The organism is Propionivibrio sp., assembly GCF_041441355.1.
In the GTDB taxonomy this organism is placed as follows: Bacteria; Pseudomonadota; Gammaproteobacteria; order Burkholderiales; family Rhodocyclaceae; genus Propionivibrio.
Window position 1 is genome coordinate 1 of record NZ_JASDTF010000018.1, and the last position, 57381, is coordinate 57381.

52 protein-coding genes and 1 tRNA gene (1 of these 53 only partly in view) are annotated in these 57381 nt (G+C 64.9%); 16 read left to right on the forward strand and 37 right to left on the reverse strand.

From position 1 onward, the window contains the following. The 7 genes from QMB55_RS05670 to ispB form a co-directional block, all read right to left on the reverse strand. Nucleotides 1–419: response regulator (locus tag QMB55_RS05670; RefSeq protein WP_497587708.1), on the reverse strand; the 419-nt coding region annotated here is incomplete at its 3' end. A gap of 44 nt (nt 420–463) precedes the next feature. Then, on the reverse strand, nt 464–2044 hold the full coding sequence (locus QMB55_RS05675; RefSeq protein WP_497587709.1) for a sensor histidine kinase: 1581 nt from the start codon (nt 2042–2044) through the stop codon (nt 464–466). Continuing rightward, on the reverse strand, nt 2041–2274 hold the full coding sequence (locus QMB55_RS05680; protein WP_497587710.1) for a PP0621 family protein: 234 nt from the start codon (nt 2272–2274) through the stop codon (nt 2041–2043). The genes QMB55_RS05675 and QMB55_RS05680 overlap by 4 nt, the downstream gene beginning before the upstream one ends. A 74-nt stretch (nt 2275–2348) precedes the next feature. Beyond that, nucleotides 2349–3128, reverse strand: coding sequence for a methylmalonyl-CoA decarboxylase (scpB, locus tag QMB55_RS05685; RefSeq protein WP_497587711.1), 780 nt, complete (start codon nt 3126–3128; stop codon nt 2349–2351). Between the two features lie 46 nt (nt 3129–3174). Then, entirely contained in the window at nt 3175–3858 is a 684-nt protein-coding gene (locus tag QMB55_RS05690; protein WP_497587712.1) for a substrate-binding periplasmic protein, read from the reverse strand. A gap of 415 nt (nt 3859–4273) precedes the next feature. Beyond that, nucleotides 4274–4350, reverse strand: a tRNA-Pro gene (locus tag QMB55_RS05695). 14 nt (nt 4351–4364) lie between these two features. Next, on the reverse strand, nt 4365–5333 hold the full coding sequence (ispB, locus tag QMB55_RS05700) for an octaprenyl diphosphate synthase (RefSeq protein WP_497587713.1): 969 nt from the start codon (nt 5331–5333) through the stop codon (nt 4365–4367). 207 nt (nt 5334–5540) lie between these two features. Between ispB and rplU the strand changes: the two genes are divergently transcribed. From rplU to proB, 4 genes are all read left to right on the forward strand, one after another. Then, on the forward strand, nt 5541–5852 hold the full coding sequence (gene rplU / locus QMB55_RS05705) for a 50S ribosomal protein L21 (protein WP_497587714.1): 312 nt from the start codon (nt 5541–5543) through the stop codon (nt 5850–5852). 26 nt (nt 5853–5878) lie between these two features. Continuing rightward, nucleotides 5879–6142, forward strand: coding sequence for a 50S ribosomal protein L27 (rpmA, locus tag QMB55_RS05710; RefSeq protein WP_497587715.1), 264 nt, complete (start codon nt 5879–5881; stop codon nt 6140–6142). 118 nt (nt 6143–6260) lie between these two features. Then, entirely contained in the window at nt 6261–7385 is a 1125-nt protein-coding gene (gene cgtA, locus QMB55_RS05715; protein ID WP_497587716.1) for an Obg family GTPase CgtA, read from the forward strand. A gap of 6 nt (nt 7386–7391) precedes the next feature. Next, on the forward strand, nt 7392–8510 hold the full coding sequence (gene proB, locus QMB55_RS05720; protein WP_497587717.1) for a glutamate 5-kinase: 1119 nt from the start codon (nt 7392–7394) through the stop codon (nt 8508–8510). Nucleotides 8511–8577: 67 nt separating this feature from the next. On the opposite strand, the gene gcvA is transcribed toward proB, so the two are convergent. Then, nucleotides 8578–9489, reverse strand: a complete 912-nt coding sequence (gcvA, locus tag QMB55_RS05725; RefSeq protein ID WP_497587718.1) for a transcriptional regulator GcvA — start codon at nt 9487–9489, stop codon at nt 8578–8580. Nucleotides 9490–9692: 203 nt separating this feature from the next. Between gcvA and glmS the strand changes: the two genes are divergently transcribed. The 8 genes from glmS (at nt 9693) to QMB55_RS05765 (ending at nt 21748) form a co-directional block, all read left to right on the forward strand. Then, a complete protein-coding gene (glmS, locus tag QMB55_RS05730; RefSeq protein ID WP_497587719.1) occupies nt 9693–10109 on the forward strand; it encodes a methylaspartate mutase subunit S in 417 nt (138 codons plus the stop codon). Continuing rightward, nucleotides 10106–11539 carry a glutamate mutase L gene (locus QMB55_RS05735; protein ID WP_497587720.1) on the forward strand — a complete coding sequence of 478 codons (1434 nt, stop codon included), beginning with the start codon at nt 10106–10108 and terminating at the stop codon, nt 11537–11539. Before glmS ends, QMB55_RS05735 begins: the two co-directional genes overlap by 4 nt. Next, nucleotides 11526–12971 (forward strand): methylaspartate mutase subunit E, encoded by a 1446-nt coding sequence (locus QMB55_RS05740; protein WP_497587721.1) that lies wholly within the window; start codon nt 11526–11528, stop codon nt 12969–12971. The genes QMB55_RS05735 and QMB55_RS05740 overlap by 14 nt, the downstream gene beginning before the upstream one ends. After that, nucleotides 12968–14224: a methylaspartate ammonia-lyase gene (locus QMB55_RS05745; protein ID WP_497587722.1), complete on the forward strand. Its 1257-nt coding sequence runs from the start codon at nt 12968–12970 to the stop codon at nt 14222–14224. The genes QMB55_RS05740 and QMB55_RS05745 overlap by 4 nt, the downstream gene beginning before the upstream one ends. 3 nt (nt 14225–14227) lie before the next feature. Continuing rightward, nucleotides 14228–15610, forward strand: a complete 1383-nt coding sequence (locus QMB55_RS05750; protein WP_497587723.1) for an acyclic terpene utilization AtuA family protein — start codon at nt 14228–14230, stop codon at nt 15608–15610. After that, nucleotides 15607–15921 carry a DUF4387 domain-containing protein gene (locus QMB55_RS05755; protein WP_497587724.1) on the forward strand — a complete coding sequence of 105 codons (315 nt, stop codon included), beginning with the start codon at nt 15607–15609 and terminating at the stop codon, nt 15919–15921. The genes QMB55_RS05750 and QMB55_RS05755 overlap by 4 nt, the downstream gene beginning before the upstream one ends. 94 nt (nt 15922–16015) lie before the next feature. After that, nucleotides 16016–16939 carry an alanyl-tRNA editing protein gene (locus tag QMB55_RS05760; RefSeq protein ID WP_497587725.1) on the forward strand — a complete coding sequence of 308 codons (924 nt, stop codon included), beginning with the start codon at nt 16016–16018 and terminating at the stop codon, nt 16937–16939. 138 nt (nt 16940–17077) lie between these two features. After that, nucleotides 17078–21748, forward strand: coding sequence for an NAD-glutamate dehydrogenase (locus QMB55_RS05765; RefSeq protein WP_497587726.1), 4671 nt, complete (start codon nt 17078–17080; stop codon nt 21746–21748). Nucleotides 21749–21986: 238 nt separating this feature from the next. Here the strand turns inward: QMB55_RS05765 and QMB55_RS05770 are convergent, their stop codons facing one another. Further along, a complete protein-coding gene (locus QMB55_RS05770) occupies nt 21987–22445 on the reverse strand; it encodes an SRPBCC family protein (protein WP_497587727.1) in 459 nt (152 codons plus the stop codon). 139 nt (nt 22446–22584) lie between these two features. Between QMB55_RS05770 and QMB55_RS05775 the strand changes: the two genes are divergently transcribed. Then, nucleotides 22585–23418: an alpha/beta hydrolase family protein gene (locus QMB55_RS05775; RefSeq protein WP_497587728.1), complete on the forward strand. Its 834-nt coding sequence runs from the start codon at nt 22585–22587 to the stop codon at nt 23416–23418. Nucleotides 23419–23453: 35 nt separating this feature from the next. Here QMB55_RS05775 and QMB55_RS05780 read toward each other — a convergent pair whose 3' ends face one another. The 10 genes from QMB55_RS05780 to gnd form a co-directional block, all read right to left on the reverse strand. Continuing rightward, nucleotides 23454–24113, reverse strand: coding sequence for a 2-dehydro-3-deoxy-6-phosphogalactonate aldolase (locus QMB55_RS05780; RefSeq protein ID WP_497587729.1), 660 nt, complete (start codon nt 24111–24113; stop codon nt 23454–23456). 21 nt (nt 24114–24134) lie between these two features. Beyond that, nucleotides 24135–25136, reverse strand: coding sequence for a 2-dehydro-3-deoxygalactonokinase (locus tag QMB55_RS05785; protein ID WP_497587730.1), 1002 nt, complete (start codon nt 25134–25136; stop codon nt 24135–24137). Nucleotides 25137–25249: 113 nt separating this feature from the next. After that, the gene (dgoD, locus tag QMB55_RS05790) at nt 25250–26398 is read right to left on the reverse strand and encodes a galactonate dehydratase (protein ID WP_497587731.1); all 1149 of its coding nucleotides are present in this window, start codon (nt 26396–26398) and stop codon (nt 25250–25252) included. A 27-nt stretch (nt 26399–26425) separates the two neighbouring features. Beyond that, a complete protein-coding gene (locus QMB55_RS05795) occupies nt 26426–27241 on the reverse strand; it encodes a carbohydrate ABC transporter permease (protein ID WP_497587732.1) in 816 nt (271 codons plus the stop codon). A gap of 129 nt (nt 27242–27370) precedes the next feature. After that, nucleotides 27371–28249 carry a carbohydrate ABC transporter permease gene (locus QMB55_RS05800; RefSeq protein WP_497587733.1) on the reverse strand — a complete coding sequence of 293 codons (879 nt, stop codon included), beginning with the start codon at nt 28247–28249 and terminating at the stop codon, nt 27371–27373. 188 nt (nt 28250–28437) lie between these two features. Then, the gene (locus QMB55_RS05805) at nt 28438–29691 is read right to left on the reverse strand and encodes an ABC transporter substrate-binding protein (protein ID WP_497587734.1); all 1254 of its coding nucleotides are present in this window, start codon (nt 29689–29691) and stop codon (nt 28438–28440) included. Between the two features lie 151 nt (nt 29692–29842). Next, nucleotides 29843–30952, reverse strand: a complete 1110-nt coding sequence (locus QMB55_RS05810) for an ABC transporter ATP-binding protein (protein ID WP_497587735.1) — start codon at nt 30950–30952, stop codon at nt 29843–29845. A 109-nt stretch (nt 30953–31061) separates the two neighbouring features. After that, nucleotides 31062–31787, reverse strand: coding sequence for a FadR/GntR family transcriptional regulator (locus QMB55_RS05815; RefSeq protein WP_497587736.1), 726 nt, complete (start codon nt 31785–31787; stop codon nt 31062–31064). Between the two features lie 61 nt (nt 31788–31848). Then, nucleotides 31849–32940, reverse strand: coding sequence for a PfkB family carbohydrate kinase (locus QMB55_RS05820; RefSeq protein WP_497587737.1), 1092 nt, complete (start codon nt 32938–32940; stop codon nt 31849–31851). A 3-nt stretch (nt 32941–32943) separates the two neighbouring features. Beyond that, a complete protein-coding gene (gene gnd, locus QMB55_RS05825; protein WP_497587738.1) occupies nt 32944–34371 on the reverse strand; it encodes a decarboxylating NADP(+)-dependent phosphogluconate dehydrogenase in 1428 nt (475 codons plus the stop codon). A 288-nt stretch (nt 34372–34659) separates the two neighbouring features. Here gnd and QMB55_RS05830 point away from each other — a divergent pair, with 288 nt between their 5' ends. Then, nucleotides 34660–35499, forward strand: coding sequence for a histidine phosphatase family protein (locus tag QMB55_RS05830; protein ID WP_497587739.1), 840 nt, complete (start codon nt 34660–34662; stop codon nt 35497–35499). Nucleotides 35500–35608: 109 nt separating this feature from the next. Here the strand turns inward: QMB55_RS05830 and QMB55_RS05835 are convergent, their stop codons facing one another. The 14 genes from QMB55_RS05835 to QMB55_RS05900 all read right to left on the reverse strand — a co-directional run bounded on the left by QMB55_RS05835 (nt 35609) and on the right by QMB55_RS05900 (nt 49132). Then, the gene (locus tag QMB55_RS05835; RefSeq protein ID WP_497587740.1) at nt 35609–36187 is read right to left on the reverse strand and encodes a chromate transporter; all 579 of its coding nucleotides are present in this window, start codon (nt 36185–36187) and stop codon (nt 35609–35611) included. Then, on the reverse strand, nt 36184–36741 hold the full coding sequence (locus QMB55_RS05840; RefSeq protein WP_497587741.1) for a chromate transporter: 558 nt from the start codon (nt 36739–36741) through the stop codon (nt 36184–36186). Before QMB55_RS05840 ends, QMB55_RS05835 begins: the two co-directional genes overlap by 4 nt. Before the next feature lie 78 nt (nt 36742–36819). Continuing rightward, nucleotides 36820–37893, reverse strand: coding sequence for a porin (locus QMB55_RS05845; protein ID WP_497587742.1), 1074 nt, complete (start codon nt 37891–37893; stop codon nt 36820–36822). Between the two features lie 305 nt (nt 37894–38198). Next, nucleotides 38199–39020, reverse strand: a complete 822-nt coding sequence (gene trpC / locus QMB55_RS05850; protein ID WP_497587743.1) for an indole-3-glycerol phosphate synthase TrpC — start codon at nt 39018–39020, stop codon at nt 38199–38201. Next, a complete protein-coding gene (gene trpD, locus QMB55_RS05855; protein WP_497587744.1) occupies nt 39017–40066 on the reverse strand; it encodes an anthranilate phosphoribosyltransferase in 1050 nt (349 codons plus the stop codon). Before trpD ends, trpC begins: the two co-directional genes overlap by 4 nt. Beyond that, the gene (locus QMB55_RS05860; protein WP_497587745.1) at nt 40063–40635 is read right to left on the reverse strand and encodes an aminodeoxychorismate/anthranilate synthase component II; all 573 of its coding nucleotides are present in this window, start codon (nt 40633–40635) and stop codon (nt 40063–40065) included. The genes trpD and QMB55_RS05860 overlap by 4 nt, the downstream gene beginning before the upstream one ends. Nucleotides 40636–40656: 21 nt before the next feature. Then, nucleotides 40657–42132: an anthranilate synthase component I gene (gene trpE, locus QMB55_RS05865; RefSeq protein WP_497587746.1), complete on the reverse strand. Its 1476-nt coding sequence runs from the start codon at nt 42130–42132 to the stop codon at nt 40657–40659. Nucleotides 42133–42366: 234 nt separating this feature from the next. After that, entirely contained in the window at nt 42367–43095 is a 729-nt protein-coding gene (locus QMB55_RS05870) for a phosphoglycolate phosphatase (RefSeq protein ID WP_497587747.1), read from the reverse strand. Further along, the gene (gene rpe, locus QMB55_RS05875) at nt 43092–43793 is read right to left on the reverse strand and encodes a ribulose-phosphate 3-epimerase (RefSeq protein ID WP_497587748.1); all 702 of its coding nucleotides are present in this window, start codon (nt 43791–43793) and stop codon (nt 43092–43094) included. Before rpe ends, QMB55_RS05870 begins: the two co-directional genes overlap by 4 nt. A 110-nt stretch (nt 43794–43903) precedes the next feature. Further along, nucleotides 43904–45514 (reverse strand): HD domain-containing phosphohydrolase, encoded by a 1611-nt coding sequence (locus QMB55_RS05880; RefSeq protein ID WP_497587749.1) that lies wholly within the window; start codon nt 45512–45514, stop codon nt 43904–43906. Between the two features lie 101 nt (nt 45515–45615). Continuing rightward, the gene (locus QMB55_RS05885; RefSeq protein ID WP_497587750.1) at nt 45616–46383 is read right to left on the reverse strand and encodes a 3',5'-cyclic-nucleotide phosphodiesterase; all 768 of its coding nucleotides are present in this window, start codon (nt 46381–46383) and stop codon (nt 45616–45618) included. Nucleotides 46384–46473: 90 nt separating this feature from the next. Beyond that, the gene (locus tag QMB55_RS05890; protein ID WP_497587751.1) at nt 46474–47166 is read right to left on the reverse strand and encodes an FHA domain-containing protein; all 693 of its coding nucleotides are present in this window, start codon (nt 47164–47166) and stop codon (nt 46474–46476) included. Between the two features lie 78 nt (nt 47167–47244). Then, complete coding sequence (locus tag QMB55_RS05895) at nt 47245–48075, reverse strand: Stp1/IreP family PP2C-type Ser/Thr phosphatase (protein WP_497587752.1); 831 nt, start codon at nt 48073–48075, stop codon at nt 47245–47247. Nucleotides 48076–48163: 88 nt separating this feature from the next. Continuing rightward, nucleotides 48164–49132 carry an ornithine cyclodeaminase family protein gene (locus QMB55_RS05900; RefSeq protein WP_497587753.1) on the reverse strand — a complete coding sequence of 323 codons (969 nt, stop codon included), beginning with the start codon at nt 49130–49132 and terminating at the stop codon, nt 48164–48166. A gap of 173 nt (nt 49133–49305) precedes the next feature. Here QMB55_RS05900 and QMB55_RS05905 point away from each other — a divergent pair, with 173 nt between their 5' ends. Beyond that, nucleotides 49306–50505 (forward strand): carbonic anhydrase, encoded by a 1200-nt coding sequence (locus QMB55_RS05905; RefSeq protein WP_497587754.1) that lies wholly within the window; start codon nt 49306–49308, stop codon nt 50503–50505. 81 nt (nt 50506–50586) lie between these two features. Here QMB55_RS05905 and sucD read toward each other — a convergent pair whose 3' ends face one another. The 4 genes from sucD to QMB55_RS05925 form a co-directional block, all read right to left on the reverse strand. Further along, nucleotides 50587–51480 (reverse strand): succinate--CoA ligase subunit alpha, encoded by an 894-nt coding sequence (gene sucD / locus QMB55_RS05910; protein WP_497587755.1) that lies wholly within the window; start codon nt 51478–51480, stop codon nt 50587–50589. Between the two features lie 11 nt (nt 51481–51491). After that, entirely contained in the window at nt 51492–52652 is a 1161-nt protein-coding gene (gene sucC, locus QMB55_RS05915; RefSeq protein WP_497587756.1) for an ADP-forming succinate--CoA ligase subunit beta, read from the reverse strand. Between the two features lie 42 nt (nt 52653–52694). Beyond that, on the reverse strand, nt 52695–53258 hold the full coding sequence (locus tag QMB55_RS05920) for a DUF2889 domain-containing protein (protein ID WP_497587757.1): 564 nt from the start codon (nt 53256–53258) through the stop codon (nt 52695–52697). A 202-nt stretch (nt 53259–53460) separates the two neighbouring features. Then, complete coding sequence (locus QMB55_RS05925; RefSeq protein ID WP_497587758.1) at nt 53461–55476, reverse strand: methyl-accepting chemotaxis protein; 2016 nt, start codon at nt 55474–55476, stop codon at nt 53461–53463. Between the two features lie 174 nt (nt 55477–55650). Between QMB55_RS05925 and QMB55_RS05930 the strand changes: the two genes are divergently transcribed. Next, nucleotides 55651–57381, forward strand: partial view of a M61 family metallopeptidase gene (locus QMB55_RS05930; RefSeq protein WP_497587759.1) — the 5' portion only. The gene runs 57 nt beyond the window's last position; the window shows 1731 of its 1788 coding nt (coding positions 1–1731); the start codon lies at nt 55651–55653; its stop codon lies off the right edge, out of view.

Genomic DNA, 57381 nt, shown 5'->3' on the forward strand with positions numbered 1-57381 from the left:
ACCCGCTGACCGCTTCTGCTGACGCTTCTTACACCACGTCCCGGGACACGATCCGCCGCCCCGCCGCCCGGCAGCGAGAGCGCCGATTTGATCAAGGCCCGTAGCTGATCGAGCGCAACCGGTTTGGCAAGGTAGTCGAAAGCGCCGGCCTTGAGTGCGGCAACGGCATTATCGGTACTGCCGAAAGCAGTGATCACAGCCACTGGCGTTTGGCCATAACGGCTTCCAATGAGACGTACGATTTCCAATCCGTCACCATCAGGAAGGCGCATGTCAGTCAGGCACAGGCTGTACTCCTCGCGCTCGAGGCAAGCGCGCGCCTCTCCGACCGAGGCGGCGCAGTCAGCCAGGATGCCCATTCGCGCCAGCGTCAAATCAAGCAGTTCGCGGATGTCGGCTTCGTCATCGACCACCAGCACCTTCGGTTGCGCGCCCTGTCCGCGCCGTTCCGTTCTTGCCGCCGTCACTCTCCCGCCCTCCCAGAAACACAGAAATCGACACCCTTCGCATTATCACGCAGGTCGATGCTGGCGCCATTGGCTTCGCACAACTCGCGGGCGATATACAACCCCAAGCCGGTACCGCGCGAGTGCGTCGTGAAGAAGGGCTCGAAAATCTGCTCTCGATGCCGCCCCTCGATCGGGGGACCATCATTGATCACATGAATCTCGACCCAGCCGTCGCCACGTCCATCCTCGATGCGCACCTCGACGCTGCCGACCCCTCCGCTCGCATGGCGCAAGGCGTTGTGCATCAGGTTGGCAAACACCTGGTGAAAATGGGAACGGTCGAAATACAGGGTCGAGCGCCCGGAAAAATGACAGCGAACCATTCCCGCCTTGGCGCCGGTATCGTTCAGGCAGTCCTCGACCAGCGCGGCGAACAAGCTGCGCAGATCCAGCACTTCGCGTTGTGTCCGATCGCGACGCCCCAACTCCAACACATCACTGACGATGCGTTCGACCCGCAAGGCATTGTCGTGCACGATGCGCAGCAGGCGGTCGCTGACCGGGGTTGCACACTCCTCACGCAGCAGTTCACTGGCATGACTGATCGCCGAGAGCGGATTACGGATCTCATGCGCGATGCTGGCGGTCAAACGCCCCAAGGCGGCGAGTTTGAGCTGCCGCGCTTGTTCTTGCAGTCGCCCCATGTCCTCGACAAAAACCAGGACATCGAACTCGCTACTTTCGGTGGTCGCAAATCTGACCCGGACCTGGGTGCCGCTGGCCAACGCCCGGCCGAGCACTGGGCGCTCGCCGCCGTGCTCGCACCAGTCGCCGAAAGCTTCGGCCAGCGCAGGGGAAACACTGCTCAAAGGCACGTTCTCGTGCCCCGGCAGCCCAAGCAACTCCTCGGCCCTCGGATTGCACTGACGGATCACGCCGGCACGATCGACCACCATGACGCCATCCTGCATCTCGGCGATGATGCGTTGACTGACCAAGGTCTGGTTGCGCAACGCCTCCCCGCGTTTGCGCGCCAATTCCTCGTTGGCAAGCAATCGACGCGCGAGCATGCGCGCACTGACTGCAATCGCGAAAAACCCCGCGGACAACAATCCAGCCTGAAAAAAATCGCTCTGCTCGCCACCGCCAAAAAATCCGCGCACGGCCTGCTCGGTAAGCACCGTCAGCGATGCACAGGCCGCATAGAAGAGCACCAGACGCCCTTCGCCGACAATGCCCGCGCCAGCCAGCGTCACCAAGAGCAAGCCCCCGAGCCCGCTACGCATCCCGCCCGAGGTGTACATGAGCAGCGTCACGACCACGATGTCGATGATGACATGGAGGGTCAGCTGGGCATTGAAGTGTCGCTGATAGCGGTACAGGGCAAATAGCGATAACGCTGTCGTTACCCCATAGATGCCCGTCAGCCATAGATGGAATGTCGAATGTTCCGTCGCAAGCAGGGAAAACCCAACATTCGACGAAGAGGAGAGAGAAGAAACGAAGAGCAGCAGGGCAATGCAAAAGCGGTATGCGTTGAAATAGCGCAAGGTCCGCCAGTGCAAATCAAGCACCGAGGATAGCGGAGAACTCATCGGCGAGCGTTACCCTTCGTCGCCGCCTCGGCATGCGCAAGAGAACAAAAAAACCGGCCCTGCACGCAAACGCTTTCGCTCTGCGGCACGTTTAGCGCACAGATTTCGCAGCGCACCATGCGTTCAGCGTCACGCCCGGCAGGCGGCGGGGCGGATGAACGATCGCGACGACATTTGCGCACGCCCCAGAACACCACCAGGGCGACCATCAGGAAAATCAGGTATTTCATCGACCCGCCAAGCGCAGAAATCAACTGCGGGCAAGCATAGCAGAGCAGGCCGAGCTCTGGGCAGACGTCGCACCTCAACGGCCGGTAAACGCGGGCTTTCGCTTCTCCCGGAAGGCGTTGATGCCTTCCTGATAGTCGGCGCTGTCATAAACGGTGCGGCGCAAGCCCTGGATGCGCTCGAAGAGCTCGGGCGTAATGGCGTGTGCGCCGGACAAAAGACGCAGTTCCTCCTTCATCACGGCGATGCTAAGCGGGGAATTGGCCGCGATTTTGGCCGCCATGTCGAGCACGAAGGTTTCGATCTCGTCCGCTGGCTTCACATAATTGATGATCCCCAGGTTGAAAGCCTGCTCGGCGGGAATCGGCTGCGCCGTAAACAACATTTCTTTGGCCGCCGGAAGAGGAATCATGTTGGTCAGCGTCAGCAAGCCGCCAAGGTTGTAAGGCACGCCGAGCTTGGCCGGGGTAATGGCAAATGTGGCGTCTGGGGTCGTCACCAGCAGGTCACAGGCCATGGCGAGTTCACAACCGCCACCCCAGACACCGCCCTCGATCAAGGCAATTACCGGCGCGGGGAACTCCTGGATGCTGCGGATCAGAATCCGCAAGGGGTCGTTCCAGCCAAGCGGATCCCGGCCTCGCGCCGGGAGTTCGTTTACATCATGCCCGGCCGACCAGACACGGACACCAGACGGCGCGCGCAACACCACGGCCCGGATATTCAACGCCTGGAAGCCCCGCAATGCCTCCGTCACCTCCTCGATCAAGGCTTCACTGAGGGCATTGCGCTTGTCGAGATTGTTCAGCGTAATGATTCCGGTCGCATTGCGTTTCTCGGTCAACACCAAGGCCATGGCCATCCTCCCGCACACGTGGGGACAAAGGAAAAAGGGACGTCGCTCAGCGCAACCTGAACGACTCGAAGATGCGCGCCAGCTCTCCGCTGCGCTGCAGGATTTCCAAGGCGGAACGCAGGTGCTCTCGCGCTTCCGGCGTGACCTTTCTGGAGACCATCATGTAGCGACCAGAATCCAGCTCAGGGAAATCGAAGAGGTTCGGCAGGACGCGAACGCGGTCACCGAGGCGCGCGCGGGCAATGCTTTCACGCAAGGCAAAATCGTTGTGAAACACAAAACGCCCCCGCCCTTCGATCAAGCGACGCAAGGCGTCCGTCACGCGTTCTGGGGACTCGTCGAGCGGCATGCCACGCGCGAGCAGGATCTGGCTGTGAATGGTGCCCCGCACGCTGAGCACCCCGCCCCCCTGATGACGCAAATCGGTGAACGAGCGCAACTCGACTGGATCGCTGGCGCGCACCGCCAGACGCCCGAAGGTGTGGTAAAGCGGAATATCGACGACATGGAAGCGTTGCGCCCGCTGCGGGGTTCGCGCCAAGGCGCAACCCACATCCACTCCGCCCGACTCCAGCGCGGCCTCGATCTTGGGCAAGACTTGAAAACCGGCAAGTGGCTGAAAGCGGATTTCCGGATCGACGTATTCGATGGCGCGCATGATATCGACGCAAATGCCACGCCACGCCTCGCCCTCTTTGATGAATTTGGGCGCGGAATCCTGGGCGGCCATGCGCAAATCGAAGGCCGCGCCGGCGGTCGAGCAAAATGCCGCAAGGAGCACAAGCCACTTCAGAGACACCACGCCTCCCTTCGCAAAGCCACCGAGCCAGGAACGCCGAGGATAACGTCTGCCATGACCATGGGCATCGCGCCCCCTACCTCGTCATGCATCGCAGGAGTATAGACGACGCATTTCACCCGCACACGCGACACCGCATACACTCCCCCTCCAGACGAAAAGGACGTGGCAAAAAAGCAAACGGGGACGCGACGCACCGAACACCGGTATGGCCAGTGCATGCAAATCGAGATCAAGCAGAACGGCGGAGACGCCGCCAAGACTCGCTTGCAGAGCGAGGTTCTTTGCACCATATGGCACAAAACAAAAAAGGCCTTGAATTTTCAAGGCCTTTTCCGTCAATTCATGGTCGGGGTGAGAGGATTCGAACCTCCGACTCCTGCGTCCCGAACGCAGTACTCTACCAGGCTGAGCTACACCCCGACGCTTCGCGCTTGCTAATACGCTCTTGCAACAGCGAAGAAAGACAATTGTAACAGGCTTTCTTTGTAGATGGAAGCCGGCAACGCATCCAAAGCCTTCGTCGCCAGGTCGGCCTCGGCTTTCGCGCACAACTTCGCGTGCTCCAAGGCCCCAGCGGCACGCACGGCATCGAGCACCGCCAGAAAATCGTCCCGTCCGCCCTGCTCGATGGCGTTGCGCACACAGGCGGCTTGCTCGGGCGTACCGTGCTGCATGACGTAGATGAGCGGCAAAGTCGGCTTGCCTTCGGCGAGGTCGTCACCCAAGTGTTTACCGGTTTCGGCTTCGGCGCCCGAGTAATCAAGAACGTCGTCAATGATCTGGAAGGCCGTTCCAAGGTGCGTGCCATACGCGGCCAAGCCCTCTTCGATTTCCGGCGACGCGCCACCGACGATTGCCCCCAATCGGGCAGCCGCTTCGAACAGTTTGGCCGTTTTGTAGCGGATGACCTGCAGATAGCGCGCCTCATCGACGTCGGCATCGTGGCAGTTCATGAGCTGCAGCACTTCGCCTTCGGCAATGATGTTGGTCGCGCTCGAAAGAACTTGCATGACGCGCATGTTGCCGACGCCGACCATCATCTGGAAGGCTCGTGAATAAAGAAAATCGCCGACCAGAACGCTGGCGGCATTACCGAACATGGCGTTGGCGGTTTTCCGGCCACGACGCAGGTCGGACTCGTCGACCACGTCGTCGTGCAGCAAGGTCGCGGTGTGGATGAACTCGACCACGGCCGCCAGTTCATGGTGGTGCGCACCGCGATACCCCAAAGCGCCGGCCGCCAGCAACACCAAGGCCGGGCGCAAACGCTTGCCACCGCTCTGGATGATGTACTCTGCGACCTGTCGAACCAGGGCGACATCCGAATGCAGGCGCGTGCGGATCACCGCGTCGACGGCCTGCATGTCCGGTCCGATCAGGTTGTAGAGCTGTTCCAGCTTCACGGCGTTGGCCCCGACAAAAAAACCCGACAATCTTAGGAGGACGCGCTGCAGAACGTCAAGCCAAAGGCGGGGGAACGCCTCTATTTCCCGATTTCAGCCGCAATCACTGGAGCCGCCTTTGGGGAGCAAAGCCTTTGACTTGACAACACAAATCCGTATAATGGTCGGTTCTTCGTTCTACCTTAACCCGTTTTTTGGGAGTCCAACATGTACGCGGTCATAAAAACCGGTGGCAAGCAGTATCGCGTTGCCGCTGGCGAAAAACTGAAAATAGAACAGATACCGGCAGAAGTTGGCGCAGAAATCACGCTTGACCAGGTGCTCATGGTCGGCGCGGGCGAGACCGTGAAAATCGGTGCTCCGCTCCTCGCTGGCGCGGCGGTCAAGGCGACTGTGCTTGCTCAGGGCCGTCACGACAAGGTCAAGATCTTCAAGATGCGTCGCCGCAAGCACTATCAGAAGCATCAGGGCCACCGTCAGAACTACACCGAAATCCGCATCGACGGCATTTCGGCCTGATCGCCTGACAGAAAGGATACACAGACATGGCACACAAAAAAGCAGGCGGTAGTTCCCGCAACGGCCGCGACTCAGAGTCGAAACGCCTTGGCGTGAAGCGCTACGGCGGCCAGTTCGTCCTCGCCGGCAACATCATCGTGCGTCAGCGTGGCACCGAGTTCCACCCCGGCCTCAACGTCGGCCTCGGCAAGGATCACACCCTGTTCGCGCTGATCGACGGCAACGTCGAATTCACGATCAAGGGCGAGAAGCGCCGCCGCACGGTCAACATCGTTCCGGTCGCGGCCTAATCGCCGCCTGGCAGCCTGCCCCAGGGCGCAGGCCACGCCTCGAAAGCCCTATCCTTGCGGTAGGGCTTTTTTGTTTGTACCTTCGGGTTTTGGTTCGGCAACACAGCAGAGAACACCCATGAAATTCATCGACGAAGCGCGCATCCAGATCTCGGCGGGCAACGGCGGCAACGGCGTTGCCACGTTCCGGCGCGAGAAATATGAACCCGAAGGCGGCCCGAACGGCGGCGACGGCGGACGCGGCGGCAATGTCTACGCAGTCGCCGACCGCAACCTCAACACCCTGATCGAATTCCGCTACACCCGCAAGTTCGCTGCCCCGCGCGGCGAAAACGGAGGATCAAGCGAGTGCTACGGCAAGGGGGGGAGCGACATCGTCCTGCACATGCCGGTCGGCACGGTCATCACCGACAGCAACAGCGGCGAAATCGTCGCCGACCTGGCCACCGACGGCCAGCGCATCCTGATCGCCAAGGGCGGCAAGGGCGGACTCGGCAACATCCACTTCAAGTCGAGCACCAACCGCGCGCCCCGCCAATGCACCAAGGGCGAGCCGGGCGAAGAGCGCGAACTGCGCCTCGAGTTGCGCGTGCTCGCCGACGTCGGCCTGCTCGGTCTGCCCAACGCCGGCAAGAGCACCTTCATCCGCGCCGTCTCGGCCGCCCGTCCAAAGGTCGCCGACTACCCTTTCACCACCATGCACCCCAACCTCGGCGTGGTGCGGGTGAGCGAGAACAAGAGTTTCGTCATCGCCGACATTCCGGGACTGATCGAAGGCGCGGCCGAAGGCGCAGGCCTCGGCATCCGCTTCCTCAAGCACCTGGCGCGCACCCGCGTGCTGTTGCACATCGTTGACCTCGCCCCGCTCGACCCCGAGGCCGACCCGGTGCATGACGCCCGCGCCATCGTCGGCGAACTCGAGAAATACAGCCCCGAACTCGCCGCCAAGCCGCGCTGGCTGGTGCTCAACAAACTCGACCTGATTCCCGAAGAAGAACGCGCGCAACGCATCACCGACTTTCTCGCCGCTTACGGAGCAGACTCGGAATCGCGGCACTTCGCCGTCAGCGCCATCAGCGGCGACGGCTGCCGGCCGATCATCTTCGCCCTGCAGGAGGCGCTCGAGAAACTCGCGCCCGAACTGCCGCCACTCCCCGCCGACAACGCACTCGACGCCCACTTCGCCGAAGACGAGGACGACTCTGGCAACGGCGCCGACACCGATTCCAACCCTGCCCCCTAGCCCGCCATGACACCCACACGCATCGCCGAAGCCAAGCGCCTGGTCATCAAAGTCGGTTCCGCGCTGGTCACCAACAACGGCGCCGGACTCGACCTCCCGGCCATCGACGAATGGGCCAAGCAGATCGCCGCCCTGCGCGCGCAAGGGCGCGAAGTCGTCCTCGTCTCCTCGGGTGCCATCGCCTGCGGCATGCAGCGCTTAGGCTGGAGCCGTCGCCCCCGCGCGGTACACGAACTGCAGGCCTGCGCCGCGGTGGGGCAGATGGGCTTGGCCCAGGTCTATGAAACGGCGTTCGCCGCGCACGGCCTGCACACAGCACAAGTACTGCTCACCCACGAGGATCTGGCCGACCGCAAGCGCTACCTCAACGCGCGCACGACGCTATCGACCTTGCTGAGCCTCGGCGTGGTACCGATCATCAACGAGAACGACACCGTCGTCACCGACGAAATCAAGTTCGGCGACAACGACACGCTTGGCGCCCTGGTCGCCAACCTCGTCGATGCCGACTGCCTGATCATCCTCACCGACCAACTCGGCCTATTCACCGCCGACCCGCGCAAGGACGCGAGCGCGACGCTGATCGCCGAGGCCCGCGCCGGCGATCCGGCACTCGAGGCCATGGCCGGCGGCGCCGGCACGCAATACGGCAAGGGCGGCATGATCACCAAGGTCATCGCCGCCAAACGCGCCGCCAGCAGCGGCACGCACACGGTGATCGCCAGCGGCCGCACGCCCGACGTCATGCCTCGCCTCGCCGCCGGCGAGTCGATCGGCACCTTGCTTGCCTCTGAAACGCCGCGCCTGAGTGCGCGCAAACAGTGGCTCGCCGACCACTTGCAGCTCAACGGCCAACTGGTGCTCGACGCCGGCGCGATCAAGGCGCTGGGCGAAGGCAAGAGCCTGCTGCCGATCGGCGTCACCGAAGTGCGTGGCGAATTTGAACGCGGCGCAGCCGTGGCCTGCGTTTCGCCCGACGGCCAGGAAATCGCCCGCGGCCTGACCAACTACGGCAGCAGCGATGCTCGCCGCATCGCACGCCACGGCAGCCAGGACATTGAAGCCATCCTCGGCTACCTCGACGAACCCGAACTGATCCACCGCGATAACCTGATCCTCGCTTAACCCGCGATCCCACACCAAACAAAACGGGCAGCCCAGGCTGCCCGTTTTGTCGCCACGGCAAAAGTGGCTATGCCGTCGGATTCGTCTCGCGGTAGATCGCCGCCTGGCTCAGCAGCCAACGACGGAAGACCTGCAGCGACGGCGAGCCAACCTTGTTCTCGGGATAGACGAGGTAGTAGCCGCGCTGGCTGCGCAGCACCTGCGGACAAGGGATCACCAGCTTGCCTGTGGCCACCTCGTTGACCACAAAGAACCGCGGCACCAGGGTCACGCCGAGGCCGACCTTGGCCGCCTGGACGAGCATCGAAAACAGCTCGTAACGCGCGCCACCCATGGCATTCACATGGCTCAATCCGGCCACCTCGAACCATTCGCGCCAGGCGTCGGGCCGCGCCGACTGGTGCAGCAGGGGCAGCCGCGACAATTCTTCCGGCGTGATCTGCACCCGCCCCTTGAGCAAGGACGGGCTGCACACCGGAACGATCTCCTCGCCGAACAGATACTCGGTGATCGCCCCCGGCCAGATCGGGTCGCCGAAGTGGATCGCCGCATCGAACGGCGTATCGGTAAACATGAACGGCTCGGCACGCGTCGTCAGATCCAGGGTGATCGACGGATTCTCCTCGTGAAAGCTCACGAGGCGCGGAATCAGCCAGCGCGTGGCAAAGGTCGGGATGACGGCCAGCTCGACCACGCCGCCCGAGCCCCGGTGCGCCATCAGCGACAGGGTATCGTGCTCGATCCGCTTCAAACTCTCGCGCACCTGTTTCGCATACAGCTGACCAGCCTCGGAGAGGGTGACGCGCTTCTTGATGCGGTTAAAGAGGCGCACGCCGAGGTAATCCTCGAGCGCCGCGATCTGGCGACAAACCGCACTCTGGGTCAAGGACAACTCTTCCGCCGCGCGGGTAAAGCTCTGGTGCCGCGCCGCGGTCTCAAATGCGGCCAGCAACTCCAGCCCGGGTATCCGTCTTCTCATCGATTTAGTTCCATCTTAGAACGATATTATAACCAAACATCGTTTGCTCCGGCCCGCAAAGCCTACAAAAATGGATATTGCGCATTACGCAATTCATTCGGACACAAACATCAATGAGCAACGCGCACCAACTTCAATCAAACCCCGCACCGCGCACCGCGCCTCCCGCTGCCGCAACCGGCGCGGAAAGTCAGGAGCGAAACATGAACACTCCCACCGTCATCCTCGGCGTCATCGGCTCCGATTGTCATGCCGTCGGCAACAAAATCATCGAAAACGCCTTGGCCCGCGAGGGCATCCAGGTCGTCAATCTGGGCGTCATGGTCAGTCAGGACGAATTCATCGACGCCGCGATCGAGACCGGCGCCCGCGCCATCCTCGTCTCCTCGATCTACGGCCACGGCGAGATCGATTGCGACGGGCTGCGCGGCCGCTGCATCGAGCGCGGACTCGATCGGATTCTACTCTACGTGGGCGGTAATCTGGTGATCGGCAAGCGTGAGTTTGCCGAGGTCGAGACCCTGTTCAAGGGCATGGGTTACGACCGCGTCTTCGCCCCCTCGGTCGACCTCGCCGCCGTCGCCCAACTGCTCAAACAGGACATCGCGGCCCAGGCATGAACCTCGTCGCCATCGACATCGGCTCGACCTGGACCAAAGGAGTCCGTTTCGAGATCGAGCCCGAAAGCGAAAACGTCCGAGAAAATGTCCGTATTGCCGCGCGTGCCGCGCGCCCGACCACGGTCGACAACCTCGGCGACGGCTTCTTCGCCCTGCTCGGCGAGCTCGTCTCCGGTGACCCGCTGGCGCAACTCGCCAGCGGCGCGGTACAGCTGCAGTATTCCTCGTCGGCCAAGGGCGGCCTCGCCGTCGCGGCGATCGGTTTGGTGCCTGAAGTCACCCTGGAAATCGGCAAGACGGCGGCTCAATCAGCCGGCGCCAAGCTGACCCAGGTCTTCTCGTACCGCCTGACCCGCCGCGACATCGCCGGCCTCGAGGCCGCGCCGCCCGACATCCTGCTCTTCGCGGGCGGCACCGACGGCGGCAACACCGAATACGTACTCGCCAACGCGCAAGCCATCGCCGCCTCGAAGATCGACTGCGAAATCGTCTATGCCGGCAACCGCGCCGCCGCCGACGAGGTCGCTGAAATCCTCGCCAGCAAGCGCCTGCGCGTCGTCGACAACCTGCTGCCGAACTTCAACGAACCCAACCCCGAGCCGGCCCGCGAGGCAATCCGCGCGATCTTTCTCGAGACCATCGTCAAGGGCAAAGGGCTGGATCGCATCATGCGCGCCACCGGCGCCGAGCCGGTGCCGACACCGTACGCCGTCTATGAATACGTGCGCGCCATCCACGAGCACGTTCCCGGCTGGCAAGACTTCATGCTCTTCGACATGGGCGGGGCAACGACCGACGTTTATTCGGCGCACCGCGAGACGCCGACTGCCGGCACGCTGCTGCGCGGCCTGCCCGAGCCCGAGATCAAGCGCAGCGTCGAGGGCGACCTCGGGATGCGCGTCTCGGCCCAATCGACCGCCAGCGTCGGCGGCCCGGCTTGCGCTGCTGCTCTGGCCGCGCACGGCATCGGCGAAGCCGAATTCAAGCAGCACGCCGACATGCTGACCCGAGCCCCGGACTTTCTGCCCGAGTCGGCGCACGACCGGACGCTGGACACCTTGCTCGCCGGCCTCTGCGTCGGGCATGCCGCCGCGCGCCACGTCGGACGCTGGCAGGCGGTGTTCACCCCGGATGGCGAAGTGCAAGTGCAGACCGGACGCGACCTCACCCACACCGCCAAGATCATTGGTTCGGGCGGCTGGCTGTCGCGCGCGGCCGACTTCAACCCGGCGGACTGGTTCGCCGCGCACGCGGTCGACGCCCGCGGCCGGCGCGTCCTGCTGCCCGCCGACTTCAGCTACTTCCGCGACCAAGAGTACCTGTTCCCGCTGCTGGCCAACCTGGCCCGCACCTGCCCGCGCGCAGCCGCTTTCGCCGGCGTCGCGCAGCTGACCACCCACGCTACAAGGAAACCCCATGTCCCTGCGTAACCGGAAACTGACGCTGGACGAGTTCCAGCAAGAACGCACCGAAGTGATGGCCACCTGGCCGACTGGCACCGGTGTCGATTTCGAGGACGGCGTCCGCTACCAGCTCGCCCTGCCGGACAGCAAACGCTTCTCCAGCGTCCTCGCCCAAGCGGTACGCGAGAACAAGACCCTGTGCCAGCCGCGCGCCGGCGTCGCGCTGGTCGACGAGCACATCAAGCTGCTGCAGTTCCTTGAGGACTCCTGCGACCTGTTGCCTTCGACGATCGACGCCTACACCCGGCTCAACCACTACGAGAAAGCGGCCGAAGGCATCGAACGTTCGCTCGCCGCCGGCACCTCGCTGCTCAACGGCTTCCCGGCGGTCAACCACGGCCTCGCCGAATGCCGGCGCGTGGTCGAGGCGCTGAAAAAACCGGTGCAGGTCCGCCACGGCACGCCCGACGCCCGCCTGCTCGGCGAAATCACCCTCGCCGCCGGCTTCACCGCCTACGAAGGCGGCGGCATCTCGTACAACATCCCCTACGCCAAAAAGGTGCCGCTCGAGCGTTCGATCCGTCACTGGCAGTACTGCGACCGCCTCGTCGGCCTGTACGAAGAACATGGCGTGCGCATCAACCGCGAACCTTTCGGCCCGCTCTCGGGCACCCTGGTGCCGCCCTTCATCTCGCACAGCGTGGCGATCATCGAAGGACTGCTGGCGCTCGAACAAGGTTGCAAGTGCATCACCCTCGGCTACGGCCAGGCCGGCAACCTCGTCCAGGACATCGCCGCGATCCGCTCGCTGCGCGAACTCGGTGACGAATTCTTCCAGGCCGCCGGCTACACCGACTACGCCTTGTCGACCGTCTTCCACCAGTGGATGGGCGGCTTCCCGGAAAACGAATCGATGGCCTACGCGGTAATCGGCTGGGGCAGCGCCATGGCCGCCCTCTCCGGCGCGACCAAGGTCATCGTCAAGACCCCGCACGAAGCCAGCGGCATCCCGACCAAGGAAGCCAACCGCCAGGGCCTCGACGCCACCCGCCAGATGCTCAATATGGTGCGCGAGCAGGTTTTCCCGGCCAGCCCGACGCTCGAACAGGAAGTCGAGCTGATCAAGCGCGAAGTGCGTGCCGTCCTGGCCAAGGTCTTCGAACTCGGCGAGGGCGACGTCGCCGTCGGTGCGGTGCGCGCCTTCGAAGCCGGCGTCCTCGACGTGCCCTTCGCCCCCGCCGCCTGCAACGCCGGCAAACTCCTGCCGGTGCGCGACAACGAAGGCGCCGTGCGCATCTTCGAACCGGGCCGCGTGCCGCTGCCCGAAGACGTCATGACCTACCACCGCGACAAAATCGCCGAACGCGCCCGCGCCGAAAACCGTGCGCCCGCCTTCCAGATGGTCGTCGACGACATTTATGCCATATCCAAGAGCAAGCTGATCGGGAGACCGCGATGAAAATTACTCAGGCCCTGTTTGTGGCCGGCTATTCCTCCTTCTATTTCGACGACCAGAAGGCCATCAAGGCCGGCGCCGGCCAGGACGGTTTCGTCTACGTCGGCGAGGCCAAGACGCCGGGCTTCCGTGAAATCCGCCAGGCTGGCGAATGCGTCTCGGTGCTGCTGGTTCTCGAGAACGGCGCCGTGGCCCTCGGCGATTGTGCCGCCGTTCAATATTCGGGTGCCGGCGGCCGCGATCCGCTGTTCCTGGCCAGCGCCTTCGTGCCCTTCCTCGAGCAGCACCTGAAATCGCGCCTCGAAGGCCTCGACGTCTCGACCTTCCTCGCCAACGCGCGCCACTTCGACACTCTGGAGATCGACGGCCAGCGCCTGCACACCGCGATCCGCTACGGCCTCACGCAAGCCCTGCTTGACGCCACCGCCAAGGCACGCCAGATCACCAAGGCCGAAGTCATCCTCGACGAATACCAGCTGCCGCTCGTCGCCGAACCGATCCCGCTCTTCGGCCAGAGCGGTGACGACCGCTACACCGCGGTCGACAAGATGCTGCTGAAGGGCGTCGACGCGCTGCCGCACGGGCTGATCAACAACGTCCCCGACAAGCTCGGCTACCAGGGCGAAAAGCTCGAGGAGTACATCCGCTGGCTGGTGGCCCGCGTCGAGAAACTGCGCACCTCGCCCGACTACCGCCCCTGCCTGCACATCGACGTGTATGGCACCATCGGCCTGATCTTCGACCAGGACGCCAAGCGCGTCGCCGACTACCTCGCCGGCCTGGAGAAGGCCGCCGGCCCGCTGCAGCTCTACATCGAAGGCCCGGTCGACGCCGGCAGCAAGGACGCGCAGATCGAAGAACTGAGCAAGATCATGCGCTACCTGAAGGCCATGGGCTCGCCAGTCAAGATCGTCGCCGACGAGTGGTGCAACACCTACGAGGACATCGTGGACTTCACCGCGGCGCAATCCTGCGATATGGTCCAGATCAAGACGCCCGACCTCGGCGGCGTCCATAACATCGTCGACGCCGTGCTGCACTGCAACCGCAACGGCATGGAGGCCTACCAGGGCGGCACCTGCAACGAAACCGACGTCTCGGCCCACACCTGCGTGCACCTCGCGCTGGCGGCCCGGCCGATGCGCATGTTGATCAAACCGGGCATGGGCTTCGACGAAGGCATGAATACGGTCTACAACGAAATGCATCGGACGCTGGCGCTGCTCAAGGCCCGCGCCGCGGCCCGGAAGGGGTAAACCATGAAACCTGAATTCAAGATCCTGTCGCCGACCGCCATCCTCGGCTACGGCTTTCCGGAAGCCAGCTTCAAGCGCGGCATGGCCGAGAAGCCGGACCTGATCGCCGTCGACGCCGGCTCGACCGACCCCGGCCCGTACTACCTCGGCGCCGGCAAGGCCTTCACCGACCGCACCGGCGTCAAGCGCGACCTGCGCTACATGCTCAAGGCCGGCGTCGAAGCCGGCATCCCGGTGGTCGTCGGCACGGCCGGCGGCTCGGGCGCGGCGCCGCACCTCGACTGGTGCCGCGAGATCGTGCTCGAGATCGCGCGTGAAGAAAAACTCTCCTTCCGCCTGGCGGTGATCCCGACCGACGTCGACAAGGCCGCGGTGCACGCCGCGCTCGACGCGGGCGAAATCGTTCCGCTCGACCTCGTGCCGCCGCTCACCCACGAGGCCATCGACGCTTCGCCCTACATCGTCGCCCAGGCCGGCGTCGAGCCCTTCATTCGCGCGCTGGAGGCTGGCGCCCAGGTGGTGCTCGCCGGACGCGCCTACGACCCGGCGTGCTTCTCGGCCCTGCCGATCATGAAAGGCTATGACGAAGGCCTCGCCCTGCACTGCGGCAAGATCCTCGAATGCGCGGCCATTGCTGCCTCGCCCGGCTCAGGCTCGGATTGCGCCCTGGGCATCCTGCGCGAGGACTCCTTCGTGCTTAAAGCGCTCTCGGACGAACGCAAGTTCACCGCCGAATCGGCCGCCGCGCACACCCTGTACGAGAAGTCCGACCCCTACTTCCTGCCCGGCCCGGGCGGCGTGCTCGACCTCACCGCCTGCACCTTCACCGAACACCCCGACGGCACGGTCGAAGTGCGCGGCTCCAAGCACGTGCATCGGCCGTACATGGTCAAGCTCGAAGGCTCGGCCCCGGTCGGCTACCGCACGCTGTCGATCGCCGGCACGCGCGATCCGATCATGATCGCCTCGATCGACAGCATCCTCGAGGCCGTCAAGGCGCGCGTCGCGCACATCCTCGGCGACGAGGCGCAGGCCCGCGTCTTCTTCCACATCTACGGCAAGAACGGCGTCATGGGCGACCTCGAACCGCTCAAAGACACCACCGCGCACGAACTGGGCATCGTCATCGAAGTCCTCGGCTCGACGCAGGAGGAAGCCAACACCGTCTGCTCGCTGACCCGCTCGACCCTGCTCCACTACGGCTATCCGGGGCGCGTGGCGACGGCCGGCAACCTGGCCTTCCCCTTCTCGCCGTCCGACGTCCAGGCCGGCACGGTCTATGAATTCTCGCTCTACCACCTGATGCCCATCGATCCGGCGACGGCATTCCCGTTCCGCATGGAGCGGGTGGTCAACGGCGAAAGCACCCTGGAGAACGCCGCATGAAGAACATTCTCGACATCGCCCGCGTGGTGCGCTCGAAAAATTCGGGCCCCTACGAACTGGTGCTCGACATCATGCTCAAGGACCGCAAGCTGTTCGACGCCCTGCGTGCCAGCGGCCAGTTTTCGCCGCAGCGCATCGCCGAAGCCTATGGCGTCGGCATCGAGGAAATCCGCCGCATCGTGTGGTTCGAGCCGGCCAATGCCGTCAAGGTCGTGATGCCCCGGCGCATCGTCTCCGGCGCGCCGGGGGACGCCGACGTCTATGGCGCCCAGCAGCACGCGCCTTTGCTGGGTTTGAATTTCGATTTGTAGATTCACCCCACGCGGCGCCGGCTCAACGCGAGAGCCGACGCCGCAGGGTTGGCTTGATGCAATACCGGATCGACACTGCAGGGAGATACCGGCCATGGTTGTGATGCACGAGACGCTGATCTACGCGGTCTATTACGCACCGCGGGGCCGCATGCGCCTCTACAAGCTCGGACGCGAGATCGCCGAGCGCCACTTGCTGCCCACCGATCTCCTAGTCGGCATCATCGGTGCCGAAGGCGCCGGCAAGTCCACGCTGATCCGCGGCATTTTCCCCGGACTGGAACTCACCAACGACGACGAGGGCATCAACCTGCGCTCGACGCCGCTTTTCGATTTTTCCGAAACCGACCGCTTCGGCCCGCACACCTACCACATCGACGTGCGCTACGAGCAGGCCTTCCGCCAGATCTGGGAGATCGCCGACGCGGTGACCACCGCGCTCAAGCATCGTCGGCGCGTGGTCGTCGAGCACTTCGACCTGCTCTTCCCGCACCTCAACTTCAACGCACAGATCCTGCTCGGCATCGGCGAGGAAGTCGTCGTCGCCCGGCCCAACGTCTTCGGCCCCGATCCCGAGGCGGTGCGCGACATCGTCTATCGCACCGTCAAGTACCGCAAGATGGCGCACTCGGCCGAGGACATCACCAGCCTGATCCTGTCGCGCGACTACGGCATCCCGATCCCCGAGCTGCATTCCGACGTCAAGCACGGCTTCGTGATCGGTTTCGCCGAGCCGCCGGGAATCGACCTCGCCAAACTCGAGGCCGACGTGCGCGCGGTGATCGCGCGCGACCTGCCGATTTCGCCCGCCGACGAAGACCACATCCGCATCGGCGAAGCGACCATGCCATGCACCGGGGTGCGCACCCACGTCAAATCCTCGGGCCAGATCGAGGATTTCCGCCTCTTGCCCGAACTCCGCTTCAACCCGATCAGCCAGGAACACCTGCTGGTCGGCATCGTCGGCACACCCATCGAGGACGCCGGCTTCGACCGAATTCTGAAAATCGTCGGATGATCCCGTCAGAGGAGACAGCGACGTCCTGCATAACGTTTGACCGCTCTTTTAGTTCTTTTTTTGCACCTAGAGACGCGAAACACCAGACCCAACCCGGAAGACCCCAGGGCCATCCATAACTTACAAGAGGTGACAGCAATGACGATCGTATCCGACGCCGATAACAGCCTGTTACGCAGTCTGCGCGAAATTTCGGCGCGCCTGAAAGTTTCCCCCGCGCTCGGCGAGCATCTAGCGCACTATTTCGCCGACGCCGACGTCGCCGCCTTCGGCGACGCCAGCCCCGAAGACCTGCACGGTGCCGCCGTGCAGCATCACCGGCTGGGCGCCGCACGGCAGCCCGGCCAGGCCGCAGTGGCCTTGTACACGCCCGATTTCGATCGCCACGGCTGGCACAACTCGCATTCGGTGCTCGACATCGTCACCGACGACATGCCCTTCCTGGTCGACTCGGTGACCCAGGCGATTTACCGTCACGGCCTGACCATCCACCACATCATGCACCCGCTGCTGGGCGTCGAGCGCGACGCCAAGGGCGCCCTCAGCAAGACCCACGAGCGCGGCAGCACGGGGAGCCTCACCGAGTCGTGGATCCACATCGAATTCGACCGAATCAGCGATCCGGCCCAGGTCGACGCGCTGCGTCAGGACGTTGAATCGGTGCTCGCCGACGTGCGCGCCGCGGTCGAAGACGCCGACCCGATGCGCCAGCGCATCGGCGAAGCCATCGCCGTGCTCAAAGACACGCCGGAAAACGCCGAAATCCGCGAATTCCTCGACTGGATCGGTGACGGCAACTTCGTCTTCCTCGGCTACGCCCATTACACCGTCGCCCCCGGCGCCAGCGAGCTCAAGCGCGAAGCCGCCGGCGGCTACGGCCTGCTGCGCCGCAACGACCACCCGCGCTTCGGCAGCTGCCTCGCCGACATCCCGGGCGATGTCGCCGCCATCGAGCAACTGCCTTCGCCGCTGACCCTGATCAAGGCCGACGGCCGCTCGACCGTGCATCGCCCCGGCTACCTCGACTTCATCGGCGTGCATTACCGCGACGCCAAGGGCAAGATCGCCGGCGAGCACGTCTTCGTCGGCCTCTACGCCAGCCACGTCTACCACGTCACCACCGGCGAGATTCCGGTCGTGCGCGGCAAGGTCGCCGCCGTGCGCGCGGCCTGCGGCTTCGCCCCCGGCAGCCACAAGGACAAGACCCTGGTCAACGTGCTGGAAACCTTCCCGCGCGACGAGTTGATCGAGATCGACACCGCCGACCTCGAACGCATCGCCTCGGGCATCGTCACCCTGCAGGAAAACCCGCGCGTACGCGTCTTCCTGCGCAACGACAGCTGGGGCCGCTACGTCTCGGCCCTCGTGTACATGCCGCGCGACCGCTTCGACTCCAACGTGCGCAAGCGCATCGCCGTGCTGCTCGCCGAAACGCTCAAGACCGACAACGTCGACTTTTTCGTCACCGTCGGCGAATCGCGCCTCGCCCGCCTGCACCTCATCGCCCGCATGCCGGCCGGAACGCGCTTTGACTACGACGCCGAAGTGCTCGAAGTCGAAGTCGCGCGCATCGTCCGCGGCTGGCAGGACGAGCTGCAAACCAACCTCATCGAGCACTGCGGCGAGGAACGCGGCAACGCGCTGCTGCGCCGCTACGCCCAGGCCCTGCCGCTCGCCTATCAGGATCAGGTGCCGCCCACCTCGGCGGTCTCCGACCTCGAGCGCCTTGCCGTCGCCGAAGAGAGCGGCCGCGTCGAAGTGAAGCTCAACGCGCCCTACGGCGACGACGGCTCGCACCAGCACATCAAGCTCTTCCGCAACGGCCGCCCGCGGCCGCTGTCGACCGTCCTGCCGGTGTTCGAAAACCTCGGCGTGACGGTGCTCTCCGAGCAGCCGTTCAAGCTTGAGCACAGCGAACTGCACATGGCCGACTTCGCCGTGCTGCTGCCGCGCGCCGACGCCCTCGACGACGAAGCGACGCGCAGCGCGTTCATCGCCCTGCTCGAGAAGCTCCTGCGCGACGAGGCCGAGAACGACGGTTTCAACCGTCTCGTGTTGCTCGCCGGTCTCGACGATGCGCGCGTCACCGTCCTGCGTGCCTACGCGCGCTACCTGCGCCAGGCCGGGCTGCCCTTCAGCCAGGTCTATATCGAGCGCAGTCTGGCCGCCCACCCGCACATCGCCGCCCTGCTCGCCGAGCTTTTCGTCGCCCGCCTGGGACCGGAGGCCGACGAGGTGCGCGAAACCGAGATCAACGCCGAGATCGACGCCGCACTCGCCCGCGTCACCAACCTCGACGACGACCGCATCCTGGCCGGCTTCCGCACCGTCATCCTCGCCACCCTGCGCACCAACGCCTGGCAGAACGGCGCCGACGGCAAGGCCAAGCCCTACCTGTCGTTCAAGCTCTCCTCGCAGCAGATTCCCTTCCTCCCGAAACCCGTGCCGCTGTACGAAATCTTCGTCTACAGCCCGCGCGTCGAGGGCGTGCACCTGCGCGGCTCGCGCGTCGCGCGCGGCGGCCTGCGCTGGTCCGACCGCATGGAAGACTTCCGCACCGAGGTCCTGGGCCTCGTCAAAGCGCAGATGGTCAAGAACGCCGTCATCGTCCCGCTCGGTTCTAAGGGCGGCTTCGTCGGCAAACGCCTGCCCGCGCCGAGCGACCGCGACGCCTTCATGGCTGAAGGTATCGCCTGCTACCAGACCTTCATCCGCGGCCTGCTCGACCTGACCGACAACCTCGTCGACGGCAAGGTCGTACCGCCCGCCGGCGTGCGTCGCCGTGACGGTGACGATCCCTACCTCGTGGTTGCTGCCGACAAGGGCACCGCGTCCTTCTCCGACATCGCCAACGGCATCGCCATCGAATACGGCTTCTGGCTCGGCGACGCTTTCGCTTCCGGCGGCTCGGTCGGCTACGACCACAAGAAGATGGGCATCACCGCGCGCGGCGCGTGGGAGGCGGTCAAGCGCCACTTCCGCGAACTCGGGCGCGACATCCAGAGCGAGCCCTTCACCGTGGTCGGCATCGGCGACATGAGCGGCGACGTCTTCGGCAACGGCATGCTGCTTTCCGAGCAGATCCAGCTGATGGCCGCCTTCGACCACCGCCACGTCTTCCTCGACCCGAACCCGGACCCGGCCAAGAGCCACGCCGAACGCGCCCGCCTCTTCGCCTTGCCGCGCAGCAGCTGGGACGACTACGACAAGAGCCTGATCTCGCAGGGCGGCGGCGTCTGGCCGCGCACCGCGAAGACCATCCCGCTTTCGCCCGAAGTGCGCGAGTGGCTGGGCGTGAGCGTCGAGCAGATGGCGCCGAGCGAACTCCTGAACACCCTGCTCAAGGCCCCGGTCGACCTCGTCTATAACGGCGGCATCGGCACCTACGTGAAGGCCAGCACCCAGAGCCACCAGGAGGCCAACGACCGCAGCAACGATGCGATCCGCGTCGATGCCACCGAGCTGCGTGCCAAGGTGATCGGCGAAGGCGGCAACCTGGGCATGACCCAGAAGGGCCGCATCGAGTTTGCGCTGGCCGGCGGTCGCCTCTACACCGACGCCATCGACAACTCGGCCGGCGTCGATTGCTCCGACCACGAGGTGAACATCAAGATCCTGCTCTCCGCGCTGGTCGCCGGTGGCGACATGACGCGCAAGCAGCGCGACGCTCTGCTCGCCTCGATGACCGATGACGTCGGTCGTCTGGTGCTCGCCGACAACTACCAGCAGACGCAGGCCATCTCGCTCGAAGCGGCGAACGGGCAGGCGCACCTGCCGGCGCACGCGCAGCTGATCCGCACGCTGGAAGCCAAGGGCGCGCTCAACCGGGCGATCGAGTTCCTGCCCGACGACAAGGCGCTCGCCGAACGCGGCCAGCTGCGCCGCGGTCTGGTGACCTCCGAAATCGCCGTCCTGCTCGCCTACAGCAAGATCGCGCTCAAGGAAGCCATCCTCGCCTCGCCGCTGCCCGACGCCGCCGAGCTGCAACAGCTGCTCGTCGAGTACTTCCCGCCGGCGCTGGTCAAGGCCTGCGCGGCACAACTGCCGAGCCACCCGCTCAAGCGCGAGATCGTCACCACCCAGCTCGTCAATCGCCTGGTCAACCGCATGGGCACGAGCTTCGTCGTCCAGCTCAGCGATGAAACCGGCGCCGACGCGGCGCAAGTCGCCAGCGCCTGGTTCGCCGCCAGCGAGCTGATCGGCGCCGAAGCGGCCTGGAAGGCGATCGAAGCGCAGGACCTCAAGCTTCCGGCAGCACAGCAGATGGCGATGATGGGCGCCCTGCGCGAAACGGTCGGCGCGATCACGCAGCAGATCCTCGCCTCGCCGCAGACCGCAGGCGCCTCGATCTCGGCCATCGTCGAGCGTTACCGGGCGGCCATCGCCCAGGCCGTCGCCACGGCGCACGCCGGCAAGAACGGCGACGAAGCCCTGGCGGCCCTGCTCGAAGCGCGTGCCTCGGTGATCGGCAGCGTCGAACTCGTCGATCTGGCGCACGCCAGCGGCCGGCCGATCGCCGACGTCACCACCGCCAGCGCCCAGCTCGACGCCAGCGTCGACCTGCCCTGGCTCAGCCGGGCCATCGCCCGCCTGCCGGCCAGCAACCGCTGGCAGGCCCGCGCCCGCGCGCAGCTCGCCAACGAGCTGCGCGACCTGCGCCGCGCCCTGCTGCAACGGGACGCCGCCGCGCTCCAGGCCGTTCTGCCCGGAGTGCGCACGGTGATCGACGAAGTCAAGCGCAATGCGCCGCAAGACCTGGCGATGATCTCGGCCAGCCTCGCCGAGATCCGCCTGCGCTGCAACGCGTGAGCCCAAAGCTCACGCCTGCCGCACGCAAGGAGTTGTAGGCAAGTAGTAGGTGTTTAGGCACTTCCCCTTGGTGCACGGGGACCGACCGGCAACGGAAGGTCCCCGCTTTTTTTGCCAGGAAAGAATGCACGCACGGCCCGCCCGGAGGTCCATCCGGCGCGCCCTGCAGCCGGCCTGGAGGGCGCATCCAGCGGTCGTTCCAGGCCGACCCGGAACGACCGCGCGATGAGGCGCGGGCTCAGTTCCAGTTGTCGATCTTGAGGTCGCCCGGCGCCGGCCGGCCGCGGCCGGTCTCGACGTAGTCGCGCAGGCTGAGCAGGAAGGTCGCCCACTTCATGCTGCAATGCGCGGTGAACTCAACCGCCTCCGTCCAGCCCAGATGGCCGAAGCGGACGATCGTCAGCCCGTCCTGGCGCAGCAACTCGAAGCGGATTTCCGTGCCGATCCATTCGGCCGGCCCCGCCACGCAGCGCCAGCGAACCCGCTGCCCTTCGGCCAGCTCGATCACCTCCATCGCGATCTCGCCGACGTACGTTCCGTCCGGCGCCTGAAAGCGAAAGTCGATCCGCCCACCCGGCCGCGCCTCACCGTGAACCGCCTCAGTCCACCAATGCGCCAACCCCTCCGGGGTCGCCAAGGCCCGATAAACGGCGCCGATCGGCGCGCGGACACCGATCCGATGTTGGATGTCGATCATGTCGGGCCTCCATCTCTCGATTTTGTGACGCGCCCCGACGGCCGGGCGCTCAATGCCTTGCCCGCGGCGACTGTGGGACAATGGCATGTCGCGCCATAAAAACCACGGCCCTGCGCCATAACGAACCGGGAGTTCCGCCATGCCCCTGCGTCTTGCCCGTCGTTTCTTCCCGCTGCTCCTCGCCCTTGTCGGTACGCCGCTGCACGCCGAGCCTTGCGCCGAACCGCTCGCCGCCACCGCCGTCAGCGGCGTCGAACAATGCCTGCGCATGCGTCAATTCGGCAGCGAGACGCCGGAAACGTTCATCGTCTGGCTGCACGGCGACGTCTCCTCGGGCGGCCCGGCGAACTACCACTTCGCCATCGCCGAGAAGGCGACCGCCGAACTCGGCGCCGACACGGCGAGATCGGTGGCCCTGGTGCGCCCCGGCTATCCGGACGGCAGCGGCAGCGAATCGGGCGTCGCCTTCGGGCACGGCGGGCGGCGCGACCACTACACCGACGTCAATCTCCGCGAGCTCGCCGCCGCCATCGAACGCCTGAAGGCACACTACGCGCCGAAGCGGACCGTGCTGGTCGGGCATTCGGGCGGCGCGGCCTCCGCCGCGGTGTTGCTGGGCATGGCCCCGGGACTGGCCGACAGCGCCGTCCTCGTCGCCTGCCCGTGCGATCTCGGGGTCTGGCGCGCTTCGCGCGGCGGCGGCGCGTGGTCGCGCAGCGAGAATCCCAGCGCCTGGATCGGCAAGGTCGCCCCGTCAACGCGGGTCATCGCCCTGACCGGCGAGCGCGACGACAACACCCGCCCGCAACTCGCCGAAGCCTACGTCAAGGCGCTGACGGCGCAAGGCGTGCAGGCCCGCTTTGCGGCCCTCCCCTACGCCGATCACAACAGCGCTTTCCGCGCCCCCGAAGTCACCTTGGCCCTGCGTGAATTGCTGACGACACCGGACGCTGCGCCCGCCGCCAAGCCCTAACCGCCGACGGCAAAAGGCGCCGCAGCGCCGCTGCCTTACATCGCCAGCACGCGCCAGCTGGCGGCGAAATCGGCGGCGCGGCGGCCGACCTCGTCGGCGCTCAGGCCCGGCGTGTAGAGTGCCGAGCCGAGGCCGAAGCCGCTGGCGCCGGCCACGCGATAGGCGGCCATCGTCTGCGGCGTGATGCCGCCAACCGGCAGCAAACGCGTCGTCTTGGGCAGCACGGCGCGCAGTGCCTTGACCACGGGCGGCGTGACGAGCTCGCCGGGGAAGAGCTTGAGCCCGGTGGCACCGGCTTCCAGCGCGGCGAAGGCCTCGGTCGGCGTCGCCACGCCCGGCAGGCAGGGTAGCCCGGCGGCCACCGCAGCCTCGATGACCCGAACATCGGCGTGTGGCATGACGATCAACTCGCCACCGACGTCGGCCACTGCGCGCACCCGTTCCGGGCTGAGTACGGTGCCGGCGCCGACCACGGCGTCCTCGGGCAACACCGCGCGCAGGATGGCGATGCTCTCGAGCGGGTCGGGCGAGTTGAGCGGTACTTCAATCAAGCGAAAGCCGGCGGCGTACAGCGCCTGCCCAACCGAAGCGGCATCGGCCGGCGGCAGACCGCGCAGGATGGCGACCAGCGGCAGGGTGGCGAAAGCGCTGGCAAAGCGCAGTTTGAGAACGTTGGCGGGACTCGGGTAAGGCATGGGAGGCTTTCGGGGAGGTACTCAGAGAGGGATCAGACCACACGCTTGGGCGATCCGCCACAGACCGCGTGGCGCAGTGTTGGACAAGACCTGCGGCGTGGGGGCCGCCAAAAGGGCGAAGGCACGGGCATAGCGGGCGCACAGCGCCGGATCGCCGATCAGCGCCGGGACGGCGGCGGACAACGCCGTCGCCGCGCGCAGTTCGTTCGCCACCTCGTGCCCGATCAACAGGCCGGAGAGGTAGTCGGGCAGTGCCGCGGGCGCGAGTTCGCCGGCCAGCGCCAGCGTGCGCACCGAAAAGAGCTGGTGCGTCAGCCCCCCCTCGCCGCGCGCCCCGACCTGAACGCCGCGCGCGAAAGCGGCGTCATCGAAGGGCGCCACCTCGGTCGGCATCAGGCGCCCGAGGATCGAATGCGCGCGCAGCACGGCGTACAGTTCACCAGTGAGGTCGGTGGAAAAGCGCACGATGCGGCCGTCCTCGACCGTCGCCCATTTCGAGTGCGTTCCGGGCAGGATGTAAATGCGGCGCGCGCCAAGCGTGGCGGCAAGGTCTTCGGCATCAACGGCGGTAACGATTTCGGCCGCGAGCGCGCCGACGATCTGGGTTTCCTCGCCGCGCATCACGTCGGGCAGGCGCCCGGGCGCCGCGCCGGCAAAGTCGCACGAAACGCCGGGCACGATCCACATCGGCCGGCCATGCGCCGTCTCGACCGGAACGGCCTGTGCAGCCAGCGCCGCCGCATCGGCCGGGCACGGCACATACGGTGCCTCGCACCAGCCTTGGGCGCTGCCGACCATGCCGCAGGCGAGCAGCGGCAGTTCCGGCTGGCGCTCAAGCCAATCTCCGGCCAACTGCGCCAACGCGGTCGCGTAGCCGCCCGGGCCGGGCTCGGGGAGGTGCTGGATGCCATGTGCCGATTCGCGTTCGGCGACCACCTCACCGGCGCACATCAGGAACGCGCGCAAACGGCTCGTCCCCCAGTCGAGGGCCAGCAGGTGAGGAAGAGGCAACGAGGAAGACATCGGACTCTATTCAGGACAGAGGCGCAACGGCGAAGCGTATCGAGCGACACGGCCCCTGCGTTTTGACAAGGATACACCCGCGGTCCCGCCACGTCCTGGCGGGACCGCCCGGTTCACCACTCCGCCACCGCGCCGTCGGCGTGCCGCCAGACCGGGTTGCGCCAGTCGGGGGCGTTGCGGCTGCGCTCAATCACCAGCGCCTCGTTCACTTCGACGCCGAGACCGGGTTTCTTCGGCGGCAGCATGTAACCGGAATGGAAGGCAAAGTCTTCGGGGTTGAGCACGTAGTCCATCAGCTCGGCGCCCTGGTTGTAGTGGATGCCCATGCTCTGTTCCTGCAGCACCGCGTTGCGGGCGACGAAGTCGACGTGCAGGCAGGCCGCGAGCGCCAGCGGACCGAGCGGGCAATGTGGCGCGAGGCCGACGTCGTAGGCCTCGGCCATCGCCGCGATCTTCACGCACTCGGTGATGCCGCCAGCGTGTGAGAGGTCGGGCTGGAGAATGGCGATGCCGCCGCCTTCGAGCACGCGCTTGAAGTCGAAGCGCGAGAACATGCGTTCGCCGGCGGCGAGCGGAATGTGCGTCTGCGCGGCGAGGCGCGGGTAATACTCGGCCTGCTCGGCCAGCACCGGCTCCTCGATGAACAAGGGGCGATAGGGCTCGAGCTCGCGGATCAGCACGCGCGCCATCGGTGCAGCAACGCGGCCGTGAAAATCGAGCCCGAATTCGATGGCGTCGCCGAAGGCGGCGCGAATCTCGGCGACCACACCGACCGCAGCGTCGACCGCGCGGCTCGAGTCGATCAAGCCCATTTCTTCGCAGCCGTTGAGCTTGAACGTGTCGAAGCCGTGCGCCTGCAGGGTGCGGATGCCGGCGATCACGTCCGCCGGGCGGTCGCCGCCGACCCAGCTGTACATCTTCATCTTGTCGCGCACCAGGCCGCCGAGCAGTTCATACACGGGCACGCCGAGCACCTTGCCCTTGATGTCCCACAAGGCCTGGTCGATACCGGCGATGGCGCTCATCAGGATCGGTCCGCCGCGGTAGAAGCCGCCGCGGTAAAGCATCTGCCAGAGGTCGTTGATGCGCGCCGGATCTTTGCCGACGAGGTAGTCGGACAATTCATGCACCGCCGCCTCGACGGTGCGCGCCCGCCCTTCGATCACCGGCTCGCCCCAGCCGACGACACCGGCGTCGGTCTCGATCTTGAGGAACAGCCAGCGCGGTGGCACGCGGTAGGTGGTGAGGCGGGTGATTTTCATGTGCATTCTCCGATCTGCGTTCTCCGATCAACCCTTCACCGCGCCCATGGTCAGCCCCTTGACGACGTACTTCTGGAAAATCATGGTCAGCACGATGGCCGGCGTCATGATCGCCACCGCCGCGGCCATCACTCCGCCCCAGTCGACTTCGGCGTAGGAGACGAAGTTGTAGACGGCGATCGGCAACGTCTTGGTCTTCTCCATGCTCAGCACCTGCGAGAACATGAAGTTGTTCCACGAGAAAATGAAGGAGAGCGTCGTCGCGGTGATGATCCCCGGCCCCGAGAGCGGCAGGATCACCGCCCAGAAGGCGTACTGCCGCGTGGCGCCGTCGACCATCGCCGACTCTTCCAGTTCGCGCGGGATCGAGTTGAAGTAGGTGGACATGATCCACACCACGATGGGCAGCGCGATCAGCATGTGCGAGAGCACCAGCGCGGTGTAGCTGTCCATCAGGTTAAGGCGCGAGAAGACGATGTACCAGGGCATCAGGAAGGAGATGCCGGGCATCAGGCGGGCGAGCAGGATGAACACCGCCAGCCGCTTCTGCGCATAGCGCGAGATCGAATACGCGGCGGGCAACCCGAGCAGCAGCGAGAGGCCGACCGCGAGGCCGCCGACGATGGTCGAGTTGATGAAGTACTTCAGGAAGTCCTGCTCCTCGAAGACCTTGAGGTAGTTCTGCAAGGTCGGCTCGAAGATAAATTTCGGCGGCCAGGCGATGATGTCGACCTGCGTCTTGAACGACGACGCCAGCATCCAGAGAAATGGAAAGAGGACGATGGTGGCAATTGCCGCGACGGTGACGTAGAACGCCAGGGTGGTGAAGAATTTCTTGTTCATTGCGGACTCCACGAAAACACCTCGGCCATTCCATGCGTAAATCTTGCGTGACACGAAGACGAGCCGCAGACAGCGCACCTTGCACGGCAAGGCGAAGTCGACAACGTCACGCGAGGTTTGCGCATGGAATCAGTGCTCGGACGATGCGCGCAGCTTCATGATCAGCAGGCTGCACAGGAAGACGACCAGGAACAGGACGACCAGGATCACCGACGACTGTCCCATGCGGAAATATTCGAAGCTGTACTTGAAGCCGAGAATGTTGAGCGTTTCGGACGCGTAGCCCGGCCCACCGCCGGTCATCGCGAAGATGATGTCGAAGGTCTTCAAGGCGTCGATGAGGCGCAGGATGACGGCGGTGAGGATCACCGGCATCACCATCGGAATGGTCACGTGGCGCAGGATCTGCCACTCGCTCGCGCCGTCGACGCGCGCCGCCTCGACCGGCTCCTCGGACAGCCCCGCGAGACCGGCCAACACGATGAGGGTGATCATCGGCGTCCATTGCCAGACATCGACGATGACCAGCGCCGCGAGCACCGACTTGGCATCGGACACCCACAAGCCCTGCGGCAGCCCGACGCTCTGGAGCAGGTAGTTCACGAGGCCGATCGTCGGGTCGTAGAAGAGGTTGAAGACGATCCCCACCGCCACCGGCGTCGCCACCAGCGGCAGCAGCAGGAGCAGCTTGGCGATGCTCTTGCCGACGAAGGCGCGGTTGAGGATCAGCGCGATGGCGACGCCGAGCACGGCCTCGATCGCGACCGCAAAAAAGGTGAAGGCGAAGGTCCGCCAGAAGGCATCGAGGAAACGCGGCTCGGCGAGCACCCGCAGGTAACTGTTGATCCCGTTGAACGACATCGGCATGCCGGAGGTGAGGTTCCAGTTGGTGAAGCTTAAGCCCAACGTGTACAGCACGGGGAAGATCATCAACAGGGCGACGAAGAGGATCGCCGGGAGGGGGAACAGGATGTGCAGGTTCCGTTCCACGAAGCTCGATTTCATCATTACAGGCCTCTGTACTTTCCTCGCGTTCGCCCGACGGCTGGCATCAACGCTCCAAACCCTCCCGGCGCGGGGCGGAGCGTCGCCCCCGCGTCAGGGCCGGCGCCGCACCCGGGCGCCGGCATTCACTCACGACTCAACCGACACGCATGAGCGGCTTATTTGCCGCTCACTTGCCGCTCATTTGCCGCTCATTTACCGTATTCGCCAGTGTCTTGCAGCAGCTCATTGACCTTCTTGGCGCGGTCCTTGGCCATCGCGTCGAGCTTGGTCGACGCACCCTTGGTGTTGATCGACTCGATGATCAGTTCGCCGATCAGGTCACGCGCCTCGCCGACCGCGCTCATGTACGGACGATCGAAGGGCGTGCCGTTCTTGGCCGCAAACGCGCGCGTTTCAACCAAGCCGGGATTGATCTTCTCGAGCACGACCTTGTCTTCCCAGACCGAGGAGCGCGCCATCGTGATGTTGCTCAACATGGCTTGCGCGGCGAGTTCCTTGCTCGTGGCCCAGGCGAGGAACTTGGCGGCGTTCTCCTTGTTCTTCGACTGCTTGGCCATCGACATGCCCCACGAGGACACGATGAACGGGGCATTGGTCTTCGGCCCGGCCGGGAGGTTGGCGATACCTACGTTTTCGGCCGGGACCTGGGTCTTGGCCGGATCGACGGTCTGACCGTAGAACACCGAGGCATCGGTCCACATCGCGACCTTGCCGGCCTGGAAGAGCGGCATGATGTTTTCCCACGACATCGAGGTCACGCCCTTCGGCCCGTAGCTGCCGAGCAGCTTGCCGTAGAAGCGGGTCGCCTCGACCGCCGGGGCGCTGTCGAAGACCGCGACGCCCTTGTCGAGGTAGGCGCCGCCATAGTTATAGATGTAGCTCGAGAGCTGGGTCACCGCCGCTGCGCCCTTGCCGCGCGAGGCGATGCCGGCGACGGCGTCGGAATTGAGTTTCTTCGCGGCGTCCTCGAGTTCGGCAAAGGTCGTCGGCACCTTGAGGTTGGCGGCCTTGAACAGGTCCTTGCGGTAGTAGAGCACCTGCCATTCGGTGACCAGCGGCACGATGTAGGTCTTGTCGCCAAAGGTGCCGACGGACAGCACGTTCTTGGGATAGTCGGCAAAGTCCATCGCCAGCGGCTCGTACCAGCCGTTCTTGTAGAACATCTTGCCTTCCTGCAGCGGCCGGGTCATGAACACGTCGACCGTCGACGAACGCGTCGCGAACTCGGTCGTCAGTTTGGTCGTCAGCTGCCCTTCCTGCAGGCTTTCGACATTGACCTTGATGCCCGTCGCGCTCTCGAACTGCGGGATCGCCGACTTGAGCAGCTCACCGTATGGATGGTTGGCGAGCAGCACACGGATTTCCTTGCCTTGCGCCAGCGCCCCCGAAGCGAAACCCAGCGCGGACAGACACACCACTGAACCCAGGACCAGCTTTTTCATGATTCCTCCGAACGTCGATTGAGTTGCATCCCCTGCTCGGCGGTCGCTTTGCCTGCCCGCGACCGGAGAGCGCCCCAGCCTACTGCGAAAAACCATCGTTGCTGCGTGTCGTACCAAAGCTTCGGCCGCCCTTTGCGCGGCCGTCGAACACTCACACCAGGGTGACCTCGTTCGTTTTATCGAACAGGTGTGTCTTGGCCATCTTGAATTCAACTTGCACCGTCTCGCCGACCTCAACCATGCGCTCGGGCACCGGCATGCGCGCAACCAGCGTGTGCGCGCCGCAGGCCAGGTGCAGGAAGATCTCCGCCCCGAGCGTTTCGACGACTTCAGCGCGCGCATTCACCACGTTATCTTCGTCGTTCCGCTCGCTGCCGGACGCCGACGCCAGGGCGATGTCCTCCGGGCGGACGCCGAAAACCACCCCCTGCCCACGATGCCCGTCCAGCGGGGCCTCGAAGGCCGCTGGAACCCGCACTCGGAAGCCGCCCGCATCGACCCACAGGCCGTCGCTCGTGGCGTCCAGCGTGGCGTCGACGAAGTTCATCGCCGGCGAGCCGATGAAACCGGCGACGAAGCGGTTGGCCGGGCGCGCGTACACCTCCATCGGCGTCCCGTTTTGCTGCAGCACGCCGCGGCTCATGATGAAGATGCGGTCGGCCATGGTCATCGCCTCGACCTGGTCGTGCGTCACGTAGATCATCGTCGCCCCGAGGCGGCGGTGCAGCTTGCTGATCTCGGCGCGCATCGCCACGCGCAGCTTGGCGTCGAGGTTGGAAAGCGGCTCGTCGAAGAGGAAGACCTTGGGCTTGCGCACGATGGCGCGGCCGACGGCGACGCGCTGGCGCTGGCCGCCGGAAAGCTCCTTGGGTTTGCGTTCGAGCAGTTCGCGGATGCCCAGGATGTCGGCGGCCTCGGCGACGCGATCGTCGATTTCCTTCTGTTCGAGCTTGCGGATGCGCAGCCCGAAACCCATGTTCTCGCGCACACTCATGTGCGGGTAGAGCGCGTAGCTCTGGAAGACCATGGCGATGTCGCGTTCGCGCGGCTCAAGGTCGTTGACCCGCGTCTCGCCGACGAAGATGTCGCCCGAAGTCGCCTTCTCCAGGCCGGCGATCATGCGCAGCGCGGTCGTTTTGCCGCACCCGGACGAGCCGACGAGGACGGCGAATTCGCGGTCCTCGATGGCGATCGACAAGTCATCGACCGCCGTCACGCCGCCAAAGCGTTTGCAGACATTTTTCAGAATCACACTGGCCATTGCACGAGCCTCAAAAAACGATGGTTTCGGTTCTCTCGGGTGCTGCGGTGCTTCCGGGTGCCGCGAGCGGCGGTAAAACGGTGCGACGGTGAAACGTGAAATCTGCCGGCTACGAAGGCGCCGTCAACGGCACGGCCGCGTCTTCGGGCGCGGCCGCCGACTGCTGTGCCCGTACCGCCGTGCGCTGCACCATGGTGTGGCTGTGTCGCTCTGCCGCCTCGGGGTTCTGGCGCCGGATGGCCTCGAAAAGGTCGAAATGCTCTTTCAGCGTCAGCGCCATGTGCTGATCTGCGGCGAAGAGGGTGTAATCGAAGATCGCGCGCTGCAAGGCGCTGATCGCATCGCTCAACTGCTGGATGACGACGTTGTGCGTCGCCACCAGGATGGCCTTGTGGAAGGCGATGTCGGCCTCGTGGAAGCGTGCCAGATCGCCGTTGTAATTGGCCATGGCGTTGTAGCTCGCTTCGATCGCGACCAGGTCGACGGCCGTCGCCCGCTCCGCGGCCCAGCGCGAAATCACCGGTTCGATCAGGCTGCGCACTTCGATCAGCGAAGCGATCAGCGTCGGATCGGGGGTTTTCTCGAGCACCCAGCCGAGCACGTCGACGTCGAGGTAATTCCAGTTCTGGCGCGGCATGACGAACAGCCCGCGGTGCGCCTGGGCGTCGATCAGACGCTTGGTCGACAAGACGCGGATGACCTCGCGCACCACGTTGCGCGAAGCGAGATAGCGGCTGCACAGCTCGGCTTCGGAGGGCAAGGATGCACCGGCCGGGTACTCGCCTTGCGCGATCGCTTTGCCAAATTGCTGCACCAGCTGCTGGGTCTTGGTCATACCACACGTCTCCATGTCATCGGGAGGCGCGATCTTAACCGAGCCGGGCGCTGCATGCCGTTCACCGTTGCACCCGCGCCGAGCTGCCGCGAGCGAAGGCTCGCACCTCGGCCAGCGTGGCCATCGTCGTGTCGCCAGGGTAAGTGGTGAGCAAGGCGCCGTGCGCCCAGCCAAGCCGCAGCGCCTGCTCGGGCGACTCTCCGCTGAGCAGGCCGTAGAAGAAGCCCGCGGCGAAGCCGTCACCCCCGCCGATGCGGTCGTACACGTCGAGGTCGGCGGTCGGTGCCTGGAAAGTTTCGCCCTGAACCCAGGCCACCGCGCTCCAGCGGTGGCGGTTGGTCGACTGCACCGCGCGAAGCGTCGTCGCCACCACTTTGATCTGCGGGTAGCGCGCCACGACGCTGTCGATCATCGCCAGGAAGGCCGACGGGTCGAGCTCCGCATGCGCCCCCACGTCCGGGCCGGGCAAGCCCAGTCCTTTCTGCAAATCCTCTTCGTTGCCCACCAGCACGTCGACGTAAGGCAGGATGCGGGCCAGCACCTCGACTGCGCGGGCCTCGCCACCGGCGACCTGCCAGAGCTTGGCGCGGAAGTTGAGGTCGAAGGAGACGACTGCGCCGGCGGCCTTGGCCGCGCGCATGCCTTCGACGATGACGTCGGGCGTCGTCTCTGAGAGCGCCGCAAAGATGCCGCCGCTGTGGAACCAGCGCACGCCGCCGGCAAAGATCGCCGGCCAGTCGAAATCGCCGGCTTTGAGCAGCGCGCCGGCCTCATTGGCGCGGTTGTAGAAGACGACCGGCGGGCGCACGCCCTGGCCACGATCGCTGTATACCGTCGCCATGTTGGGACCGTTCACGCCGTTGTGCGCAAAATGCTTATAGAACGGCCGGACGCCCATCGCCCGCACGGCGCCCTCGATCAGCTGGCCGATCGGGTAATCGACCATGGCGCTGACGATGCCGGTCTTGAGGCCGAAGCAGTCGGCGAGGTTGGCGGCGCAGTTGAACTCGCCGCCGCTCACGTGGATCTGGCACTCGCGCGCCTTGCGGAAGGGGATCACGCCGCTGTCGAGGCGATGCACCAGGGCACCGAGCGAAACGAAGTCCAGGGCCGCGTCGGCCGGAATCGAAAGTCCTGCAACGGGGGCCGTCATCGCTTAAGCCTTTCTCGCCTGGGCGATCCAGTCGGTGTGGAAGCTGCCCGGCCGGTCGATGCGTTCGTAGGTGTGCGCGCCAAAGTAATCGCGTTGCGCCTGCAACAGGTTGGCCGGCAGCACGGCCTGGCGGTATGCGTCGTAATAGTCGAGCGAGGCGTTGAACGCCGGCGTCGGGATGCCCAGATCGCGGCACAGCTTGAGGACGAAGCGCCAGGCCTCCTGCGCCTCGCCAAGCACCCCGCAGAAGAAGGGATCGAGCATCAGGTTGGGCAGCGCCGGGTCGCGCGTGTAGGCGTCACGAATCTTGTCCAGGAAACGCGCGCGAATGATGCAGCCGCCGCGCCAGAGCAGCGCGATTTCGCCAAAGTTGAGCGTCCAGCCGTATTCGCGCCCGGCCGCGGCCATCAACGCGAAGCCTTGCGCATAGGAACAGATCTTCGAGGCATACAGGGCGTCATGCACCGCTTTGACGAGCTTGTCCCGCTCGCCGTACCACGTGCCCTGCGGCCCGGGCAGGATTTCCGCCGCGTGCATCCGCTCGGCCTTGGCCGCTGACATGCAGCGGGCGAAGACCGCTTCGGTAATCGCCGGCGTCGGAATACCGAGGTCGAGCGCGTCCTGCGAAGTCCATTTGCCCGTGCCCTTTTGCCCGGCCTTGTCGAGGATCATCTCGACCAGCGGCGTGCCGGTTTCTTCGTCGCTCACCGCGAAAATGTCGCGCGTGATCTCGATCAAATAGGAATCGAGCGGCCCGGCGTTCCATTCGGCGAAGACCTGATGCAGTTCGCGGGCGTTCATGCCGCCGGCCTGGCGCAGGATGTGATAGGCCTCGGCGATGAGCTGCATGTCGGAATACTCGATCCCGTTGTGCACCATCTTCACGTAATGCCCGGCGCCATCCGGTCCGACGTAGGCGCAGCACGGCCCGCCTTCAACCTGCGCCGCGACCTTGGTGAACATTGGCGCGACGGCGTCGTAAGCCGCCCGGTCGCCGCCCGGCATCATGCTCGGACCGCGCAAAGCGCCTTCCTCGCCTCCGGAAACACCCATCCCGAGGTAGTGGATGCCCTGCGCCTTGAGTTCGGCGTGCCGGCGGCGGGTATCGTGGAACAGGGAATTGCCGCCATCGATGACGATGTCGCCGGCCTCGAGGTGCGGCAACAGCTGGGCGATCATCTCGTCCACCGGCCGGCCAGCCTTGACCATCAGCATCACCCGCCGCGGCCGCGCCAGCATCGTCATCAACTCCGCGATGCTTTCCGCCGCACACACGGGCAGGTCGCGCGCCACGCCCTCGACGAATGCCTGAACGACGCTTGCCGTACGGTTGTACACCGCCACCCGAACGCCCTTGCCGGCCATGTTGCGGACGAGGTTCTCGCCCATCACGGCCAGCCCGATCAAACCGATATCGCACTGCGTTTTCACGTCCAACCCTTTCCGAAGTCAGGTTAAACCGAGCACCTTGAACACATCGCTTCCGTTGTTATGGTTCAGCTTGCGGCAGGGTGCAAGCCAAAACCCGTCTTCACCCCGACAACGGCGCCCCACGGCCAAGGCAGTCTGCCACCGTTGTCCACCAGCGTCAATATCGTTGTAGTACAATTTATTCGACTCGTAAGACATTCTATGTCACATCAATAACACCTAACGAGTCATCCTCGCAGCAGCCTCGCGGTTTCGTTCGATACTCTCCTCTCAGAAAGGAATGTCGCCATGCCCGCTCCTGCCGTCGCAACACTGCCAACACTGCCCACTCCACGCCCCATACGTCACACCACCCTGCGCCAACGTGCCTCCGCCCTGCTTTGCGGTGTGCTGCTCGCGGCCAGCACTTCATTCGCCATTGCGCAGCCCGTTTTAGCCGAGCGCATTGACCTGATCCGCCACGGCGAAAGCGAAGACAATCCCGACCGTGGACAGACCATCGCTCGCCTCGACGGCCGCCTGGAAAACAGTCGCGGCAAAGTGCTGAGCGGCTGGAACGCCTCCAGCCTCACCCTGCTCGGCGCCAGCCAAGCCGTCAAGGCCGGTGAAGCCCTTCGCGCCCAGGACAGCGCCGACGCCCGCTCGCTGAAAGAAGCGTTGTGGCTCTATTCGCCCTTGCTGCGTACGCGCCAGACGCTCTCAGGCGTACTCGTCGGCGCACGACTCGCCAACGAGACCGGTTTGCGCCTGAGACCGGAACCCCGGCTTTTCGAGCGCTCCGCCGGAGAGCTGACCAGCCTCACCTGGGAAGAAGCTGCCTTGCGCTGGCCCGAAATGCAGAAAGGACGAGACGCCTCGGTTTTCCATCAAGCCACCGCGGCTTACCCGCGCGGCGAATCGCTGGCCGACGTCTATCGGCGCGCCTCGTCCATGCTCGACGAAGCCCTGCGAGAGGAAAAACGCATCGTAGTCATTTCGCACGAATTGACGATCAAAACCCTGCTCGCCCACCTGCTGCGGGGCCAGATCGACAACAACGCCTTTGCCTACAAGGTCGAAAACGCCAAACCCATCACCTTGGTGCGGCGCGACGGCCAATGGATCGTGCAGCCGGAAGCCGGGCACTGACAAAAGGCCTACGGACAACTGAGACGGCAGAATGTGAAAAGCGGAATTCAGGGATTCCGCTTTTTCGCTGCGCGACGCCGCAAAACGAACATAAAGAGACAAACGCCCGTCAGACCAGCCCGAAAGCTCCGAGCAAAGCACCCGCCGCCAAAAGCCAGAGGATGTGCAGGCGCGTACGCCAAATCAGGACGGCGCAACTCGCCGTCAGCAGCCACAAGGGCCAGTCGCGCGCCACGTCGCCGTGCGCACGCGCTAACAGCCAGCCCGTCGCCAGCATCAGCGCCACGACCACCGGCGCCATGCCTTGCTTGAATGCCCGGACGCTGCGCCGTTCGCGGTTGGCATGCGACCAGCGCGAGGAAAAATAAACGAGCAAGGAGCTGGGCGTCAGCAGCCCACACATCGCCAGCAAAGCCCCAAGCATGGCCAGTCCGAGGCTGCCACTGTTCAGCCCGATGTTCCAACCGAACAGGGCGACAAAGAGAATGTTGGGGCCTGGCGCCGCCTGCGCGATGGCGATCGAGGACGAGAACTGTGGATCGGTCAGCCAGTGTCGCTGATCGACGAGGTAGCGGTGCATGTCCGGGGCGGTGGTGATCGCCCCACCAATGGAAAGCAGCGACCAGAGCATGAAATGACCGCAGAGGGCCAACCAATCGTCGACCGACAAGACGAGGTCTCCGCTCATGGCGACAAACGCTTCCAAGCCAGCACGCAACCGAGCGCGCCAAAACCGAAGACCGCAACCGGCAGCGGCAGACGCAAGAGCGCGATGACGACGAAAGTCCCAAAGCCCAAAACAGCGCAGATCGTCATTCCCAGCACGTTGCGCTTGAGTGCAGGAACGAGCTTGAGCCCGCTACCGATGATCAGCCCGGCTGCCACCACCCCCATCCCACGCAGCGCACCCTGCACGGCGGTCGAATCCGAAAATTGGCTGTAGGTATACGCCACGGCGATGACAATCACCAGCGGCAATGCGACCAGCCCGAGCAAAGCCATCAGCGCGCCGCGCCAACCGAAGTAGCGCGCCCCGAGCACCAGCGACAGGTTGATCACGTTCGGCCCCGGCATCACCTGCGCTACCGCCCACTCCTCGACGAATTCCTCCTTCGAGAGCCAGCGTCGACGCTCGACGAGTTCGTGCTGCACGACTGCCAGCACGCCGCCAAAGCCCTGTAAGGCCAGCCAGGATAGCGCCAGAAAAAGCTCAAGTGGTGAACGCGGACGTGCTTCGGACATCAAGACTTCTCACAAAGACGAGAATAAAAAACGGGCGCCGAAGCGCCCGTTTCTGTTTCGAATCGGTCCGGAGACTGATTAGAAGGTGTGACGCATGCCGATCGCGAAGGAATTGACGCTGGCGTCCTTGTCGTACTGCACGCCACCGAAGCTGTTGCCCTTGCTGACGAAATCGTCGTGGCTGATGCGGCTAACAGCGGCGTAGCCGGTCGTACGCTTCGAGAAAGCGTGCTCATAGCCAACGCCCCAGCCGGCGGCCTTGCCGTCAACCGAAGCAGCTGCGTCGAAATCCTTCTTCAGGCGAACGTACTCGACGACAACCGTGCCGGCCTTGGCAACCGGAACACGAGCGCCAACCGTCCATTGGTCGAGGTCGTATTCACCGACCGTGGCCTTGTTCTTTTCCTGCTGGTACTGACCGAAGACCTTGACGACCTTGAAGTCGAACGAACCACCGAAGCTCCAGCCCTTGACGCCGTCGTCACCGACAACCGCATCGTTCGGGGAGGTTTGCGCGTAGATCAGGGCCAGATCAACCGGGCCGTTCTTGTAAGCGCCGCCCAGCGTGAACTTGCCAGCGTCCGACGTATCCTGCTCAACGCGAGCCGGCGTGTTCTTCAGGCCCGAGCTAACCTTCTCGCCGAAGCCGTAAACGGTGCGGACTTCAAAGCCACCCCAAACCGGCGAAGCGTACTTGACCGAGTTGTCAACGCGGTCGCTCGAGTGCAGTTGCGTGAAGTTGATGGCCAGCGTGTTGCTCGGGTAGACGACGGTGATGTCCGAAGCGTAGCCCTTGGCGATCCAGTCGTAAGCGACGCTGTTCTGACGACCGGCGGTGAAGGCACCGATCTGGTCGTGCTTCAGACCGACCCAGGCGTTACGAACGGTGTTCAGGCCGCTGTTGGTGTCAGCCTTGAAGCCAAATTCGGCTTGGGCGATGGCGCTCAGGCCGTTGCCCAGCGCTTCCGTGGTGCGGAAGCCGATGCGCGAACCCGACATTTCGCCCGACTCGATGCCGCTGAACTTGTTGTCTTCCGACTTGTTGTACTGGTAGCCGACGTCGACCACACCGTAAACGGTCACATTGGTCTGCGCGAAGGCAGCGCCCGACACCAAGCCGGCGACGGCCAGTGCGATGAGTTTCTTTTGCATTGTAAATCTCCTCTAGGTTTAAGGTCAGCGGCCCTCGGAGCCGCCAAACTGGACCTCTCATTGATGAGAAGCTGACGCAATCATCGCAAACACAGATACCACAGGCAACCGCAACGCGCTTAATTACTGGCTTTCAGCCGAAGGCTTGTTGCAGGCATGCAACAAAAAATGCGCATTGCTTGTGAAAAATGCATAAGCCCCGCCAAGGCGGGGCTTCGCGCACTGCGCGCCAGGTAGCACCCGACACCGAAAAGAATGTCGGAGCGATCGCTCGACGGTGCAAAAAAACCGCCGCACCGAACGGGTCAAACGACGACGGAGAAGAGCTCCGAAAGCGCCGCCCCGGGATGCGCTGCACGCATGAAAGCTTCTCCGACAAGGAAGGCGTGAACGCCATTTCGGCGCATCAAGGAAACGTCGACCGCCGCCAGAATACCGCTTTCGGTCACCACCGTACGCCCCGCCGGGATGCGCGCCAGGAGATCCAGAGTGGTCTGCAGGCTGACCTCGAAGGTGCGTAGGTTGCGGTTGTTGATCCCGAGCAGCGGGGTCTCGAGCTGAAGCGCAAGGTCAAGCTCGGCCGCATCATGCACTTCGACCAGGACCGCCATGCCCAGCGCTTGGGCGATGGCCTCGAATTCGCGCATCGTCGGCAAATCGAGGACGGCGGCGATCAGCAGGATGGCGTCGGCCCCCATCGCCCGTGCTTCGAAAACCTGATACGGATCGACGAGAAAGTCCTTGCGCAGCACCGGCAGTGCGCAAGCCGCACGAGCCGCGTGCAGGTATTCGGGGGCGCCCTGGAAAAACGCCCGATCAGTGAGCACCGAGAGGCACGCCGCGCCGTGCGCGGCATAATCGGCGGCGATCTCGGCCGGACGAAAATCGGCGCGCAGCACGCCCTTGCTCGGGCTGGCCTTTTTGATCTCGGCGATCACCGCCGCGCACCCGGCGGCCGCACGCGTGACGATGGCACCGGCAAAGTCTCGCGCGGGGTTGTCACGCGCCGCGGCTTCGGCCGCCGCACGCACCGCAAACAGCGGAACAGCACTTTGCGCGGACGCGACTTCCTCGTGCTTGACCGCGACGATCTTCTTCAGGATGTCCGGCGTGTTCGGAGTGCTCATGACGCAAGCCTCCGGGTCACGGCGACAAACTGTTCAAGCTTGGCGCGAGCCGCGCCGCTGGCGACGACTTCGCGCGCCGCGGCAATGCCCGCACCGATCGAATCGACCGTATTGGCTGCATAGAGCGCCGTACCGGCATTGAGCAGGACGATCTCGCGCGCCGTGTGCTCGACCGCCGACGGCACGCTCAACGGCGCATCGCCGAGGGCGGCGAGGACGACGTCCTTCGACTCGGCAGCCCCAGCCACGCGCAGGCTGCGGTTCGACTGCATGGCGAGGCCGAAATCTTCGGGGTGAATGTCGTACTCGCGCACTTCCCCATTTTTGAGTTCGCCCACCATGGTTGCCGCGCCGAGCGAGACTTCGTCCATATTGTCCTTGCCGTGCACCACGAGCACGTGCCTTGCGCCCAGGCGCTGCATCACGCGCACCAGAATGCCGACGAGGTCGGGATGAAAGACGCCGAGCAGCGAATTGGGCGCGCCGGCCGGATTGGTCAACGGCCCCAGGATGTTGAAGATCGTGCGCACGCCCATTTCGCGCCGCACCGGGGCGACGTTTTTCATCGCCGCGTGGTGGTTGGGCGCAAACATGAAGCCGATGCCGGTCTCGGCTAGGCACTCGCTCACCTGCGCTGGTGCCAGCTGGATGTTGGCGCCGAACGCTTCGAGTACGTCGGCGCTGCCCGAACTCGACGAAACACCGCGATTGCCGTGCTTGGCAACCTTGGCACCGGCTGCGGCGGCGACGAACATCGCCGCCGTCGAAATATTGAAAGTGTGCGCACCGTCGCCGCCGGTGCCGACGATATCGACGAAATTGGCGTCGTCGGAAACCTCAATGCGCGTCGCCAGCTCGCGCATCACCAGCGCCGCGGCGGCGATCTCGCCGACGGTTTCCTTCTTCACGCGCAGGCCGATCAGGATCGCCGCGATCATCACCGGCGAAACCTCGCCGCCCATGATCTGGCGCATCAAGGCCACCATCTCGTCGTGGAAGATCTCGCGGTGCTCGATGACCCGCACCAGGGCGTCCTGGGGTTTCATTGCGCGTGCTCCTTGAGGAAGTTGGCCAGCAGGTCGTGCCCGCGCTCGGTAAGAATGGACTCAGGGTGGAACTGCACGCCCTCGACCGCCAGCGTCTTGTGGCGCACGCCCATGATTTCGCCGTCCTCGGTCCAGGCGGTGATTTCCAGACACTCGGGCAGCGTCGCCCGTTCGATGGCCAGCGAGTGGTAGCGCGTGCAAGTGAGCGGATTGGGCAAGCCCTTGAAAACACCGACATCGTGGTGCAGCACCGGCGAAACCTTGCCGTGCATCAAGCGCTGGGCATGCACGATACGCCCGCCGAAGGCTTCGCCGATGGATTGATGGCCAAGGCAGACGCCCAACAGCGGAATCTTGCCCGAGAATTCGCGGATCGCGGCGAGCGAAATCCCCGCCTGCGCCGGGGCACACGGCCCGGGCGAGATGACGAGGTAGTGCGGGTTGAGGCGCGCGATCTCGGCGAGCGAAATGGCATCGTTGCGGTAAACCTTCACCTCCTGCCCCAACTCGCCGAAGTACTGCACGAGGTTGTAGGTAAAGGAGTCGTAGTTGTCGATCATCAGCAGCATGGTCGTATCCTTTCGCCGGGGTCAGTCGAGACGTGTATCGAGGCCCTGTTCGGCCAGCTCGGCAGCGCGCAACACCGCACGCGCCTTGTTCTCGGTTTCCTGCCATTCAGCGTTGGGGTTGGAGTCGGCGACAATCCCGGCGCCGGCTTGAACGTGCAGCTTGCCGTCCTTGACGAGGGCCGTGCGGATGGCGATCGCCAGGTCCATGTCGCCGTGGAAGCCGAGGTAGCCGACCGCGCCGGCGTAGATGCCGCGCTTGACGGGCTCGAGTTCATCGATGATCTCCATCGCCCGCACCTTGGGCGCACCGGAAACCGTCCCGGCCGGAAAGGTCGCCTTGAGCACGTCGAGCGCATCCAGCCCCGGCTGCAGCTTGCCTTCGACGTTGGAGACGATGTGCATCACGTGCGAGTAACGCTCGACGAGCATGTTCTCGGTCACACGCACGCTGCCGACCTTGGAGACGCGACCGGCGTCGTTGCGGCCAAGGTCGAGGAGCTGCACGTGCTCGGCGCGCTCCTTCTCGTCGGCCAGCAGTTCGGCGGCGAGTTCCTGGTCTTCGGCGAACGAGGCACCGCGCTTGCGCGTTCCCGCGATCGGACGCACGGTGACCGCGTCGCCTTCGAGACGCACGAGGATTTCCGGCGAAGCGCCGACGACGTGGAAGTCCTCGAAGTCGAAATAGAACATGTACGGCGACGGATTGAGCGAACGCAGCGCGCGGTAGAGCGCCATCGGGCTCGCCGTGAAAGGTTTGCTCATGCGCTGCGAGAGGACGACCTGCATGATGTCGCCCTCGGTGATGTAGCGCTTGGCCTTCTCCACCGCCTGCTTGAAGTGCGCCTCGCCGAAGAGCGACACGGCCGGCGCCGAGGATTGCGGCGTTTCGGCCGGAATCGCCGCCGGCTCGCGCAGCTTGGCGAGCAGCGTCTTCAGGCGCGCCTGCGCCTTCTGGTAGGCGCCAGGAACGCCGGGCTCGGCATAGACGACCAGCGTCAGCTTGCCGGTGAGGTTGTCGACGACGGCGATCTCTTCCGAAAGCAGGAGGACGATGTCCGGCGTCCCGAGCTCGTCGGCCTTGCGCGTACGGGTCAGGCGCGTTTCGACGTAGCGTACGGTGTCATAGCCGAAGCAACCGACCAGACCGCCGCAGAAGCGCGGCAGGCCGGGCGCCGGCGCGGCGCGGAAACGCTTCATGAACTTGCCGATGAAGTCGAGTGGGTTGGTGTCGTCCTCGCGTTCAGCAATGCGGTCGCCGGTCAGGACCAGCACCTGATGGGCATTGACCACCAGGCGGGTCGGGCTGGCCAGGCCGATGATCGAGTAGCGCCCGAAGCGCTCGCCGCCCTGCACCGATTCGAGCAGGTAGGTGTAAGGGCCGTTGGCCAGTTTGAGGTAGATCGACAGCGGCGTGTCGAGGTCGGCGAAAGTCTCGAGGGTAACGGGAATGCGGTTATAGCCCTCGGCCGCCAAGCGGTTGAAATACGATTCGGTCATTGGATGCTCCACGAACGGGTCTGCACGCGGGGTGCAGGTCTGCAAACGGGGCGCCGCAAAGGCGCCGGGGTGGGCGCGCCACGGCTCGCGCGCCAGGAGTACGGGCGAATGTCAGCGGCAGGGCCGCCAGGGCCACGCCTCCGCCCAGAACGCGGGCGCAGTTTGCAGGTTTTCGCGAAGCAGGGACATGGTTGGGGAAACCGAGTCTCGTATGCCGTTTAAATTCGTGATGAATCAGGATTGCCGTTTGACGATGCGCTCAGCGGCGCTCGCCACGGTTGGGACTATAGCATCGCAGGCGAGTTCCCGTACATCCTTGCCCTCGTTGTAGCCGTAAGGCAAGAGGTAGACGTGACAGTCCGCCGCCCGACCGGCAAGAAAATCGTTCACCGAGTCGCCGACGAAGAGCGTGTGGCGGGGCGCCACACCGAGCCGGCCGCAAGTCCAGATCAGCGGCATGGGATCAGGCTTCTGGCGTGGGAAACGGTCGCCGCCGACGACGACATCAAAGAAACCGGCGAGGCCTAACTGCTCGACCAGCGGCAAAGTAAAGGCATCGGGCTTGTTGGTGATCACCGCCATCGGAATCCCCTTGGCCTTGAGCATCTGCAGGCCTTCGATGACGCCGGGGTAGCACGTCGCGTGCTTGCCGTTGGCCTCGGCGTAATGCTTGCGGAAACTATCGACGGCATGCTGCGGCGCCGGGGCCGGATCGTCGATCGCGTCTAGCGAACCGGCCAGGACGCGCTTCACCAGGTTGTGCATGCCGCGCCCGACGTAGGCGCGCACGTCCTCGACCGGAATCTCGGGCCGACCGAGGTCGCGCAGCATGCCGCAGACGCCCAGATAGAGGTCGGCGACGCTGTCGACCAGCGTTCCGTCGAGATCGAAAAGCACGGCATCAACGGCCAGCGTCGCGGCGGCCTGAGTCTGCGGCATCATGTTGCAAGCGTCCTGTTTCATTTGGCGCCTCCAAGCACGGCCAGTTGGGCGCGCAGGGCGGCGATCACGGTGTCGTAACGGTGCGGGTCGGTCGAGCGCGCAGCGCCATAAACGGCGGAGCCGGCGACAAAGGTGTCGGCCCCGGCACGGGCGATCTCGGCGATGTTCTCGGTTTTCACGCCACCGTCGATCTGCAGGCGGATGCGCCGGCCGGTCTTCTCGGCGTAGGCATCGATCCGCGCCCGCGCGGCACGCAGCTTGTCCAGCGTGGACGGGATAAAGGCCTGTCCGCCGAAGCCCGGATTCACCCCCATCAAGAGGATCATGTCGAGCTTATCCATGACGTAATCCAGATACTCGAGCGGCGTCGCCGGATTGAACACCAGCCCCGCCTTGCAGCCCTGCTCGCGGATCAATGACAGGCTGCGGTCGACATGTTCCGACGCCTCGGGGTGGAAAGTGATCATGTTCGCCCCGGCCTTGGCAAAATCGGGGATGATGCGATCGACCGGCTTGACCATCAGGTGCACGTCGATCGTCGCCGTGGTCAGCGGCCGGATCGCCGCGCAGACCATCGGCCCGACCGTCAGATTGGGCACGTAATGGTTGTCCATCACGTCGAAGTGAATCCAGTCGGCGCCCGAGGCGATGACGTCGGTCACTTCGGCGCCGAGACGGGTGAAATCGGCGGACAGGATGCTGGGAGCGAGAACGAACATGGGGCAGGCGCGCAGGGCAAAAACCGGATTTTAGCGCGAATCGGGTTCAAACCGAGTCAGAACTGCCGCAAAAGCAGCGATTGGCCCGCGCAAACTCCGACACCCCGCGCTCAATCGAGCAATTCGGATTCGTCCACGGCATCGATCTGCGCCGGGTCGAGACAGACGCGGGCGTAATCGAGATAGACCCGGCGCCGCACAAAAACCTCGAACAGGTCGGGATCGATGTGCCCGTTGTCGCGGAACTTGCGCAGAATGCGCAGCGCTTCGGACAAACGCATCCCGTGCTTGTACGGCCGGTCGCCGGCGGTCAACGCTTCGAAAATGTCGGCGATGCCCATGATGCGCGCCGGGATCGACATTTCCTCGCGCGAGAGTCCTTTCGGATAACCCTTGCCGTCCATGCGTTCGTGGTGCCCGCCCGCATACTCGGGCACGTGCGCCAGATGCTTGGGCCAGGGCAGCGCCTCGAGCATCTTGTTGGTCGCCACGATGTGATAGTTGATAACCTCGCGCTCGGCGGCGGTCAGCGTTCCCGAACGGATGGTCAGATTCTCAACCTCTTCGGGAGAAAGGAAATCACGCTCGCAGCCGTCCGGTGCCAGCCAGCGGTATTCGCGCGCGATGCGCCGAACCCGCTCCTGATCCTCGGGGCGCATCGCCTCCACGCCGCGGTTGGTCTGCCGCAGGAAAGCCCTGTCCGCGTCGATGGCCCGCAGCCGCACCGCCAGCTGCGCGGCGGCAACGTCGGCCGGCGTCCCGTCGAGCAGGGCATGCAGGCGGTCGATTTCGCAATCGCGGCGCAGCACCTCGAAGCGCGTTTCGATCAGGTCGATGCGATCGAAGATCGTCTGCAGCTTGGTGGCTTTATCGACGACATGCACCGGCGTCGTCACCTTGCCACAATCGTGCAGCAGGCCGGCGATCTTGAGCTCGTAGCGATCCTTGTCGTCCATCGAAAAATCGGCCAGCGCCCCCGTTTTTTCGGCATCCGCGGCGTCGGCAAGCAGCATGGTGAGCTTCGGCACCCGCTGGCAATGCCCGCCGGTATAGGGCGATTTTTCGTCAATGGCGATGTTGATCAAGGCAATGAACGACTCGAACAGACGCTCCAGTTGTACGATCAACTGCCGGTTGGTCAGCGCCACCGCCGCCTGCGACGCCAGCGACTCGGCCAACCGCTGATCGGCGGCCGAGAATTCGCGCACCGCGCCACTGTCCGGATCGAGCGCATTGATCAATTGCAGGACACCGGTGACCTCGTTCTCGTGATTTTTGAGCGGCACGGTAAGGAAAGATTGCGAACGGTAGCCCGTCGTCTGATCAAAGCGGCGCGTCCCGGAAAAATCGAAGCCCTGCGCGACATAGGCGTCGGCGATATTCACAGTTGCTTTGTGCAGAGCTGAATAGGCCGCAACCAGCGAGTTGTTTTCACTGCCGTCCTCGAGGTACAGCGGCAGGTCCCCGAAATGTGCCGCAGGCGGCGCCCCGCTCGTGCCGCCGTAGGCGATGCCAAGCGTATCGGTGCGCACGATCGCAAAGCGCAGGCTGCGCTTATCCTGACTCACCCGGTAGAGGGTGCCGCCGTCGGCGTGGGTAATCGACTTGGCGGCAAGCAGGATGTTCTCCAGCAAGCGGTCGAGGTCGCGCTCGTTGGAAAGCGCTGCACCAATCGCGTTAAGCCGCTCGAAGCGGCGGAACAGGTCCTCCATCGTCTCCATGCCGACCTCCATCTCCCCACCGGGCATCGCTGCCCTCGCCCTCCATTCCGCTGCCCCAATCCCCCGCGACACCTGGCACAGATCGGCGCTCTCCCTGGCGTTCAGAATTCGAAGACTTGATTGGTCTGCAGCAACTGCGGCCGGAACTGCCCCGCGCACTCGGCGATCTCGCCCATGACCAGCTCGATTTGCCCGGGCTTGAGGTGCGACACATAGACCTGGACATCGTGCTTGAGCTTGGCAAGCTCGGCCGCCAGCAACGATGGGCACAGGTGTTTGGACACTTCGGCCAGACGTTGCTCGCGGTTGGAAAACGCGGTTTCGACGAGCAGGTAGCGCAGGTTCTCGGTTGCGTTGAGCAGGGGCCACAAAGCGTCGTTGCGGGTGGTGTCGCCGGTGAAGGCCAGGCTGGCGACACCCGAGTCAAGGCAATACCCCACTGCCGGAACGGTATGCACGGCGGGCAACGCGGTGATCGCACGCGCACCGAGCCGCCGCGTTTCGCCGACCTCGATCGGCTGGTACTGCATGACCGGCTGAGTGCGCACGGCAATCTCGCTGAAATCCGGCCAGATTGCCCAGTTAAAGACATGTTGGCGCAGGATGTCCAGGGTTTCCGGCAGCGCGTGCACCGTCAGCGGCGCTTCGCGCAGGTCGGCGACGGTATCGACCAGCAGCGGCAGCGCCGCGATGTGATCGAGGTGCGAGTGGGTGACGAAAACGTGATCGATCTGCGCCAGCGCCTCAAGCGAAAGGTCGGCGACGCCGGTCCCGGCATCGATCAGCACATCGTGATCGACGAGCATCGACGTGGTCCGCAGATGATGCCCCCCGATCCCGCCGCTGCAACCGAGTATCCTGACCCTCATTCAAGCCTCCACAGTCGCCGCCGCTCGCCCTCCAGAACGAAGTGCGCACGGGCGGCGCGTTCGAGTACCGAGCCTCCGGACGGTTCGCTCCTAGCCCTTGAGGAAGAATTCCATCTTGATGCCCGCCAGCTCAATCACGTCATGATCCTTGAGCGGATGCGCCTGGGCGTCGATCGCCCGGCCGTTGATGACCGGATACTGCGCGCCTTCGACATGGGTAATGAAGTAACCGTGCGGGCGGCGGGCAATCACCGCCACCTGGACGCCGGGCCGACCGAGGGTGGTCAGTGTTTTGGTCAGTTCGAGTTCGCGCCCGGCGTTGCCGCCATTGAGGACTTGCACCGCCGCCTGCGGAACGCTCACCGGAGCCCCCGCGACCGGGGGGACAGCGGCCGGCGGCTGCGCGGTTGAGACCGGCGCACCGGCCGCAGCCGCCAGCGCGCTCGGACGCAGCACCATGGTTTTCTCGAAATCGGCCCCTTCGTTGCTCGGCGCCTGCTCGGTGATGTACTTGAGTTTGTACTTGCCGAGTTCGACAACGTCGCCATTCTTCAAAAAGTGCTTCTTGATCGGCTGCCCGTTCACCAAGGTCCCGTTGGTGCTGTTCAGGTCTTCCAGAAAGGAGTCGTTGAGGATGGTGACGATCGCCGCGTGCTCGCCGCTGATCGCCAGATTGTCGATCTGGATGTCGTTGCTGGCGCGCCGGCCGATCGTCATCCGCTCCTTGTTCAGCGCGATCTCTTTGAGAACCAGCCCATCCATGCTCAGAATCAGCTTAGTCATCACCTGTCGTTCCTTTTCGTTTTTATTCCCTGCCGTATTTCTTTTCGCCATGCTTCTCTCGCGAAAAGGAAACGCTCGTCAACCGAAGCGCGCCTTGAATGCCTGCCACCACGTGCCGGGGGCCGGATAGGCCTGCCGCACCTTGACCAGAATGACCGAAACGTTATCACGTCCACCTTGGTCGTTGGCCATCTCGACGAGTTGCGTTGCCGCCAGTTCGAGGTGGCCCGAAAGGGTCTGCAAGGCCAGGGCGATTTCCTCATCCGGCACCATGTCGTTCAGCCCGTCCGAACACAGCAGGTAAAGGTCGTCCGGCAGGACCAGATACTCGGCCAGATCGACCTCGACCAACGGATCGACACCCAGGGCACGGGTCACCAGATTGCGGTTCAGCGAGTGGCGCGCCTCCTCGGCGCTCAAAAGGCCGCTGTCGATCTGCTCCTGCAGCAGCGAATGGTCGTGCGTCAACAAGCTCAGCGTGCCGTCGCGCAGGCGGTACAGGCGGGAGTCGCCGACGTGGGCGACCGCCACGCGGTCGTCGAAAAACAGGGCGGCGACCAGGGTGGTGCCCATGCCCGCGTACCCCGCCTCGTCTTGCGCGGCCTGAAAAATGGCTGCATTGGCATCGGCCACTGCATCACGCAGACACTGCCCGGCAAACGCCTCGCCGCCCGGCCCGTCAGTCGCATGCGGCGCCCGGGCGGCCAACGCGGATTCGAGTTCGGAGGCAAGACGGGTGGTCGCCATGCTGCTGGCCACCTCGCCCGCGTTGTAGCCGCCCATGCCATCGGCCAACACGACGAAGCCGAGGTGTGGATTGGCGAAGACGGCATCCTCATTGTGTTCGCGCACGCGGCCTGTGTCGGTGCGCAAAACGATTTCCAGTGCGTCGCTCAAAGTCCCGCTCACCCCGCCCTCCTTCTCCACGCCGTCAAGGCCAAGGGCAGCTTAGCCCCGGGCCCGAGCCGGGGCAAGCACTGACACCGCTTCACCGCGATCACGCCCCGTAGGGCAAAGCCACGCCCAGCCCACGTTCGCGCGCCAGCGCTTCGACACGGACGGCCAGGGCAATGTCCTGCAGCCCGAGCCCCTGGGATTCGAACAGGGTGATGTCGTCCGCCGCCTGCCGCCCGGGCCGCAGTCCGAGCAGGATGTCGCCGAGTTCGACCAACTGCCGTTCGGCCAAGCGTCCTTTCTCGAGCAGGGGCAGCAGGTCGCCCGCTTCCTTGAGCGCAGTCGGGAGACTGTCGACGACCACCGGCCGGCAACGGCGCACCACGTCCTCCCCGATTTCGCGCCGGATCAGCGCATTCGATCCCGCGGCATTAAGGTGGGTTCCGGGTTCCAGCCAGTCCGCGTCGAAAAGTGGCTCGGTGGCCGTGGTCACGGTGCTGACGATGGCGCTGCCGCGCACCGTGGCTTCTGCCGAAGCACAGGCTTCGACGCGGAGACCACGCCCGCCGAACCGCTCGCCCATGCGGGCGCAGAATGCCGAGAGGCGCTCAGGGTTGCGCGCATGCACCTTGACGAGGCGCAAGGGGCGCACGGCGGCAATCGCCTCAAGATGCCCTTCGGCCTGCCAGCCCGCGCCAAAGAGGCCGAGCACATCGGCCTCGGGGCGCGCCAACAGGCGGGTCGCCAAGCCCGACACCGCCGCCGTGCGCATCATTCCCAGCCGATCGGCGGCCAGCACGGCGCGCAGGGCACCGGTCGAGGCGGAAAACAGGTGAACCAGGAAGCGCGCGCCTTCGCGGCTCGTCGTGTAGGCCTTGTAACCGATCGCATCGCGCGTCGGCAAGGCCCCCTGCAGGAGGTGCAGCGCCGACTTCGGCAGGCGCGTCCGCTGGCGCGGCACGTCGATTGCGCTGCCGCTTGCCAGTTCGCGATGCGCCTCCTCGACTGCGGCCAGCGCCATGGGCATGTCGATCAAATCCGAAACGGTGGCTTCATCCAGGTAAAGGGCCATGCTTTCCTCCGTCTGCGGCCCGCCGGCCGCGCTTGCAGAAATAGCGGTCATTCTAGCGGCATTCATGCCGACGGCGCAGCGCTTGTGCGCCAAGACGCGCGCCCTGAAGCGCCATCGGCTACCATTACGTCATGCCCTTTTGATTGCGCTCAATTCCGCAACCCTCGCCGACCATGCCCAAAGCTCCGCACCTCGTCCTGCTGCTGCCGCTTCTACTTTCCGCGACCGCCCTCCAGGCGGCCCAATGGAGCCCGGTGCCGAGCCCCGCCGCCAAGCGCGACGAGGCCAAGCTCGAGATCGACACGACCAGCCTCGTCCGCCCCGCCGCCGGCAAGGTCAGGCTCTGGCACCGCACCAGCTTTGCCCGCCCGCAAGTTGTCGACTCGGGCGCGTTTTCGTTCCAGCGCGTGCTCGTCCTGAACGAATTCGACTGCGCCAAGCGCGAGGCCACCGTTCTGCACACGCGCTACGAAGCGGCCGACGGCAGCGAATTGAAGAGCGAAGCCAACGACGAGCGCGAAGCAATGCCGGTCGCCCCCGACTCTCGCCTGGAAGCCGTACTGCGCCGGGCCTGCACCCCGCCGCCCAAGCCCGCCGAACCGCCCCCGCCGCCCCCTCCGCCGCCGCCCGAGGAGCCGCCCACGCCCGTCAAAAAGGGCAAGAAAGCCCCCCCGCCCCCGCCGCCTCCACCGCCGCCGCACTGGAGCTACTCCGGGGACAATGGCCCCGAGCGCTGGGGCAGCCTGAGCCACCTCTACGCGGCCTGCAGCGTCGGCCAACGACAATCGCCGATCGACCTGAAAAAGAGCGTGCGTGCCGACCTGCCTGAACTCGAATTCGCCTACACGCCGATCCCCCTCAGCCTTGAGGACAACGGCCACACGATCAAGGTTGAAACCGAAGGCGGCGGCCACCTCGTGGTTGACGGTGAACGCTTCGAGCTCAAGCAGTTCCACTTCCACCGCCCGAGCGAAGAGAAGATCAACGGCAAGGCCTACGCCATGTCGGCCCACCTCGTGCACCAGGCCAAGGACGGCCGCCTGGCGGTCGTCGCCGTGCTGATCGAGGCGGGCAAGAAGCCACACCCGCTGATCCGCACCGTGTGGAACCACCTACCACTGGAGAAGGAAAAACCCGTCACCCGCAGCGACGTGCGCATCGATCCCGCGCAGCTGTTGCCGTCCCGCCGCGCGTATTACACCTTCATGGGCTCGCTCACTACGCCGCCGTGCAGCGAAGGTGTGCTCTGGCTGGTGCTCAAGACGCCGATCCAGCTCTCCAGCGAACAGCTCTCGGGCTTCGCCACCCTGTACAAGAACAACGCCCGCCCGGTGCAGCCCCTCAACGGCCGCACGATCAAGGAAAGCCGTTAGGCGCTGAGGCATGAAAAAGGCCGGAGCATCAAGCTCCGGCCCGGGTCGGAAATGGCCGCGCGAGGCGGCCCGAAATCCTTTTTAGAGCAGCGACTTGAGCAAGCGCCCCATCTCGGACGGGTTACGGGTAACCGTAAAGCCGCACTCTTCCATGATCGCCAGTTTGGCATCGGCGGTGTCGGCTCCGCCCGAAATCAGCGCGCCGGCATGGCCCATACGCTTTCCGGGAGGCGCGGTGACACCGGCGATGAAGCCGACCACCGGCTTCTTCATGTGTTCCTTGCACCAGCGCGCGGCTTCCGCTTCGTCCGGCCCGCCGATCTCGCCGATCATGATCACCGCGTCGGTGTCGGGATCGTCGTTGAACATGCGCATCACATCGATGTGCTTGAGACCGTTGATCGGGTCGCCGCCAATGCCGACCGCCGACGACTGGCCGAGGCCGAGTTCGGTCAGCTGAGCGACGGCTTCGTAAGTCAGCGTGCCGGAGCGCGAAACGACGCCGATGCGGCCCTTGCGGTGGATGTGGCCGGGCATGATGCCGATCTTGATTTCATCGGGCGTGATCAGCCCCGGGCAGTTGGGGCCCAGCAGCAGGGTCTTCTTGCCGCCAGCGGCTTCCTTCTGCTTCATTTTGTTGCGCACCTCGAGCATGTCGCGCACCGGGATGCCCTCGGTGATGCAGATCGCCAGATCGAGGTCGGCCTCGACGGCTTCCCAGATCGCCGCCGCAGCGCCGGCCGGCGGCACGTAGATGACCGAAACCGTCGCCCCGGTGGCCGACGCGGCGTCCTTGACCGAAGCGTAGATGGGGATGTCGAAGATCGATTCGCCCGCCTTCTTCGGGTTCACCCCGGCGACAAAGCAGTTCTTGCCGTTGGCGTACTCCTGGCACTTCTCGGTGTGGAACTGGCCGGTCTTGCCGGTGATCCCCTGGGTGATGACCTTGGTGTCTTTATTGATCAGGATGGACATTCAGTAACTCCTTACTTGACCGCGTCGACGATCTTCTGGGCCGCTTCGGCCATGGTGTCGGCGGAGATGATCGGCAGGCCGGATTCCTTCAGGATCTGCTTGCCGAGATCCTCGTTGGTGCCCTTCATGCGCACCACCAGCGGCACGGCCAGATGCGTCTCGCGCGCGGCGGTGACAATGCCGTTGGCGATGGTGTCGCAACGCATGATGCCGCCGAAGATGTTGACCAGGATGCCCTTGACCTTGGGGTTCTTGAGCATGATCTTGAAGGCCTCGGTGACCTTCTCGGTCGTCGCGCCGCCGCCCACGTCGAGGAAGTTCGCCGGCTCGGCGCCGAACAGCTTGATCGTGTCCATGGTGGCCATGGCCAGGCCCGCGCCGTTCACCAGACAGCCGATGTTGCCGTCGAGCGAGATGTAGGCGAGGTCGAACTTGGAGGCCTCGATCTCGTCGGCATCCTCTTCGTCGAGGTCGCGCATCTCGACGATCTCGGGATGGCGGAACAGGGCGTTGGAATCGAAGTTGAACTTGGCGTCGAGCGCCTTGATGTTGCCGTTGCCTTCGAGGATCAGCGGATTGATTTCCGCCAGCGAGGCATCGGTCTCCATGTAGCAGGCGTAGAGGTTCTTGATCAGCTCGACCGCCTTGCCTTGCGAGGCCTCGGGGACGCCGATGCCCCGTGCCAGGTTGAGCGCCTGCGCATCGGTGATGCCGAGCAGCGGATCGACGAATTCCTTAAGGATCTTCTCGGGGGTGGCGTGCGCCACTTCCTCGATGTCCATGCCGCCTTCCGACGAGGCCATCACCGCGACCTTCTGGGTCGCCCGATCGGTGAGCGCCGCAAGGTAATACTCTTTCTTGATGTCGGCGCCTTCCTCGATCAGCAGGCGACGGACCTTCTGGCCCTCCGGGCCGGTCTGGTGGGTGATGAGCTGCATGCCGAGGATGGCTTGCGCGTGCGCCCGCACTTCGTCGAGCGAGCGGGCCAATTTCACACCGCCGCCCTTGCCGCGGCCACCGGCGTGGATCTGGGCCTTGACCACCCAGACGCTACCGCCCAACGTTTGCGCGGCTTGCACCGCCTCATCGACCGACTGGCAGAAAATCCCGCGCGGAACGACCACGCCGTATTTCTTCAACAGCTCTTTTCCCTGATATTCATGAATTTTCATGCGCCATCCTTGTTTGGAATGAAGTGACGTGTTGCGGACAGGTTATGCCCCCTGTCCGGGGCTTTGGTCGCGGTACCAGCGGGGGTAATAGCGTTTTACCGCGTCCGAATCGGAAACCAGCGCGTGACAGCGGTCGATCTGGTAGGGCGGCTGGCCGTCCTGATCGTCGTCTTCGCTGATCTCGCTGGCAAAGGTCTGCAGGGCGGCCGTCGGCAGGAACATCAAGAGTTCGCTCAGATGCGCACACCCGTGCGTCCCACCGAGCAATTCGCGCACCGCAGGGCGGAAACCGCGAAACAGGTTGAGTCCCACGATCCGCCGGTAGGCCGGCGTGATCGTATCGCAGAAGCCGGGGTACGGCGTGGCGTCGGCGCTGGCTTCAGCCGCCAGGATGTTCATCTCGCCGTCGATCGTCACCCGCACCCAGAGGTCATGCACTGCCTCGCCAGGCTGACGCACGCCGGAGGCCAGACGATAGGTCTGGTCCTTGCAATCGACGAGGTGCGCCTCGAGGTCCCACATCCCGTCGGCACGCTTGTAGCCGTCGAGCGTGACCTGGCGTTGATGCAGGCGGACACGGGGAGCGGTGGGGGGTAAAAGTGGCATGACGTCAGGCGGGATTGTTTATTTCCAAAGCAACGCGCAATCTAGCACACTTGGGCGCAAGCCCTTGCGGGACGGGCTTTGTGGGAAACCCGTATGGATTTTTCCACCCTGACTCGTCCGCAAAACCTCGCGAGAAGGACGGGTTTGAGCCCGGGTCGGCTAAAACGTTCATTTTTTTGCTTTTCCCGTGTTCCTGGCGGCTTCAGAGCTTGAAGCGACCGATCCCTTCGTCCAGCGACAAGGCGAGCCGATGCAGGCGCCGCGCGGTATCCAGGCTACCCTGCACGGCGGCGTTGCTCTCCTCGGCCATCTGTGCGATGCGTTCGACATTGCGCGCCAGCTCGTTGCTGGCCGAGCTTTGCTCGCGCAGCGAGTTGCTGATTCCGGCCACGGCTTCGCGCACCTGCTGCGCCCGCACCTGGATGTCGCCGATCGCCTGCCCGGCAAGGCCGGCCTGCTCGACGCCGCGCGCCACGCGCGCCACCCCGTCCCCCATTCCGGCAACCACGGCCGAGGTTCCAGCCTGCACGGCCTCGATCATGCCCGAGATTTCCTGCGCCGAAAGCGCCGTGCGCTCGGACAGCTTGCGCACTTCGTCGGCAACGACGGCGAAGCCGCGCCCGGCCTCGCCGGCCCGCGCCGCCTCGATCGCCGCGTTGAGCGCCAACAGGTTGGTCTGCCCGGCCACCTCGCGGATCGCACCGACAATGGCCGAAATCCGCCCCGACTGCTGCCCCAGCGCCTCGACCGTCTCGGCCGCATGGTTGACCGCGGTGGCAATCTCGCGGATGTCGGCGACCACGTGTTCGACGATGTCGCCGCCGCGCCCGGCCAACTCGGCCGACTCGTCGCTGAGCGTCTGCACCTCGTGAGCATTGTGCGCAATGGTGTCGACGCCAACGGTCATCTCCTCGACCGAGGCCGCCATCCCGGCCGCCGACTCGCTCTCCAGTGCAGAGCCCTTGGCAATCTGCTCGCTGCTTGTCGCCAGTGTATCGGCCGCCGTGCGCAATTCGTTCACGTTGTCCTTCAACTCGCCGACGAAGCGCCGCAAAGCAAGCGCCATGGCATTGAAATCGGCACCGGCCCGGTGCAATTCGTCGCGCCCCTCGACGGCGAACTCAACGGAGAGATCGCCGGCCGCGAGCCGCTGCGCACCCTGCTGGAACGAAGCCACGCTGTTGCGCACCGACAGGTAGATGCCGCAGCCCAGATACAACAGCACGCCAAGCACGACGAGCGACAGCGCGACCACGCCGACGAGTTCGCGCTGCAAGGCCGAGCGCCGTGCGGAGAGGCCATCCTTGAGCAAGGGAAGCAAAACCCCGTTCATGAGCTTGTAGCCCTGATCGAGCAAAGCGGTGGTCGTAGAAAAATAGTCGTTCGGACCAATCCCGTACTTCTCGCTCAACACTTCGTCGCGCACTATGCCGAGCACTTTCTGGACGTTGGCGTCGAACTCCCGCCGCCCATCCTTCAGCGCCTGGGCGACCTGTGGCATGGAAGATGCGATTTTTTCCGTGTTCAGCAATTGGGTCCGTTGCGCGACCTCGATCTGGGCAACGCCCGTAATCAGTTCCACGCGCTGTGCCATCGACATGCTCTTGCGCGTCAGAATCGCCGTGCCGCGGGCCCGAGTCAGCCCGATCGGTTCAAGCATCGCCGGCAACTTGGTGACAATGGTGTCCATCAGGTAGTAGAACCCCATCTCCCCTTCCAGAGTCAGCTCCGACTCATCCGCGACATCGACCATGAACAACAGCAGGCGATTGATCCATTGCGTATGCCGCTCGACGCTTTCGGCCGCCGACCAGCTCAAGCCGCGCCCCCGGATCTCCGCCCAATCGGCACGAACGGCCTGCCAGCGCGGGCTGACACTCAGACTCGAGGGCAACTCGACAGAAACCGCCTCCAGCGCCTGATCGACTTCTTTTTCCTTTGCTGCGCGCGACGCCTGCATCGAAGCGTTACCGCTCAAAACCCCCGAAGACAGACCGCGATGCTGCTGGGCCACTTCAACCGCACGATTCACGCGTTCGAGCCAACGCAGCCCATCCAGTTCGTGCTGCGTGCTCACCATGCTCTGTACCCGAGTGAGGATCAGCGTTACCAGCAAGAAGGCAATCACCGACAGCATCAAACCACCGAGCACCATGAACTTCGCTGCGTAGCGCAAACGGTTCATCAAGGCCACGGCGGGAGAAAAGAAAGCGTGCATGGCGAACTCCGTCTTTTCGCAGCAGGATTGATATGATGATGAGCGACTCCTGACTGATGCCTGTCCTTTTTCCGTGCTCGCCCTCATCCACGGCGCGCCGCCTTCGTCTACGGCCCAACTGCAAACTTATCCCCGGAAACGCCCCCCGCCAACCCGTATTTTCCCGGACCCCTCATGTCTCTCACGCCCCTCCGCTATCGCATTTTCGCGGCCGACCCTGCCGCACACCATTTCGAAGTCAGCTGCACCGTGCCTTGCCCTGCGGCGGGTGGCCAGCGCTTCGCTCTGCCGGCGTGGATTCCGGGCAGCTACCTGATTCGTGAATTCGCCCGCCATGTGATCGCCATCCGCGCCGAAGCCGGCGGCAAACCCGTGCGCCTCGACAAGCTCGACAAGCACACCTGGCAAGCCGCGCCGGTCAAGAATGGCACCGCGCTGACGGTGACCATGACCGTCTACGCCTGGGACCTCTCGGTACGTGGCACCCACCTCGACGCGACACACGGCTTCTTCAACGGCACCAGCGTCTTCCTGCGCGTGCTCGGCCAGGAGGACGCGCCCTGCCTCGTCGACCTGCAGCCACCGGCCGGGCGCGAATTCAAGGGCTGGCGCGTGGCCACTTCGCTCCCGCCGGCACGCGGAGAACGTGGAGAGCGCGGCGCCGCCAAGGCATTGAGCTTCGGCCTCTACCGCGCCGCCAACTACGACGAACTGATCGACCATCCGGTCGAGATGGGCACCTTCACCCATTTCAGCTTCGAAGCCGGCGGCGTGCCCCACGAAGTGGCGATTACCGGCCGGCACGACTGCGACACCGAGCGTCTGGCCGCCGACCTCGCCAAGATCTGCGCCGCGCAGATCGACTTCTTCGGCCGCCCGGCGCCGATGGCGCGTTACGTCTTTCTCGTCACCGCCATCGGCGACGGCTACGGCGGCCTCGAACACCGTGCCTCGACCGCGCTGATCTGCAAACGCGCCGACCTGCCGGCACGCGGCGATGCCGGGATCAGTGACGGCTACCGCCGCTTCCTGGGCCTGTGCAGCCACGAGTATTTCCACACCTGGAACGTCAAGCGCATCAAGCCCGCGGCCTTCGTCCCCTACGACCTCGAGCGCGAGAATTACACGCCGCTGCTGTGGGCCTTTGAAGGGTTTACCTCCTACTACGACGACCTCTTCCTCCTGCGCAGCGGCGTCATCAACCGCGCTGGCTGGCTCGAACTGCTGGCCGACACCCTCGGCGCGGTGCGCAAGGCGCCGGGTCGGCAGCTGCAAAGCCTCGCCGAATCGAGCTTCGACGCCTGGATCAAGTACTACCGCCCGGACGAGAACACGCCGAACGCCGTCGTCAGCTACTACGCCAAGGGCGCGCTGCTGGGCCTTGCACTCGACCTCACCCTGCGCGCCACCGGCCGGACTTCGCTTGACGACATCATGCGCGAGCTTTGGCGCCGCCACGGCCAGACCGGGATCGGCGTCGGCGACGACGACATCCGGAAGATCGCCGAGGAACGCTCAGGCCTCTCGCTCAAGCGTTTCTTCGCCGACTATGCCGAAGGCACGCGCGAACTGCCGCTTGAGCGCCTGCTCGCCGGGGCCGGCGTGCGGCTGGAGTGGATCGCCGACCCGAAAGCCAAGCGCGGCGTCGATCTGGGCGTCCGGACCAAGACCGAGAACGGTGAACTCGTCCTCGCCACCGTTTATCCGGGGGGCGCGGCGCACGCCGCCGGGCTCTCGGCCGGTGACGCGCTCGTCGCCCTCGACGGTCTGCGCGTCACGCCGATCAACCTCGACGTGCTGCTGGGGCGCAAGCGCCCGGGCGAGACGGTTGAAATGATGGCTTTCCGCCGCGACGAGCTGATGCGCTTTACCCTCACCCTCGCCGCTCCGCCCGCCGACAGCGCC

Coding starts and splice junctions, on each gene's coding strand:
- cgtA (WP_497587716.1), top strand. CDS start 6,261: ATGAAATTCATCGACGAAGCGCGCATCCAGATCTCGGCGGGCAACGGC.
- QMB55_RS05835 (WP_497587740.1), bottom strand. CDS start 36,187: ATGAGCGGAGACCTCGTCTTGTCGGTCGACGATTGGTTGGCCCTCTGC.
- QMB55_RS05885 (WP_497587750.1), bottom strand. CDS start 46,383: ATGAGGGTCAGGATACTCGGTTGCAGCGGCGGGATCGGGGGGCATCAT.
- scpB (WP_497587711.1), bottom strand. CDS start 3,128: ATGGCCTTGGTGTTGACCGAGAAACGCAATGCGACCGGAATCATTACG.
- QMB55_RS05690 (WP_497587712.1), bottom strand. CDS start 3,858: ATGGCCGCCCAGGATTCCGCGCCCAAATTCATCAAAGAGGGCGAGGCG.
- rpe (WP_497587748.1), bottom strand. CDS start 43,793: ATGTTCGTTCTCGCTCCCAGCATCCTGTCCGCCGATTTCACCCGTCTC.
- QMB55_RS05765 (WP_497587726.1), top strand. CDS start 17,078: ATGACGATCGTATCCGACGCCGATAACAGCCTGTTACGCAGTCTGCGC.
- dgoD (WP_497587731.1), bottom strand. CDS start 26,398: ATGAAAATCACCCGCCTCACCACCTACCGCGTGCCACCGCGCTGGCTG.
- QMB55_RS05775 (WP_497587728.1), top strand. CDS start 22,585: ATGCCCCTGCGTCTTGCCCGTCGTTTCTTCCCGCTGCTCCTCGCCCTT.
- QMB55_RS05840 (WP_497587741.1), bottom strand. CDS start 36,741: ATGTCCGAAGCACGTCCGCGTTCACCACTTGAGCTTTTTCTGGCGCTA.
- QMB55_RS05770 (WP_497587727.1), bottom strand. CDS start 22,445: ATGATCGACATCCAACATCGGATCGGTGTCCGCGCGCCGATCGGCGCC.
- QMB55_RS05735 (WP_497587720.1), top strand. CDS start 10,106: ATGAACCTCGTCGCCATCGACATCGGCTCGACCTGGACCAAAGGAGTC.
- QMB55_RS05860 (WP_497587745.1), bottom strand. CDS start 40,635: ATGCTGCTGATGATCGACAACTACGACTCCTTTACCTACAACCTCGTG.
- gcvA (WP_497587718.1), bottom strand. CDS start 9,489: ATGAGAAGACGGATACCCGGGCTGGAGTTGCTGGCCGCATTTGAGACC.
- rpmA (WP_497587715.1), top strand. CDS start 5,879: ATGGCACACAAAAAAGCAGGCGGTAGTTCCCGCAACGGCCGCGACTCA.
- QMB55_RS05755 (WP_497587724.1), top strand. CDS start 15,607: ATGAAGAACATTCTCGACATCGCCCGCGTGGTGCGCTCGAAAAATTCG.
- QMB55_RS05675 (WP_497587709.1), bottom strand. CDS start 2,044: ATGAGTTCTCCGCTATCCTCGGTGCTTGATTTGCACTGGCGGACCTTG.
- glmS (WP_497587719.1), top strand. CDS start 9,693: ATGAACACTCCCACCGTCATCCTCGGCGTCATCGGCTCCGATTGTCAT.
- sucD (WP_497587755.1), bottom strand. CDS start 51,480: ATGTCCATCCTGATCAATAAAGACACCAAGGTCATCACCCAGGGGATC.
- rplU (WP_497587714.1), top strand. CDS start 5,541: ATGTACGCGGTCATAAAAACCGGTGGCAAGCAGTATCGCGTTGCCGCT.
- QMB55_RS05745 (WP_497587722.1), top strand. CDS start 12,968: ATGAAAATTACTCAGGCCCTGTTTGTGGCCGGCTATTCCTCCTTCTAT.
- QMB55_RS05830 (WP_497587739.1), top strand. CDS start 34,660: ATGCCCGCTCCTGCCGTCGCAACACTGCCAACACTGCCCACTCCACGC.
- QMB55_RS05845 (WP_497587742.1), bottom strand. CDS start 37,893: ATGCAAAAGAAACTCATCGCACTGGCCGTCGCCGGCTTGGTGTCGGGC.
- trpE (WP_497587746.1), bottom strand. CDS start 42,132: ATGACCGAATCGTATTTCAACCGCTTGGCGGCCGAGGGCTATAACCGC.
- QMB55_RS05920 (WP_497587757.1), bottom strand. CDS start 53,258: ATGCCACTTTTACCCCCCACCGCTCCCCGTGTCCGCCTGCATCAACGC.
- QMB55_RS05925 (WP_497587758.1), bottom strand. CDS start 55,476: ATGCACGCTTTCTTTTCTCCCGCCGTGGCCTTGATGAACCGTTTGCGC.
- QMB55_RS05680 (WP_497587710.1), bottom strand. CDS start 2,274: ATGAAATACCTGATTTTCCTGATGGTCGCCCTGGTGGTGTTCTGGGGC.
- QMB55_RS05800 (WP_497587733.1), bottom strand. CDS start 28,249: ATGATGAAATCGAGCTTCGTGGAACGGAACCTGCACATCCTGTTCCCC.
- QMB55_RS05780 (WP_497587729.1), bottom strand. CDS start 24,113: ATGCCTTACCCGAGTCCCGCCAACGTTCTCAAACTGCGCTTTGCCAGC.
- proB (WP_497587717.1), top strand. CDS start 7,392: ATGACACCCACACGCATCGCCGAAGCCAAGCGCCTGGTCATCAAAGTC.
- QMB55_RS05805 (WP_497587734.1), bottom strand. CDS start 29,691: ATGAAAAAGCTGGTCCTGGGTTCAGTGGTGTGTCTGTCCGCGCTGGGT.
- QMB55_RS05870 (WP_497587747.1), bottom strand. CDS start 43,095: ATGAAACAGGACGCTTGCAACATGATGCCGCAGACTCAGGCCGCCGCG.
- QMB55_RS05785 (WP_497587730.1), bottom strand. CDS start 25,136: ATGTCTTCCTCGTTGCCTCTTCCTCACCTGCTGGCCCTCGACTGGGGG.
- QMB55_RS05890 (WP_497587751.1), bottom strand. CDS start 47,166: ATGACTAAGCTGATTCTGAGCATGGATGGGCTGGTTCTCAAAGAGATC.
- QMB55_RS05795 (WP_497587732.1), bottom strand. CDS start 27,241: ATGAACAAGAAATTCTTCACCACCCTGGCGTTCTACGTCACCGTCGCG.
- QMB55_RS05815 (WP_497587736.1), bottom strand. CDS start 31,787: ATGACCAAGACCCAGCAGCTGGTGCAGCAATTTGGCAAAGCGATCGCG.
- QMB55_RS05900 (WP_497587753.1), bottom strand. CDS start 49,132: ATGGCCCTTTACCTGGATGAAGCCACCGTTTCGGATTTGATCGACATG.
- QMB55_RS05750 (WP_497587723.1), top strand. CDS start 14,228: ATGAAACCTGAATTCAAGATCCTGTCGCCGACCGCCATCCTCGGCTAC.
- QMB55_RS05810 (WP_497587735.1), bottom strand. CDS start 30,952: ATGGCCAGTGTGATTCTGAAAAATGTCTGCAAACGCTTTGGCGGCGTG.
- trpD (WP_497587744.1), bottom strand. CDS start 40,066: ATGAAACCCCAGGACGCCCTGGTGCGGGTCATCGAGCACCGCGAGATC.
- QMB55_RS05880 (WP_497587749.1), bottom strand. CDS start 45,514: ATGGAGACGATGGAGGACCTGTTCCGCCGCTTCGAGCGGCTTAACGCG.
- QMB55_RS05905 (WP_497587754.1), top strand. CDS start 49,306: ATGCCCAAAGCTCCGCACCTCGTCCTGCTGCTGCCGCTTCTACTTTCC.
- trpC (WP_497587743.1), bottom strand. CDS start 39,020: ATGAGCACTCCGAACACGCCGGACATCCTGAAGAAGATCGTCGCGGTC.
- QMB55_RS05760 (WP_497587725.1), top strand. CDS start 16,016: ATGGTTGTGATGCACGAGACGCTGATCTACGCGGTCTATTACGCACCG.
- QMB55_RS05740 (WP_497587721.1), top strand. CDS start 11,526: ATGTCCCTGCGTAACCGGAAACTGACGCTGGACGAGTTCCAGCAAGAA.
- QMB55_RS05820 (WP_497587737.1), bottom strand. CDS start 32,940: ATGACGGCCCCCGTTGCAGGACTTTCGATTCCGGCCGACGCGGCCCTG.
- sucC (WP_497587756.1), bottom strand. CDS start 52,652: ATGAAAATTCATGAATATCAGGGAAAAGAGCTGTTGAAGAAATACGGC.